The sequence below is a fragment of the Archangium sp. genome, from assembly GCF_057119385.1.
This window is the reverse complement of sequence record NZ_DBNGVP010000036.1, coordinates 1-41,996: the sequence shown is the minus strand read 5'-3', so window position 1 is coordinate 41,996 and position 41,996 is coordinate 1. Positions and strand designations below refer to the sequence as shown.

The window sequence follows — 41,996 nt, the reverse complement described above, 5'->3', positions numbered from 1 at the left end:
CCCATGACGCGCCTCCTGCCGTTTGGTGGTGGTTGTCTGAACAACACCCCTCTACCACTCGGGAGGTCAGGCGCGTCACCCTTCTTTTCCGGTCACCCTCCAGCCCTTCTGGTGAATAAGGCGGGATCAATGCATCGCCCGAACAACTAGAAAAATTGCAACTCCAACTGGATCGAGCGATTGCGATCGGAAAGGAATGGCTCGGCGAAAAGCACGTTGCGGTGTGCGCACTGCGCAACGGCGTGGCTGTTCACCACGGTGGACTTCCACGAGCATTTTTGTCAGAAGTAGAGTCACTGCTAAGCTCTCGAATTCTGAAAGTCGCGCTCGCCTCGCCGACACTCGCGCAGGGCATTGACCTTTCTTGCAGCGCTCTAATCCTTCGATCCCTCTACCGTGGATCGCGAAAAGTCAAAAAAGGCCAAAAATTCATCACAGAACCTCTCACAATTCCCCCTGAGGAATTGGCCAACGTCATGGGCCGTTCCGGAAGAGCATTCGTAGACCTTGATGGCCTTACCATCTACCCAATCTTTGACACCAAGCCGACAGCGCTAAAAAGGAAGACAGGCGAATTCACCAACCTGCTCGCCGCATCACGCTCCCGCCAACTGAAAAGCGGTCTCGTTGAACTGGTAGGGGAATTAGCCTCTCGGCTCCGCAAGCATCTGATGAATGACTGCTCATGGGAGGATCTTGAAGAATACATCCTGAATACCACAAGTTTTTGGGAAGAAACGAATAGCAGCACAGCAATTCCGTGGTACAGCCGAGCAGCCGAAGGTGCTAACGAGGACAACAAAAAAGAGGGCGATGAGCACAACGAGGAGGATGACGGTCAGGAGATTACCGGCACACAACTGCTCGACGACCTCGATATGGCCATCTTCGCCTCCGTGGAGCAGTTGGACTGCGCTCCCGAAAACGTCGCGGAAGAACTAGATGCAGTACTTAGTAGCTCGCTTTGGCGGCGTCACATAGAACGCGAACAATCATCTCTGCAAGGCGCGCTTGACGCACTTCTAAAAAATCGCGCGTTATGGCTATGGGAAAAAACCAACACCGAACAGCGGCGTGCGTTCTTCTCGGCTGGCGTGGGCTACAACGCTGGAAGCCTGCTCGATGCCAACATTGCCGCTCTCGCGGAGAAACTAGAACTCGCGGACGCTACTTTAGCAGGTGGCGACATTGAGGCCGCAATAGAGAACATACTCTACCTCACTCGCTTCTTCATGCAGGTACCAACCTTCTCGACTTCGACAAAGGAGAGACCAGACAAATGGGAGACTGTCGTCGGCGATTGGGTACGCGGCACTGCACTTGGCTCAATGGTTGACAAACATGGAGACAGGTGCATCAGATTCATTCAAGATGGAATCGTCTACCGAATGGTTTGGGCCGTTGAGGCTGTTCGTGCCCATGCCGTGACCTACGACAAGAAGTTCGCCAAAGTCCTGTCCGGCCATACAGCTCGAACTTTGACGTATGGTGTCCCATCGCTTCAGGCCGCGCTACTTCTCCAAGGAGGTCTCCCCTCCCGAAATATGGCTTTGCGGCTTCTCGCCGATATGCCGGGCGACTTCTCAAATGCAGATGGCCTCAAGGACTGGCTTGCTCGTATCAGTCCTATCGTGAGTGCACAAGGCTACTGGGAGGACCCAGGTGAGCGCGTCATTTGGAACGAGTACCAGAAGGACCTCCATCGGGAAGTCAATCTTGAGTGGCACTATACCGAGGAATCTTTAGAGGTTGAGTGGGTGAACGACAGTCTCGTTCCCGAACTGAGTACGCCGCTCCGACTCATTCGCGAGCCCACTGGTTCGAACCTGTTAGTTTGTTCACCCGACCTGCATGTGATAGGAAGAGTGCGCAGCAATTGGCCACGACATTTAGAATCCGATTGCATATCGGCGAGGACTGATAGCTCTGGCCACATCATTGCTGAATGCTTCGGACCTAGACGGCTATGATCCCAAGCACGCACTCATCAACACTGGAAATCTTCTAGTAAATTCATTTCAGCATCTGCTTTTTGCCATCGCCATCCCGTTGCCAACAGGAAAATGGATGGTACTTTATAGCGCCCCTTGAACCTGCTGCTCCTCCAGGACTCCGACTTCCTCCCCGATGGCACCGTCCAGATGACGGGCCGACGGGCCCAGCACGCCCGCGAGGTGCTCCGCGCCGAGCCCGGTGAAACGCTGCGCGTGGGCAGACTCGGTGGGCTCGTGGGCACCGGCGAGGTGCTGGAGAACACCCCGGGCCTGCTGCGTCTGCGCGTCTCCCTCACCGACCCGCCTCCCCCGAGGGCCGGCGTGGACCTGCTGCTCGCCATTCCCCGCCCCAAGGCCCTCAAACGCGTGCTGCCGGCGGTGGCCCAGCTCGGCGTGGACAGAGTGGTGCTCGTCAACGCCGCGCGCGTGGAGAAGAGCTACTTCGACTCCAAGGTGCTGGCCCCCGGCTTCGTCGAGGAGCTCCTCCTCCAGGGCCTCGAGCAGGCCCGCGACACCCGGCTCCCCGAGGTGCTCATCCGCGAGCGCTTCCGCCCCTTCGTCGAGGACGAGCTGGATGCCCTCTTCGGCACCGAGGCCCTCCGGCTCCTCCCCCACCCGCCCGCGTCCCAACCCCTGCACCGGGTGGGCGTCCAGACGGCACCGCGCGTGATGATGGCCGTGGGACCGGATGGCGGCTGGGTACCTTTCGAGGCCGAGCTGCTGGAGGCCCACGGCTTCCGGCCCTTCTCGCTCGGCCCGCGCATCCTCCGGGTGGAGACGGCCGTCCCCGTGCTCCTCGGTCAGCTCGCGCTGCTACGGGAGGACGCCGCGCGCACGGCATAGGAGCGTCGTGGCCGTCCGGAGGCTGTCCAGGCGCGGCAGCAGCACGCCCGCCCTCACGGCGAGGAAGGCCCCTTCCGCCACGTCGAGCGCCGCATCCGCCTTGTCGGGCGCGTCCTCCAGCCACCGCTCCGCCAGGGCCAGGTTCACCAGCCCCACCTGCAACACGTTGCCCGTGGCCTCGGCCAGCGCGAGCGCTCGGGCCAGGTGCGCCGCTCCCTCCTCCCCGGGCACCAGCGGCGCCAGCGCGCGGCGGGAGAGGATCTCATCGAACGGATTGGCGAGCACCGGCTCCAGGGAGCGCCGCAGCGCTGCCTCCGCGGCCTCGCGTGCGGCGTCCGGACGGCCCTGGGCGAGCTCGAAGCGCGACTCGTAGACGCGCACCAGCGTCTCCATCCGGAAGTCCCCCGCGCGCGCGGCCTCCAGCGCCCTGGGCAGCGACTCGCGCGCGGCGGCCGCGTCCTCGAAGAGCACATCCCGGCACGCCGAGTACACCCGCACGTACAGCTTCAGCCAGCGGTCCCCGGGCAGCACCTGGGAGAGCTGCTCGCCCTTGGCCACCACCGCGGCCACCAGCTCGTGCTCGCCGCGCTCCAGGTAGTAGGGCGGCGTGTAGATGGCGAGGTTGCGCTCCGGCAGGCGCGGGTGGCCCAGCAGCCGGATGAGCTCCTGCTTCTCGCTGAAGGGCGGCACGAAGGCGGTGGCATCGCCGATGAAGGACGCGCGGACGATCTGCGACTGCAGGTGGTAGATGCGGATGTCGGTGAAGCCGTAGGTGTCCGCCACGTCGAACCCGTCCTGCGTGGCCAGCTCGTCGAGCGGCTCACCGCGCAGGGCAAGGTTCATGTTCAGGAAGTAGCAGCCCATGCCGAGCGCCCACGCCAGGCGCCGGGGCGGATGTGTCACCGCGTCGCGCAGGGCCCGCAGCCGGTCCACCTCCGCGCGCTGCGCCTCCACCACGCCCGCGAAGCGCCCGGTGTGAGAGCTGAGCGCGCCCCTCGCGATGAGGGCCCCGGAGCGGTAGGGCGACTCCACCGGGTGCTCGGCCTGCACGCGCTCCAGCAGCGCGTGGAACTCCGCCGTGCGGCCCATGATGGCCATCGCGATGCTCTGCAATATCTGAAGCTCCGCCTGCTTCCAGAACACGTCCGCGGGCGCCATGCGCGCCTCGAGCGGAATCTCCCGGATGACGCGCCGCAACGCCTCGTGGCGCTCGGCCTCGGGGGCCGCGGATGCCTCCGCCAGTCGAGCCAGCGCCTCCCGCCGGCCCGCGCCCAGGTCCACCGTGGCCGCCCAGTGGGCGAAGAGCTTCTCCGCGTAGAGCAGCGAGGTGGGCGGATCACTCACGTAGCCGATCTCGATGAGCGTCACCCAGGTGCGGATGAGCTGCTCCATGCGCTCGGGCGTGCGGGGGCCCGTCTCCAGCAGCGCGGCGGCCTCCTTCAACACCAGCGTGGCATCCAGCAGGGCCTTGGCCTCGATGGAGGCCTGCCCGGCGCGCAGCAGCGGGAGGACGGCGCGCTGCGGCTCGTTCGAGCGGGTGAAGTGGTAGCCCACCGCCCGCGCCACGCCCGGCCGGTTGCCTCCCAACTGCTGGAGGATCTCCGCGATGCGCCCGTGGTGGGCCCGCCGCGCCACCTCCGGAGTGCTCTCGTGCAGCGACTCGTGCACGGTGTCGTGGGTGAAGACGCAGCGGCCCTCCACGCGCTGGAGGAACTGCCGCTCCACCAGCTCGTCGAGCGCCTGGAACAACTCCACCTCGGGCAGCTCCGCCAGCGCGCGCACCAGGGGCAGCTCCAGGCTGCGCCCCGCCGGAGCCAGCCGCCGCAGCAGCGCCACCCGCTCGGGGGGCAGGGTCGCCAGCCGCGCCAGCACCGTCTCCTGGATGCTCCCCGGCAGCGCGCGCTCCTCCAGGTTCTCCACCGCGCTCCAGCGGCCGCCCACCCGCCGCAGGGCGCCCTCCTCCACCAGCATGCGCAGACACTCGCTGGCGAAGAAGGCATTGCCGCCGGTGGTGGCGTGCAGCCGGGCCACGAAGCCCGCGGGCACGTCCAGCCCGGGCAGCACCAGGCTCACCAGGTCCTCGAGGTGCATGGCCGTCAGCGGCGAGAGCTCCAGCCGAGAGGTGAGCCCCTCGTCCACCGTCTCGAAGGCCAGGCTCAGCCGGTTCAGCTCGTTGGAGCGGAAGGTGGCCACCACCATCCCGCGCGTCTGGTGCAGCGCGCGGATGATGACATTGAGCACCTCCAGCGACGCGGCGTCCGCCCACTGCAGGTCCTCGAGGCACAGGACGAAGGAGCACTGGTGGCCCAGCGTCTGGAGCCACTCGGCGAGGGCCCCGAAGACGGCCATCTTCTCCGCGCCCGCGTCCCGGAAGGTGGGCACCGGCCCGGTGGCGAGCGACGGCACCAGCTTGCCCAGCAGGGGCCCCAGCCGCTCCAGCAGCTCGGCCGGGGTGCGCGGCACCAGCATCCGCAGCGCCTGCCCCACGGGAGCCAACGGCGCCAGGCCCTCCGCACGGCAGTGCCCCACCCCAACGGGGATCTCCGCGAGCTGGGCCTGCAGCTCGAGCTCCTGCAACAGGCGCGACTTGCCCACGCCCGCGGGCGCTCCCAGCAGCACCGCGCGGGACTCGCCCTCTCCGGCCTTCTGGAGCGCCCGCAGCAACAGCTCCAGCTCCGCCTTCCGCCCCACCACCTCCGGGACGTGCAGGTAGCTGGCGCGAGCCGCCAGTGGCTCCTCGGGCAGCGGCTCCCCGCTGGCGTGGCACAGCGCCGACAACAGCTCGGAGGCATCCTGGAAGCGCTCGCGGGGGTCCTTGGCGAGCAGCACGAGGATGATCTCCTCCAGGTGCGGATCCACCGGGCAGATGCTGGAGGGCCGCGGCGGGAGGCGGGTGAGGTGGTCCGCGAGCAGCGAGGCCGGGGTGTCGCGCTTCTTGAAGGGCAGCTGGCGCGTGGCCAGGAAGAAGGCCATCACCCCGAGCGAGTACAGGTCCGCGCGCCCGTCGATGCTGGCGCCGCGCTGCCACTCGGGGGCGAGGTACTCCAGGGTGCCCTTGAGGCGGCCGGAGCCCGGCGTGCCCAGCTGGTGCATCACCCCGAAGTCCATCAGCTTCACCGCGCCGGAGCTGGTGATGCGCACGTTGCTGGCCTTGATGTCGCAGTGCACGTAGAGGCGCGAGTGGATGAAGGCCAGCACCTGCGCCATCTGGATGAGGATGCGGTAGAGGGTGCGGGTGTCGAGCACCTGCTCGCGCGCCAGCCGGCTCAGGTCCTGGCCGTCCACCGCCTCCATGGTGATGTAGCGGTGGCCCGACTCGGTCAGCCCGCAGTCGAACACCTTGAGGGTGCCCGGGTGCTGCAGCCGCTTCATCGCGAAGAACTCGTGGCGGAACATCAGCACGAGCTCCTCTATCTTCGCGGGGGGCAGGCCCGCGGGCAGCTGCATCACCTTGAGCGCCACGCGGCGCTGCTCCTGCTCGTCCTCGGCGAGCCAGATGCGGCCCATGCCGCCCTCGCCCAGCTGCTCGCGGATGAGGTAGCGGCCCGTCACCCGCATTCCCGGCTCCAGCGAGCGCCGCTCGGCGATGGCAATGCCCGGGAGGGTGATGGGTGTGCGGTTGTCCAGCGAGCCCAGGGTGCCGCTGGAGAGCAACCCCCGGCTGCTGTCGATGACCGCTGTCTGCTCTTCGTCGCTCATCACGAGGCCGCACGTCCCCCGGCTCACGGGAAGCCAGGGACACGAGGAATAACACGATTCAGCGGGAGAGCGAGCACCACCGTGGGGCGGACACTGCGCGGAAGACCTGGTGCATCGGGCTTGAAGGGGCGTGATGGGTTGTTGAAGAGTCACTCCCATGGCGAAGAAGACCCCCACCAGAGCCCAGGCCGTCGCGGTCACCGCGCAGGAGCAGGTGCCCGAGCAGCAGCCCCTCGTCACCCCCGAGTCCGAGTCGAAGGCGAAGCCCGCCGGACATGACTCGGTGGCGCCCCCCGCCCTGCTCGACTTCATGATGCAGGGGTGGAAGCCCCAGGCAGGCAAGCCTCCCCCGAAGATGAAGCATGCCGAGGTCTTCGAGGGCCGGCGCCGGGAGCTGTCCAAGCTCTTCCCGGGCGAGACGATCGTCATTCCCACGGGCCACGAGAAGGTGCGCGCCAACGACACGTATTACCGCTTCCGGCCGGGCACGGACTTCTACTACCTGACGGGCAACATGGAGCCCGACTGCGTGCTGGTGCTCCAGCCGAAGGAGGGCGGTGGCCACACGGACATCCTCTTCGTGGAGCCCAACCCGGGCCGCAGCGACTCCACCTTCTTCACGGACCGCATCAAGGGCGAGCTGTGGGTGGGTCCGCGGCTGGGCGTGAAGGAGAGCCAGGCGCGCTTCGGCGTGCACGAGGCCCGCGGCCTGCCCGAGCTTCCGGGCTTCCTGGAGGGACTGAAGGGCGCGGCCGTCATCCCCACGCGCGTGCTGCGCGGCATGTCCGCCCAGGTGGATGGCGCGGTGACGGAGCACGCCGAGCGCGACAAGCAGCTGGCCACGGCGCTGTCCGAGATGCGGCTCATCAAGGACAAGCTGGAGGTGCGCGAGCTGGAGACGGCCATCGACTCCACGCACCGGGGCTTCGAGGACGTCATCCGCCGGCTGAAGGCGGCCCGGAACGAGCGCGAGGTGGAGGGCGTCTTCAACCTGCGCGCGCGGGTGGAGGGCAACGACGTGGGCTACGGCACCATCGCCGCGGCCGGCCACCACGCCTGCGTGCTGCACTGGACGCGCAACGACGGTGACATCAAGAAGGGCGAGCTGCTGTTGCTGGACGCGGGCGTGGAGGGCAACAGCCTCTACACGGCGGACATCACGCGCACGCTGCCCATCTCGGGCAAGTTCTCCAAGGAGCAGCGGGAGATCTACGAGCTGGTGCTGGAGGCGCAGAACCAGGCGATCGCCGCGGTGAAGCCGGGCAACGACTTCATGGAGCCCAACCGGGCGGCCATGAAGGTGCTGGCCGAGGGCCTGTACGAGCTGGGCATCCTCAAGACGACGCCGGAGGAGGCGCTGAAGGAGGAGCACCAGTTCTACAAGCGCTACTCGCTGCACAACGTCAGCCACATGCTGGGCCTGGACGTGCATGACTGCGCGCAGGCGCGGCAGGAGGCGTACAAGTACGGCAAGCTGAAGGCGGGCATGGTGCTGACGGTGGAGCCGGGCCTGTACTTCCAGAAGGACGACCTGACGGTGCCGGCGAAGTACCGGGGCATCGGCGTGCGCATCGAGGACGACGTGCTCGTGACGAAGACGGGCTGCCGCGTCCTGTCCGAGGACATCCCCCGCGAGCCGAGGGACATCGAGGACTGGATGAAGCAGATCTGGAGCGAGAAGCGCTAACGCTTCGGCTGCGGGCCGCGGTCGTAGCACGCGAGCAGCAGCCGGGCGCGGTCGGGCCCTGGGCGATGACCCCAGGGCACCCCCACCGGCACGCTCGAGAAGTAGGACTGCAGCTCGCCCACCTGCGCGCGCGACACGAGCCCCTGCCGCTTGAGGAGCTGGATGGACGCGCAGTCCGCCCCCTCCTCGCCGGGGTTCTCCCCGGGCCCCGCGTGCGCGCACGCATGGCCGAACCAGAAGAGCTGCACCTTCGGCGGCAATCGCGCCAGCAGGCCGGGGTTGTACTCGACGTGCGCGGGAACGCCGGGCCACCCGGAGAACCACAGCCCCACATCGGCGAGCGAGGTGTTCGGCACGAAGGCCACCGGCTCGCCCCGCGAGGACGTGCAGGTCATGGGCACGCCCGCGATCCGGGGGTGGTACGGCGTCGCGGCCTGGGCTCGCGCGAGGCCGGGAAGACCCACGAGCACCGTGAGCACCAGAAGGGTCGAGCGCATCCTCACCCCGCGTCCACCTTGAACTCGCGCGGCGCCGTGGAGTCATCGGGCGTCACGGTGAAGGACAGCCGGCCGATCTCCCGCCCGTCCTCGGTCTCCATGGCGACGCGCCAGTCACCGGGCCGAGGATTCGTCACGTACGCGAACGTCCGGAAGCCCCGCTCGCGCCCGCCCTGCTCCAGGTACAGGTCGTCGTAGGCGTGGAACTGCGTCCAGCCCTTCTCGGGGTCGTCGTAGTACCAGCGGATGACGAGCCGCGTCCCCCGGTCTCCCGCGCGCTGGGGCTTGAAGCTCGTGGGGGCGAAGACGCTGGCGAAGAAGTACACCCGGTCGCCGGAGCGCGCGCGGAAGTCCTGGTCCCCGCGCTCCCACAGCCGCCACCCGGCGCGCTCGTGGAGCAGCCGGTAGTCCTTGCCCCTGGGGCCCTTCACCACCTCCACGCCGTGGTAGATGCCGCTCGAGAGCATGGAAAGGGGCACCGGGGGAATGGCCCGCAGCAGGTACAGCGCGACCAGCAGCCCCTGGATGCCGAGCCCCGGCAGCGCCACGTGCCGCAGCGTGCGCCGCCGGTCCCCGCTCCACAGCCCCACCAGCAGGGTGATGAGCAGCGTGGCCGCGCAGGACAGGCCCACGGAGGCCATGAACAGCGTCCCGCTGTAGTAGCCGAGCACCACGGGCAGCAGGTACGCGCAGTACGAGGTGAGGCAGAAGCTGAAGAGCCCCACGCGCACCACGGGCCCCAGCGCCCGGAAGCGCGGCAGCTCGTTGGCCACCAGCAGCCCGAAGACGGCCGTGAGGAACAGGAACGCCGTCAGTCCGGACGCGCTCTTGAAATAGAAGAGGGTGTAGGGGCTCAGCAGGCCGCCGAGGAAGAAGTGCAGCGCGTCCTCGCGGAAGCGCCACACCCGGGCGAGCCACCGGGGCGGCTCCGCGTCCCAACTCCAGCGCAGTTCCACCAGCAGCAGCAGGCCCAGCACCCCGAGGAACAGGCCCTGCTTGGTGAGCACGAGCCAGTTGTCGATGCGCCGCAGCGTGGCGATGTCGTAGGCGAAGCTCGCGAAGAAGAAGAGCGCCAGCTCCCACTTCGCATGGCGGGCCCGGAAGTCCCGCACCCGCTGCTTCAGGGTGGGTGTCTCCTCCGCCAGCACCTCGGACGGGACGTGGACGGCGGGCGCCTCGGAGACCACGTAGAGCGGGACCCCGGGCCCAGGCGTCTCCCGTACCGGCTCGGGGGGAGCCGCCGTTTCCTGTGGAGGAGATGTCTCGATCGCCACGTCCCCGGATTGTAGGGGAGCCGCCTCGGGATGTCCCTTCCTGGCTCCCTCGGGGAGGGGGAAGGCCGGCCGCCATCCCGTCCAGCGGTCGGCCGGGCCACCCGAGTCCCATCGTCGAGCGCGTCTCCAGGAGCCACGGCCGGGCCCTGTCCTTCCTCCCCCCCCGAGGCAAAGGACAGGGCCCGGCGTGTCTCCCCCCCCCCCACTGCAGGCCGTGGGTTTACCGGCTTGAATCCTCCAACGGCCAGCACCCGCCCATCGCGCAACAGGTGGGTGGCTCCATCTGGCTGCGTGCACGCGATGATGCTCCTTGGACGTGACTGGAGAGATGTGCGTGAGTGAGCAATCGACGTGCCGCCACGGACGCCGCCGGGGAAGACGGTGTCTCCAGCGAGCCTGGACCCGGACAACGGGCCCGGAGGGCCGCCAACTGCATCCACCTGGAGCCACCTCCCCCGCCGCACTGCCTCCACTCGGATTCAGCGAGGCGCCCTGGCGCCGGGCCGCATCACACCTTGGCCGTCCCGCCCCGCCCCACCTATACTCGGAGTATGGGTGAGGCCCGCCCTGGGCGCGTGTCTCCGAGGAGTGACCGCGACCCGGTGTGAAGCATGTCTGCCGCGAACGAGAGAACCGCCACGGCGGGCGATGAGCAGATGGCCCGGAAGGAGCCGTGCCCGCTCGGCCCCGGCGACGTCGTGGCCCGGCGCTATGCCATCGAATACCCGCTGGGAGAAGGGACGTTCAGCTGGGTGCTGGCGGCGCTCGAGCTGACGGGGGCGCCTCCCAGACGGGTGGCCCTCAAGGTGCTCCGGCCCCACTTCGCCACCCACCCGGACGTCGTGCACAGGTTCGAGCAGCGGGAGCTGGCGCTGCTGTGCCGCGTCCAGGCCATCGGCCCCTCGCCCCACGTCGTGCGCGCCCTCGAGCCCACCCTCGTGCGGCACGCGGGGCTGCCCTGCCTGGTGCTCGAGTTCATCGACGGCCCCTCCCTGCGCGAGCGCCTCGATGCGGGCCGCTTCGAGCCGGACCAGGTGAGGCGGCTGGGCGTGGGGCTCGCCCGGGGGCTGGCCGCCATCCACGCCGCGGGCGGCGTGCACCGGGATCTCAAACCCTCCAACGTCCGGCTGCGCGGTGGCCACGAGCCCGTCATCGTCGACCTCGGCATCACCCGGGCACTCTGGGAGGGCTGGGACTCCTCCACCCCCGGGCTCGCGCCGATGACGCCCCGCTATGCGTCTCCCGAGCAGCTCGCCGGCCGCGACGCCGGTTACGCCAGCGACATCTACTCGCTGGGGGTGCTGCTGCACGAGCTGCTCACCGGAGACGTGCCGCACGCCGGAGAGGCGCTCGCCCGGGGACGGGACGAGCTGTTCGGGTGGGTGGCGCGCTGCCTGGAGCGCCAGCCCGAGCGGAGGCCGACGGCCCACGAGCTGGCCACCGCGCTCGCCACGCCCTCCCGCCCCCGGCGGCGTCCAGGGCCGCCGTGGGGCCTTCCGGGTGCGCTGCTGCTGTTGGGGCTGGGAGCCGCCGTGCTCTGGCGCGCCCCACCGGCTCCGGCCCCTCGCCCGCGCCCGGTGGCGGGGGCACCCTTCGCCCCGGACCTGACGGGCCCCGCCTGGAGCCGGAATCTGGGAAGCACCGGACGGCGTCAATACATCCACCTCGCGTCCGGGGCCCGCGGGGACGTGTTCGCCGCCGGGGCCTTCCAGGGGAGCCTCGACTTCGGCCTCGGGCCGCTGGTGAGCGCGGGCAACGACGATGTCTTCGTGGCCCGGCTCGCCCCGGATGGGCGGCCCCGCTGGAGCCGGCGCTTCGGCGATAGCGGGGTGCAGCAGGCCACCACCCTCGTCGTCGATGCCGAGGAGCACGTCTTCATCGCCGGACACTTCGTCGATGCCCTGGACCTCGACGGCCACCCCCTCTTCAACCCCGCGGGCTCCGACGTCTTCCTCGCCCGCCTGTCCCCGGACGGACGGACGCAGTGGAGCCGCCGCTTCGGCGACGCCAGTGAGCAGCACGCCGTCGCCCTGGCCGCCCACCCCGGGGGAGGCGTCGTGCTGGCCGGAAACTTCCGGGGCGCCATCGACTTCGGCCCGGGAGCGCTCGTCAGCCAGGGCCACACGGATGTCTTCCTGGCGCGCTTCTCCCCCGAGGGCCAGCCCCTGTGGAGCCACCGCTTCGGCGACGCGCGGAGCCAGTCCCCCCTCACCCTCGCCGTGGATGCGTCGGGCACCATCGTCCTCACCAGCGCCACCGAGGGCGGCCCCGGGCCGGGTGGACAACCCCCGCCCGGCGCCCCGGAGGCCTGGAGTCATGTCGTGGCCCTCTTCGGCGCGGACGGGCGTCACCTCTGGAGCCAGCGGCTCGACGGCGCGGGAAGCGGGGCCCCGGCGCTCGCCACCTTCGACGCACAGGGGCAGGTCGTCGTCCTGCGGCGGGAAGCAGAGGCTCCCGGCGCCGGGCCCGGACTGTCCGCGCACTGGTTCACGTCCTGGGGCCATCCGCTGCGGCGTCAGCGGCTCGACGGCCTGGAGCGGGCCTTCCCCGCGAGCCTCTCCGCCGCCCCGGAGGGCCGGCTCGTGGTCACCGGGACGCTCCGGGAAGGCGGGGGGGAGATGGATCTCTTCCTGCTCGAGCTCGAGCCGGACGGGCGCATCCTCGCGCTCCGCCACGGCACGGGCCCCGGCCAGCAGGTGCCGCGGAGCGTGGCCGTGGACCCATGGGGCCGCATCCTCCTCGCGGGGACCTTCGAGCGGACCCTCGCGCTGGAAGGGCCACCGCTGACGAACACGGGAGAGGCGGAGCTCTTCATCACCCGGCAGAACCCGTCCTCCCCGCACGAGTCCGGGCAGCGCCGGTGCCTCCCCCCACCCGCCGGGCTGGTGGCCTGGTACCCGCTCGACGCGCCGGACCCGGGCGCCGTGCTGGGAGCCGCCCTCCCCGGCCGCACCTCCGGCGCCTCCCGCACCGTGACGGGCCGGGTCCGCGACGGGCTCGCCCTGGACGGCGGCTACCTCGAGGCGCCCGCTTCCGCCGCGCTCGACTTCGGCCGCGGTGCCTTCTCCGTCAGCGCGTGGCTGCGCACCACCGATACCCGCGAGATACGGGTGGTGCTCGACAAGCGCCTCGAGCAGGAGGACACCGCCGCGGGCCCCACGCGCGGCTATTGCCTGTTCCTCTACCGCGGCCGGCTGAGCTTCCAGCTCGCGGATGGACAGGGCTCCGGCCGGTGCAGGATGCACCCCTCCGTCTCCTGCACCAACTACTGGTCCGGGCACTTCGTCGCCGATGGCGCCTGGCACCTCGTCACGGTGACGGTGGACCGTCTGGCGCCCGACGGAGGGACTTTCTACGTCGACGGCCGGGCCGTGGCCCGGTTCGATCCCACCCTGCGCTCCGGAAGCCTCGACAACGGCCGGCCCCTGCGCCTCGGCAGCCGCTCCTCCAGCGAGACGGGCCAGTGGAACGGCCACCTCGACGAGGTGGCCTTGTGGAACCGCGTCCTGACGCCCACCGAGGTCGCGCTCCTGTACCGCGCGGGGGGCGAGGGCCTGTGCCGCGGCGCGAGCACGCCCCGTCAGTCCTCGCCGCCGCCGCGCAGCCCGTGACGCTTCATGGCCTGCTGCATGAACTTGCGCCCCACCCCCGCCAGCGCGGCGGCGCGCGAGACGTTGCCGCCCGTCTCCTTCAGGGCGCGCTCGATGTACTCCCGCTCGTAGGCCTCCGCGACGCGCTGCCGCCCGGAGAGCAGCGGCTCGGAGAGATCCACCCCCAGCGCGCCGGGAGCAGGGCCCGCCCTGGCACCGGGCTCCGCGGGCTCCGGGGGGCCGAGCGCATGGGCGCGCTCCACCGCGTTGCGCAACTCCCGGACGTTGCCCGGCCAGCTCTGCTCACAGAAGGCATCCACCACGCTCCCGGGCAGCGGCGTGCGTCCCTTCTCGAAGTGCCGGACGAGCAGCGGGATGTCCTCGAGACGCTCGCGCAGGGGCGGCATCCGCACGGTGATGACCGCCAGGCGGTAGTAGAGATCCTCGCGGAAGCGGCCCCGGTCCACGTCCTGGAGCAGGGAGCGGTTCGTCGCGGCGATGACCCGGACGTCCACCCGCCGCGAGCCGCTGCCGCCCAGGCGCCGCACCTCGCGCGACTCCAACGCGCGCAGCAACTTGGGCTGCAACTCCAGGGGCAGCTCGCCCACCTCGTCCAGGAAGAGCGTCCCGCCGTGGGCCTCCTCGAAGACGCCCGGGCGCTCCACCGTCGCGCCCGTGAAGGCGCCCCGCATCTGCCCGAAGAGCGCGCTCTCGATGAGCGAGGGGGCCACGGCGGAGCAGTCGAAGACGACGAAGGGCCCCTCGGCCCGCGGGCTCTCCTGGTGCAGGCCGATGGCGGCCCACTCCTTGCCGGTCCCCGTCTCGCCCTCCAGCAGCACGGTGACGTCCGTGGGAGCGGCCCGCTCCAGCAGCGAGAACACGCGGCGCATGGCGATGCTCCGGCCGAGCAGCTGGCCAAAGGCCTCGCGGGAGGAGATCGGCAGCTCCACCACGTCGGCGAGCATGCGCAGGCGCAGCGTCGTCCCGCCCAGGGTGATGAGTGAATCCGGCCGGGCGTAGGCATCGCGCACCTGCGTGCCATCGATGCACGTGCCGTTGCGGCTGCCCGCGTCACTCACCCGGAGCGCATCCTTCTCGATGCGCAGGTACAGGTGGAGCCGGCTGACCGTCGGGTCCGTCAGGACGAAGTCGCAGTCCCCGCCGCTCCCGATACTCACCGAGAGCCCGGGAAGCTCGGCGCTCCTGCCCGCATCGGGCCCCTTGACGGCCTCGATGCGGATTCTGTGGGACCGCAGCTTGAGCCGCCCGGTCCCCTCTTCCATGGGATTCGTTCCCTCCTCCGCCCTCACGCGCCCCAGGCTCCTCTGGGCACCCGGCGGGTCCCCCTGGACGAATACGCCGGACTCACGGCGCCTTGCCGGCGATCATCTCCGCCAGCTCGCCGCGCTCTTCCAGCTCCATGAGGATGTCCGAGCCCCCCACGAACTTCCCGTTGATGAACACCTGGGGAATCGTGGGCCAGTTGCTGTACTCCTTGATGCCCTGGCGCACCTCGGGGTCCGCCAGCACGTCCACCGTGTGCACCTGCCCGTGCTGCTGGAGGATCTGCAACGCACGCGCGGAGAAACCGCACTGCGGGAACATCGCGTTGCCCTTCATGAAGAGGACGATCTTGTTGTTGCGCACGGCCTCGTCGAAACGCGCCTTCAACTCGGGAGTCATCATTCCATTACCTCGTCAGCGATTGCCGAACTTCTTCCACTGTTCGGGCGAGTAGGTCTTCAGGGCGAGCGCGTGCAGCTCGCCGGTCTTCAGCCAGTCCTGCAGCGGCGCATACACCAGCTGGTGCTGCTCCACCATGGACTTGCCCGCGAAGGCGGGGCTCACCACGCGGGCCTCGAAGTGGTCTCCGGTCCCCGTGGTGTCGCGCACGTCCACTTCCGAGCCGGGCAGCGCGCCGGCAATCCGCTCGCGGATGGCATCTGGATCAAGCATCAGTTCAGTCCCTTCCCCTTCAAGAGCATCGCGGGATCCACGGCCATGCTCTTGAGCGTGTTCTCCCAGAGCATGCCAGGGTCTCCCTCCAGTACGGGCCGGGCGGAGGCCTCGGCATAGAGCCAGGAGCCCGAGGAGATCTCGCTCTCCAGCTGCTGGGCGCCCCAACCGGCATAGCCCAGGCAGAAGCGCAGGTGGGCCGAGGGATCCTTCAGCAGGGGTCCGAGCGTGTCCAGCGTGAGGCTCAGGAAGAGGCCGGGAACCACCTCGTGCTTCTCCTCCACGGTCTCGACGTTGTGGAGGACGAAGCCGCGGTGGTTCTCCACGGGGCCGCCCATGAAGACGGGCTGGTTCACCCGCTCGGGGGCGATGGCGAGGGACTGGTTCTTGGCCAGCTCCCCCAGCGTCAGCGAGGCCCCGCGGTTGATGATGAGACCCATGGACCCGCCCTCGCCGTGCTCGAGCATGAGGATGACCGAGCGGCGGAAGTTCGAGTCCGTCAGTTGTGGCATGGCCACCAGGAGGCCAGGAGCGAGAGTCTGCACAGAGGGAAGTGTCGGCCCTTCCCCCGCTCCGCGCAACCGAATCGTACCCCTCCTGGACTGGAGGCCGGAGGGGTGCTCGCTCAGTGCCAGCTGGTGTGCCGGGACTGGAGCGCCTGGGCGAGCTTCTCCGGGGCCAGCGGCTTGCCGATGAACAGATCCGCGCCCAGCCCCTTGCACTTGCGGGCCATGGACGCATCGCTCATGGCGCTCACGCCGATGAGGACGGCCTGGGGGAACTTCTCGCGCAAGCGGGCCATGAGGTTGGTGCCACTGCGTCCCGGCAGGAAGACGTCCACGATGGCCGCGTCCATGCGCTTGTTGCGCACGGCGAACTCGGCCTCCTCGGCGCTGCCCACGGGGAGCGGGGCGTACCCCCACTGGGTGAGCAGCTCCACCAGCAGCTCGCGGTGGGCCGGGTCGTCCTCGACGATGAGAACGGTGCCCCGGACGGGCTCCAGCTTCAGGCTGTCTTCGTCCCGGGTCTTGGAGCGGGCGTGACCCGTGGCGATGGGAAGCTCCTCGTTGACGATGGACATGGCAACCTTCGTGGGATGGGGGTTCGTGTGGTTCCAACGTCCACCGCACTGCCCGCAATTCCACACTCGCCACGTACGGAAGGGCGAACCGCCGCTCCCCTCAGGCGCGGCGCGTCCCTGCCCCGAGTGCCTGGGAGGAGAGCGAGGCGCCGAGCACGAGGAGCACCAGGAGCCCCCAGGCGGGCAGCACCACGCGGGCGCCGCCCTCGTAGATGAGGGCCGCGTAGCTGGTGCCGAGGTAGCGGCCGAGCGACATGGGCTCCATCCGGGCGATGCCGAAGAAGCTGACGGTGGACTCGGTGAGGATGGCGGTCGGCAGGCGGCTGAGGAAGACGGCGAGCACGAAGGGCCGCAGGGCGGGCCAGAGGTGGACGCGCAGCAGGTGCCAGCGGCCGGCGCCCAGGGCGCGCGAGGCGGCGATGAACTCCTGGCCCTCCAGGGTGGCCAGGCGGTTGCGGAACATGCGCGCCGGGCCCGCCCAGCCCACCAGGGCCAGGGACACCACCATGAGGCCGAAGGGGCCCAATCCGCCCGCGTGGCCCGCGTCCAGCACGGACTGGCCGGCGAGCTGGAGCACCATCACCACCAGCACGTCCGGCAGCGCGAAGACGGCGTCCACGGCACGCAGCACCCAGTGCTCCACCGTGCCGCCCGCCGCCCGGGCGCTCATGGCCACGCCGAGCCCCAGCACGGTGGACAGGGCGCCCGCGGTCAGGCCGATGGCCAGGGAGACCCAGAGGCCGCCGAAGGCCAGCTCGCACACGGAGCGGTCCGGGTGGGTGGGGTCCATGCCCAGGGGACAGGTGTGGGCGAGCGCCTCGGGGAAGACACGGCCGGCGAGCCAGCTCGCGAGGCCCAGGCCCACGAGCAGCACGAGGCCCACCCAGGCGCGCGTGGGGATGCGGTGGGCGCTCATGAGCGGGCCTCCCGGGCGCGAGGGTCCACGAGGAGCCGCACGAGCTCCACGGCGAGGCCCACGAGGACGAGCAGCGAGGCGAAGACGGTGGTGGCCACCACGACGACGGCCACCTGCTTCTGCAGCACGGCGAGGACGTAGAGCTGGCCGAAGTACGGCAGGCCGAAGACGCGCTCGGCGGCGAAGGAGCCGGCGAGGAGCGCGGTGGCCACGGGGCCCACGGCGTCGAGCAGCGCGGGCAGCACGTTGGGCAGCACGTGGCGCCACAGCACGGCGCGCGGGGACAGGCCCTTGCCGAGGGCGGTGCGCACGTAGTCGCGGGCCAGCTCGGTGTCGAGCGCATCCGCCACCAGCGTGCCGAGGAAGATGCCGGGCCAGACGGAGATGACGAGCGCGGCGCTCAGCTCGGGCAGCAGGTGGCCACGCTCCACGACGGCGGGGGCGAGCAGCAGCGCGGGGATGAAGACGGGGGTGCCGAAGGCCGCTGCGGGCAGCGCGTCACCGAGCACGGAGAGCCGGCTGCGCCGCCAGCGGGCCCGGAGCAGCGCGAAGGCCAGGGCCCACCCGAGCGCGAGCACCAGGGCCACGAGTCCCACGCCCACGCTGCCGGAGAGCTTCCACAGCAGCTCGTCCCCGGTGATGCCCTGGGCGCTGGTGCCCAGGCGCTCGCCGCGGAAGAGCTTCTCCCAGGGGCGGAGGAAGCCGAGCGGCTGTCCCAGGCCGAGATCCCTCCGGTAGGAGGCGAGCACTTCGGGAGCCACCTGGCGCTTGGCGTCGTCGGCGGTGGTGAGGGGCAGCGCGGCCATGAGGAAGTAGGACGCGATGGCGACGATGGGCACGAGCACCAGCTGCCGGCCGAGACGCAGGAGCGCGGGAGGCATGGCTCAGTGCACCTCCGCGGGGGCCGGGCCCAGCCGCAGCTCGCGCAGGGAGAGGAAGTTGAAGGGGTCCACGTCCACGCCGCGCAGGGAGGCCCGCGTCCGGAAGTAGCGGTCCGGGTGGTAGAGCGGCGCGATGACGGCCATCTCGTCGAGCAGCACCGCCTGGGCCTGGACGTAGAGGGCGCGCGAGCGGGCCTCGTCGGGCTCGGCGTCGGCCTCGTCGAGGAGCCGCTCGAAGCGGTCCATGGGCTCGCCGCCCTGCTGCGTCTCCCAGCCCGTCTGGTGGAGGCCGGTGCGCTCGAAGAGGGTGAAGAAGGTGTTGGGGTGCGCGTAGTCGGCGCCGAGGCGGCGCAGGTAGAGATCGTAGGCGCGAGGACCCTCGGCGGAGCGGCGGGCCACCTCGGCGGAGAAGTCCGAGCGCGCATCCAGCGTCACCTTCACCCCCACGGCGGCGAGCTGCGCGGCGAGGCGCTCGGCGATGGCCACCTCGGGCACGAAGGAATCTCCCGAGCGGTAGACGAGCCGCAGCGGCCGGTCCAGTCCGGGGACGTTGGCGAGCTCCGCGCGGGCGCGCTCGGGGTCGAAGTGGGGCAGGCGCGCGGCCTCCTCGGGAGAAGCGGCGCCGGGCAACTCGGGCGGGAGGAGGACGTGGCTGGGACGAGCGGCGGGCAGCAGCCCCTTCATGAGGGCCTCGCGGTCGATGGCGCGGGAGAGGGCGCGGCGCACCTCGGGCCGGTCGAGCGGGGGGCGCTCGGTGTTGATGGCGAGGAAGTAGGTGGAGAGGAGCGGCTCGCGCTGGAGGTCCTCCGGGCGGCGGCCCTGGAGGGCCACGGCGCTGTCCACGAAGACGAAGTCCACGCGGCCGCGCTCGTAGAGGGCGGGGCCGATCTCGGACTTCAGGAGGGTGAGCACGGGCGCCGGGCGCTCACCGGGGGCGAGCGGCGGCTGGAAGGCGGAGTGCGGGTTGTGGACGAGCCGCACGCGCTCCCCGGCGCGGTCCCAGTTCTCCACGCGGTAGGGGCCGAGGGCCAGGGGGTGGCCCTCGCGAGGCCGGTCGAAGTAGTCGCGCACCTGCTCCTCGGTCTTGCCGGCGAGCACGGCGGAGGGCGCGGGGAAGAAGAGGTACACGTTGGCGAGGCGCGCGAGGAAGTAATTGCGCGGGCGGGCCAGGGTGACGCGGAGGGTGTGCGGGTCGAGCGCCTCGACGCCGGTGCGAGCGAGGGCGGCCTTCAACTGCTCGGGGGGAGCGCCCTTCTCCTGGAGGTCGAGCACCTCATCGGATCCGGCGAGGTCGGCCAGTTCTCCGCGCTCGCGGCCCTGGAGGGCGCGGTGCCAGCCGATGACGAAGTCCTGGGCGGTGAGGGGGGTGACACCATCGGACCAGTGCACGTCCTGGCGGAGATGGAAGGTGTAGACCTCCTGGCCGGTGGCGGTGCGGGAGCGCTCCCAACGCTCGGCGAGCCCGGGCTGGACGGAGTGGTCCGGCGCGAGCGTGGTGAGCCCGCGCTGGGTGGCGAGCATGACGGGGTAGTTGGCCCAGCTATGGGGGTCCGAGTAGCTCCAGTCGAGCGTGGTGGGCATCGCGGGGACGACGACCTTGACGCCAGGGTCGGGCTGGAAGCCACAACGGCAGCCTCCGGCCACGAGGACCAGGACGAGCATCAAGGCGAGTCGGAACGAGCGCGGAGCCACGGAGGCGGGGTTGTACCGCGCCCACAGTGCGGCATGCGACCACCGAGCGAGGAAACACCCTCACCCTAGCCCTCTCCCTCTGGGAGAGGGCCGGGGTGAGGGTCTACCCCTGGGACGAACAGGCCCTCAGTATCGGAAGACGAAGAACCCCTGCTGGTGCGCGAGCAGCAGGAACTCTCCCGCCAGCTCCATGTCGAAGGTCACCGACGTGGGGTAGCGCTTCACCGGTATCTCGTAGTGCCGCTCCACCGGCTCCTCGGGCTTGCTCAGGTCATGGTCGCGCAGGAGCCCGTTGTTGGCGGCCACGATGAGCTGCGAGCCATGGAGCAGCATGCCATTGGCATTGACCCCCGAGCCGTAGCCCGGAGACACGACCCGAGGCGCCGCCGGGTCCGCCACGTCGATGACGGCGAAGTCCCCCACATCACCGACCGAGCCGTACAGCCACCGGCCCTCGTACAGCACCAGGTCGCTCATCATCGGGACCTTCACGCTTCCGAGCGTGCGCAGCCCCCCCTCCAGCGAGACGATGGTCAACCCATTGGCACCGCCCGCGTACAGCTTCCCTCCCGCGAGCAGGATGGACTGCGCATGGACTGGCGTGACGGTCTCCGGGAAGCCGGGCGCCAGCGGATCCGACACATCCATGCGGCGCACGCCCGTGTCGTGGTTGGCGAAGTAGAGCCAGTTCCCGTCGAAGACGAGCTGGCCCACCCCGGTGCTGCCCACCTGGACCGCGGAGATCTGCCGGGGCGGAGTCCCCTCCTCGTACGCGAAGAGCACCACGCGGGAGCCATGGCCCAGCGCCACCAGCCCCTTCTTCACGGCGAGGTGGTTGCTGCCCTGCGGAGACTGGGGCTCCACACGCGCGCTCGCCACATTCTCCGCGTCGAGGCCGGAGTGGAGGCGGTACACCTGGAAGCCATAGCTGTCGCGCACGAAGGCGAGGTCCTCGAGCACCTCGACGTCGAAAGCGGAGCCCGTGGGCGAGGACGAGGTCTTGAACGACGCGAGCTCCTCGAGGGCCGTCAGGTCGATGGGCTTGGGCCCGCTCAATCCGCACCCGGAAAGCAACACCACCAGCCCCCATCCACTCCAGAAGCGAGAGGCGCTCATGGCTCGGTCTCTCCGCACCGGGGGCACTGCGTCGACGAGGGCACCAGCTTCCACAGGCCCGTGTAGCTGTCACTGCTGTCCCACAGCCAGATGCCGTCCTTCTGGTCCATCTGCAGGTGCAGCACGCGAGGCAGCCCGGTCACCACCGTCACCCACTCGGTCTGCGCGGCGCCGGGGCGGTGGGCGAGCACATGCCCTTCTCCCCCCACCTGCTCGGTACGCATCACCACATAGGCGTTGCCCTTGCGGTCGACGACCAGGCCCTGGGCCCTGCCGAAGTACGACTGCTCATTGATGGGCGAGCGCACCACCGCGCGCTTCGTCAGCCGCCGGTCGCCCGGCCGGAACGAGTACAACTCCACCTCGTCGTTGGCCATGGCGATCGTCAGCGTGCCATCCCCGGCGAGCCGGATGCCCCCATGGACGAGGCGCGAGCTCACCCCGCAGGAGCCGAGCTCGCGCGTGTCGCAGTCGAACAGCTTCGTCGCGCCCGACAGGTCCGTCGGGAGCTCGAAGATGCGCGAGCCATTGGTGGCATAGAGCTTCCCATTGGGATGCAGGACGGCGCTCGCGATGACCGTCCCCATCCCGAAGCTCGGCTCCGTGCCGGCAATCTCCTCCCACGCCGACGCTCCCGGCGCGAGGCGCAGCAGCCGCGACTGCGGGTAGGCGAGCTTCGACACACCGAGCACCGTGCCGTTCTCCGACACCCACAAGGGCAGGACCGGCGTGCCGTCCACCCACCTGGCCAATGGCGTGGCCCCCTCGTCGGTGATGCCGAGGTAGACGGGGCGGTCCCCGCTGAAGGCGTAGCCGATGAGGCCCACCCCCTCCACGAAGCCGAGGAGATCCTGCGGCGTGACGGCCAGCTCGCGCCGCACCCAGACCTGGGTGTCCTCCTCCAGCGACCCCTCGAGCTCCCACAACGCGCTGGACGAGCTGGAGGACATGAGCACGAAGGGACGCCCCTCGGGCGAAACGGCGAGCGCGCCCAGGCCGCGGGCGCCCGGTGGAAACCCGATGTTCACCGCCTTGAGCGCGCCCGGATCGCGTGCATCGCAGCCAGCGCCTCCCACCACGAGGAGCCCCAGGAGCAACGAGCGGACGAAGAACGAAGCAACCCCATGCAGCGGGGTGGAGGAAGTCGAAGGTGAACGATTCATGAAGCCACTCCACGCACCTGCGGTGAACAGCCAGGAAGGAACGCTCCGGCGCACAGGAACACTGAGAGTGAACTCCTACAATGAATCCGTCTCGCGACCAAGCCCATGAAAAAGGGCCCCGGGGGGAATCCCCGAGGCCCTCGAATCACTTCGAGCCCTGTCCCGTCGCCGCTACGCCGGGGCCGAGGCCGGTGCCTGCGGCGCGCCGACCGAGTCCGAATTCTTGGACGACTCCGCCCTGCGGCCGAACTCCTCGGGCTTCTCCAGGAGGAGGGCCTCGCGCAGCACGTCGTCCACGAACTCCACGGGGACGATGCGCAACTGGGAGCGGATCTTCTTCGGGATGTCCTTCAGGTCCTTCTTGTTGGCCTTGGGGATGAGGACGGTCTTGATGCCGGCGCGGTGGGCGGCGAGCGTCTTCTCCTTGAGGCCGCCGATGGGCAGCACCCGGCCGCGCAGGGTGATTTCACCCGTCATGGCCACGTCCTTGCGCACCGGAATGCGGGTGAGCGCGGACACGAGCGCCGTGCACATGGTCACACCGGCCGACGGACCGTCCTTGGGAATCGCGCCCTCGGGCAGGTGCACGTGGATGTCGTAGTTCTCGAACATCTTGCGGTCGATGCCGAAGCGATCGGCCCGCGTGCGCACGTAGGACATGGCCGCCTGGGCGGACTCCTGCATCACCTCGCCCAGCTTGCCGGTGATGATGAGCTTGCCCTTGCCCGGCATGACCGTGGCCTCGGTGGTGAGGATCTCTCCTCCCATCTCCGTCCACGCGAGACCCGTGACGATGCCCACCTGGTCCTCGCGCTCGGCCACGCCGTAGCGGAAGCGCGGGGTGCCCAGGTACTTCATCGCCTGCTTGCGGTCGACCACGATGTCGCGCCGGCCGTTCTTCAGGATGTCGCGGGCGATCTTCCGGTACACGCCGCCGATCTCACGCTCCAGCGAGCGCACCCCGGACTCCCGCGTGTAGCGGTGGATGATGGTCCGCAGCGCGTCACTGGTGATGTCGATCTTCAGGTCCGCGAGCCCGTTGGCCTCCTGCTCCTTGGGGATCAGGTAGCGCCGCGCGATGTTGAGCTTCTCGGGCTCGGTGTACCCCGCGATCCGGATGACCTCCATGCGGTCCTGCAGAGGACCGGGGATGTTGTGCATCGTGTTCGCGGTGCAGATGAACATCACCTTCGACAGGTCGTAGTCGAGGTCGAGGTAATGGTCATTGAAGTTGTGGTTCTGCTCGGGGTCCAGCACCTCCAGCAGCGCCGCGCTCGGGTCGCCGCGGAAGTCGGTGGACATCTTGTCGATCTCATCGAGCAGGAAGACGGGGTTGTTGCTGCCCGCCTTCTTGAGCGACTGGATGAGCTTGCCCGGCATGGCGCCGATGTACGTGCGCCGGTGGCCACGGATTTCGGCCTCGTCCCGCACGCCGCCCAGGGACAGGCGCACGAACTTGCGGCCGGTGGCGCGGGCGATGGAGCGCGCCAGCGACGTCTTGCCGACGCCCGGGGGCCCCACGAAGCAGAGCACGGGGCCCTTGAGCTTCTTCACCAGCTGCTGCACGGCCAGGTACTCGAGGATGCGCTCCTTGGGGCGCTTGAGGCCGTAGTGGTCCTCGTTGAGCACCCGCTCGGCCTCGACGACATCCAGACGGTCCTGGGTCTCCTCGTACCAGGGCAGGCTGATGATCCAGTCGATGTAGTTGCGCACGACGGTGGCCTCGGCGCTCATCGGGCTCATCATCCGGAGCTTCTTCAGCTCCTTCTTGACCTTGAGCGTGGCCTCCTTGCTCATCCGCTTGTTCTTGAGCTTCTCCTCGATCTCCTGGATCTCGTTCTTGAACTCGTCGCGCTCACCCAGTTCCTTCTGAATGGCCTGCATCTGCTCATTCAGGTAGTACTCCTTCTGGGTCTTCTCCATCTGCTTCTTGACGCGGGTGCGGATCTTCTTCTCGACCTGCAGTATCTCGATCTCACCCTGCATCAGCTCGTAGAGCTTCTCCAGGCGCTTGGCCGGGCTCTCCGTCTCGAGCAGCGCCTGCTTGTCGTTCAGCTTGAGCGACAGGTGGGCGACGATGGTGTCCGCGAGGCGCGCCGGGTCGTCGATGCTCGCCACCTGCATGAGCATCTCGGGCGGGATGCGCTTGTTGAGCTTGACGAAGGCCTCGAAGACCGAGTGCACGCTGCGCACGAGCGCCTCGAGCTCCACGGACTTCTCGCTCTGCTCCTCGACCTCCTCCACCTCGACCATGAAGAAGGCGTCGTTGGGCATGAACTTCTTCACGCGCGCCCGCCGCACGCCCTCCACGAGCACCTTCACCGTGCCGTCGGGCAGCGGGAGGAGCTGGATGACGTGGCCGATGGTGCCGAAGTGGAAGATGTCCTCCGCCGTCGGGTCATTCGTCTTGGCCTTCTTCTGGGCGGCCAGGAGGATGACGGCCTTGTCGTCGGGGCCCTTGTGGGCCATCGCGTCCTTCAGCGCCGCGATGGACTTCTCCCGGCCGACGAACAGCGGGACCACCATGTGCGGAAACACGATGATGTCCCGCAGCGGGAGGAGCGGTACGGTGCTCCCACGCTTCTGGGCATCCCTCTTGTCGTCTCGTCCGAAGAACATGTATTCGCCACCTGCCTGCTTGCCACCCTTGGTTGCAAGCCCCTGGTAAAGTTGCCCGCCCGCACACCGAGAGTACGGACAGGTAAGACGGTCTCTATAACACGGCCCCTCCGGCGGCCGTTCCCCGGGTGAAAGATGGGGAACGTTGGCCTGCAAGCAAGGGAACACCCTGGGGGCCATCGGGTGTCCGGCCGCTGGTTTAGCGGGCCCGATTTGCGTTCGCAGCGGATGCAATGCCGCCCGCCTGAACGCCCAGCACCTCGAAGAGGAAGCTGTAGAGGTCCACGTTGGACTCGATGGCCTTGGCCACCTGGTCCGCCCCACCGTGTCCCGCGTTGGCTTCGATACGTAACAGGGCGGGCGCGTCATGTCCCGCGTTCTGTACCCGGGCCACGAATTTACGGGCGTGCAGGGGGTCCACCCGGTCGTCGTGGTCCGCGGCCATCATCAGGAGGGCCGGGTAGCGCACGCCCGGCCTCACGTGGTGGAAGGGCGAGTAGGCGTGAAGCACCCGGAAGTCCTCGGGTTTCTCCGCCGTGCCGTACTCCGGAATCCACGTCTTGCCGCTGCCGAACAGGTGGTAGCGCACCATGTCCAGCAGGGGCACCTGGCACACCACCGCCCCGAAGAGCTCCGGGCGCTGGGTCATGGCGACCCCCACCAGCAGGCCGCCGTTGCTGCCGCCGCAGATGGCCAGCTTGTCGGGCCGGGTATAGCCCTCGCGGATGAGGAACTCGGCCGCCGCGTGGAAGTCGTCGAAGACGTTCTGCTTGCGCTCCAGGCGGCCGGCCTCGTGCCAGGCCTTCCCGTACTCCCCTCCCCCGCGCAGGTTGGCCACCACGTACACGCCCCCGGCGTCCAGCCACGGGTAGATGCTGGAGCGGAACGACGGCAGCATGCTCACGTTGAAGCCGCCGTAGCCGTAGAGGAGCGTCGGGTTGTCCCCCGTCTTTTTCAGGTCCTTGCGGTGCACCAGGAAGAGGGGCACCCGCGTGCCGTCCTTGGAGCGGAAGAAGGCCTGTTCCACCGTGTAGCGCTCCGGCTCGATGGGCAGCTCCACCCGGGCCCACAGCTCCACCCGCCCGCTGGACACGGACGTCTTGTAGACCTGTGGCGGGGTGCTGAAGGAGCTGTAGACGAACCAGGCCTCATCCCGATCCTCCAGGCCGTAGAGGTTGCTCGCCGCGCCCAGGCCCGGCAGCGCCACGTCGCGCACCGGCTGGCCCTCGAGCGTCACCAGCCGCACCCGCGTGGTGGCGTCCTTCAGGTACGCCAGCGCCAGGTGGCCGCCCACGATGTTGATGCCCTGCAGCGCGGCCGAGGGGTCCTCGGGGACCAGTTCCCTCCACGCCGGGCGCTCGGGCCGCTCGGGAGACACCTTGAAGACGCGCTCCATGGGCGCGCCCTCGTCCGTCTGTATGTAGAAGGCGTCCTCCCAGACGTCCACCGAGTACCGGGCGCCCTCGCCCTTCACCAGCAGGCGGAAGTCCTTCTCCCCCACCCGCTTCCACCAGACGTCGTTCTCGCTCCAGCCGCGGGTGATGTAGACGAAGAGGTACTTGCCGTCCCGGGTGACGTTGCCGCCGAGGAACGTCTTCGGATCCCCCGTGCGCGGGTGCACCTGGGTGTCCGTCTTGGGGTCCGTGCCGAGCCGGTGCAGGCGCAGCTCGGTGTAGCCGGGCCGCTCGGCCACGGGGATGGACGGATCCGTGGGCAGCCACGCGTAGTAGAAGGACTGGTTGTCCGGCGTCCAGTTCGGGGAGGCGTACTTGGCCCCCTCGATGACGTCCACCTCGCTCCACTTGCCCGTGTCCACGTCCAGCACGTGGAGGATGGCCTCATCCGCCGCGTTCGGCTTGCGGCTGAAGGCCACCTTCCGGCCGTCCCACGAGGGCACCCACACGCCCAGGGACACCGTGCCGTCCGGGCTCCAGGTGTTCGGGTCCAGCAGGACGCGCTCCTCGCCCTTCTCGCCCTCGCGCCAGTAGACGACGGCCTTCTCCTTGTCCTTGTGGGTGCGGACGTAGAAGTAGCGGTTGCCCCGCACCGCGGGCGCGGACAGGGACTCCACGTAGAAGAGCTCCGTGTAGCGCCGCCGCAGGGCCTCGCGGCCGGGGAAACGCTCGAGGTGCTCCCGGGCGAAGGCGTCCTGGGCCTTCATCCACGCCTGCACCTCGGGGGACTGCTCGTCCTCGAGCCATCGGTGCGGGTCCGCCACCTCCACCCCGTGCAGGGTGTCCACCACCGCCTCGGTCCGCGTGGCCGGGTATTTCATCCGCTTCGTCTCCTTGCGAGGGACAGCAGATAAGGCAACGCCCCCGTCCGTCCCACGAAAAGTGCGGGACTGGCGGGGGCGTCCGTGACGCGCGGTGGGGGCTCGGGCTCAACCCGGGGCCCGGATACCCTCACCCCGTCCCTCTCCCGGAGGGAGAGGGGTTCTCGAGCGCCTGGGCGCGCGGGCGCCTACGCGCTCTCCTTCTTGGGCTCCGCTTCCTTGTTCTCCTGGGAGTGGAGCACCACCGGCTCGCTCTTCTTGAGGATGACCTCCTCGGAGATCACCACCTCGCGAGCCGTCTTGCGCGAGGGCAGCTCGTACATCACGTCCAGCATCGCGCTCTCCAGGATGGAGCGCAGGCCGCGCGCTCCCGCCTTGCGGCGGATGGCCTCGGAGGCAATCGCCTTGAGCGCCCCGTCCGTGAACTTCAGCGAGATGCCGTCCAGCTCGAAGAGCTTCTTGTACTGCTTCGTCAGCGCGTTCTTCGGCTGGCTGAGGATGTTCACCAGCGCCGGCTCGTCCAACTCCTCGAGCGCCGTCACGATGGGCAGGCGGCCGATGAACTCCGGAATCATTCCGAACTTCAGCAGATCCTCCGGCTCCACGTGCTTGAGCAGCTCGGTGAGGTTGCGCTGCTTCTTGGACTGGATGTCCGCGCCGAAGCCCAGGCTGCGGCCACCCAGCCGCCGCTCGATGATCTGCTCCAGCCCGCCGAAGGCGCCGCCGCAGATGAAGAGGATGTTCGTCGTGTCCACCTGCAGGAACTCCTGCTGCTGGTGCTTGCGGCCCCCCTTCGGCGGCACGTTGGCGACGGTGCCCTCGATGATCTTCAGCAGCGCCTGCTGCACGCCCTCGCCCGACACGTCGCGGGTGATGGACGGGTTCTCCGACTTGCGGGCGATCTTGTCGATCTCGTCGATGTAGACGATGCCGCGCTGGGCCCGCTCGATGTCGTGGTCGGCGGCCTGGAGCAGGTTGACGATGATGTTCTCGACGTCCTCACCCACGTAGCCGGCCTCGGTGAGGCACGTGGCGTCCGCGATGGTGAAGGGCACGTTGAGGATGCGCGCCAGCGTCTGCGCCAGCAGCGTCTTGCCACTGCCCGTGGGGCCCAGCAGAAGGATGTTGCTCTTCTGCAGCTCCACGTCGTCCATGGCCACCTTGGACTCGATGCGCTTGTAGTGGTTGTGCACCGCCACCGAGAGCGTCTTCTTCGCCCGCTCCTGGCCGATCACGTACTCATCGAGGATGGCCTTGATCTCACTGGGCCGCGGAATGCGCAGCTTCGTGTCCTTGGTCTCCTCGCGGTCGATCTCCTCCGCGATGATGTCGTTGCACAGTCCGATGCACTCGTCGCAGATGTAGACCGTCGGTCCCGCGATGAGCTTCTTCACCTCTTTCTGCGACTTGCCGCAGAACGAACAGCAGAGGGACTGGTTGTCTCGCTTCTCCACGTTCTTACCCGCCATGTATGGCCCTCGCTGCAACTGCCTGGAGGTGCGCTCCCCAACCGGCCCGCCCCCCTGCCTTGAAACCAATCTAGTCAGCCCCTGTCCGGGACGTCCACGCACCTGCTGGGTACTTAACAACCCAGGATGACAGGCGCAGAAAACAGAAGCCGGAGACGCGGTGCATCATTCCCCGCGGCTCCGGCCCGTATGCCCCGCCAGGGGGCGCCTACTTGCGCTCGCCCGAGGGCGGCGTCAGTACCTTCCGGGGGTTCTGCACCTCGTCGAGGATGCCGTACGCCTTGGCCTCCGCCGCCCCCATGAAGTAGTCGCGATCCGTGTCCTTCTCCACACGCTCGATCGGCTGGCCGGTGTGCTTGACGATGAGCTCGTTGAGCTTGGCCCGCATGCGGAGGATTTCCTTGGCCTGGATCTCGATGTCCGTGGCCTGCCCGCGCACCCCGCCCAGCGGCTGGTGGATCATGATGCGCGAGCTGGGCAGGGCGTAGCGCTTGCCCTTGGCCCCGGCCAGCAGCAGCACCGCGCCCATGGACGCCGCCTGGCCCACGCAGATGGTGGACACCTGCGGTTTCACGTACTGCATGGTGTCGTAGATGGCCAGACCGGCCGTCACGGAACCACCGGGCGAGTTGATGTAGAGGTTGATGTCCTTGTCCGGGTCCTCGGACTCCAGGAACAGGAGCTGGGCGACGATGACGTTGGCGACGTCATCGTCGATCTCCGTTCCCAACATGACGATCCGGTCCTTCAGGAGCCGGCTGTAGATGTCGTACGAGCGCTCCCCGCGGTGGGTCTGCTCGATGACGTAGGGAACGGGCATGAAGGGCATGACAACCTCGTGAAGGGTCGAAGGAAGAAGAACTCCTAGGAATACTTCGCCTGACCCTTCAGGAATTCAATCGTCTTTTCTTCGCGAAGTCGGAGGCTCAACCCCTCGCGCTCGTTGGGGCCCTTGAAGTACTTGCGGACGACGGAGATGTCCTGCCTGGCCTCCTTGGCCAGCTCCTCGAGCTTCTTCTCCACGTCGGCGTCGCTGGTCTGGATGTTCTCCTTCTGAGCAATGGCCTCGATGAGCAGCGCCCCCTTCACCTCCTGGGTGGCCTCCTCCCGCAGGTCCTCGCGCAGCCGGGCGAAGTCCAGGTTGAGCTGGCGCGGGTCCATGCCCATGCGGGCCATGGCGCGCAGCCGGTTCTCCAGCATGTTGTCGATGGTGCGCTCCACCATCGCCTTGGGCACCTCGAAGGTGTTGCGCTCGATGAGGGCCTTGAGGAGGGCGGCGCGCTCGTCGGCCTGGGCCTTGTTGCGCTTGCCCTGCTCCAGGTCCGCGCGGATCTTCCCGCGCAGCTCGTCCATCGTCTGGGCCTCGCCCGTCTCCTTGGCGAAGTCGTCATTCAGCTCGGGGACGACCTTCTTCTTCAGGCCCTTGAGGGTGAACTTGAAGCGGGCCGTCTTGCCCTTGACGTCCTCCACCCGGTAGTCGGCGGGGAAGGTGTAGTCGACATCCTTGGCCTCGCCGACCTTGGTGCCCTCGAGGGCGGCCACGTTGGACTCGACCAGCTCGCCAGCGGCCAGCTCCACCGTCACGTCGTCGGCCTTGCTGCCGGGGAACTCCTTGCCGTCCACGGTGGCCACGTAGTCCACGCTGGCGAAGTCGCCCATCTGCGCCGTGTCACGGCCCTCGATGTTCTCCAGCCGGGCCATGCTCTCCCGCAGCTGGGTCAGGCGGTCGTCCACCTCCTTGTCCTCCACCTGGGTGGAGGAACGGGTGAGGGGCAGACCCTGGTAGTCCTTGGCCTCCACCTTGGGCTTCACCTCGACGCGGGCCTCGAAGGAGAAGGGGGCGTCGGCCTTGAGGCCGGAGTTTTTGGTCACCTGAGGCGAGGCCACAGCCTCCACCTTGTGCTCCCGGGCGGCCTCCTGCCAGGCGTTCTGCATCACGCGCTGGATGACCTCGTCCTCCACCTGCTCCCGGTAGCGCTGCTCGAGGATGCGGCGGGGAACCTTGCCCTGCCGGAAGCCGGGCAGCTTCACCTGCTTGCCGAGCGCGTTGTACGCCCGGGTGAGCTCCTCGGTCACGCGGGAGTTCTCGACCTCGATGGAGAGCTTCTTCTCGATGGGAGAGAGCTCCTCGATCTGGACCTTCATGGGGATGCCTCGCTCGCGCCGGGCACGGCCGGCGTGTCGAATGGGTGAAGAACTGAAAGATGTGGGACGTGCGCGTTTAGGAGATAGGTCCGATCCGGTCAACGCGAAATGGCCGGAGTGGGCGAGGAGGGACTCGAACCCTCACACCTTGCGGTACCAGATCCTAAGTCTGGCGCGTCTACCAGTTTCGCCACCCGCCCGGGGGCTGACCGTGCGTTCTAACCCGAAAACGGGGCTCCGGCGCACGGCAATCCAGGACCCCAAAAAGGAACCGGGGCCCCCTCATCGCTGAAGGGGCCCCGGTCTGTTGAGAGCGGAGGGAATCGAACCCACAACCTATGGATTAAGAGTCCATTGCTCTACCAATTGAGCTACGCTCCCGACTCTTGTGCGCCGCGCCGTTCGTCACCGCGCGTCGACGGGGACGGCTTGTACGGTGCGACGCGGTCCACGTCAAATGCTTTTTTTCGGACCCCCGCGCAACCCCTCCAGAGCCTCTGAGCCGAGCCTGTCTGCCCTCCGAGCTGGCGCTGGACGGATGTTCAGTATCGGGATGCCAACGCACGCCGTCCAGGGTTGAATCCTCCCCGAGGTGCGGGCGGACGGAGGTCGTTCGCCCTTTTCGCAGGCGGAGACAGAGCAGCGGCATGGAAGCACACAACAAGGCGGAAACCGCGCAGGGCCAGTGGAGCCCCGAGCGCGTGGAACTCATCAAGCGGACCATCTGCCCCCGAGGCATCGGGGAGGACGAGTTCGCCCTCTTCATCGAGCAGTGCAAGCGCTCCGGGTTGGACCCGTTGCTGAAGGAGGCCTTCTGCGTGGCCCGGCGGCAGAACGCGGGCAACCGGGAGAAGCCCAACTGGGTGACGCGCTACGAGTTCCAGCCCTCGGAAGCGGGGATGCTGGCGCGCGCGGAGCGCTTCCCGGACTTCAAGGGCATCCAGGCGAGTGCGGTGTACGCCGAGGATGAGATCATCGTGGACCAGGGCAAGGGCGAGGTGGTGCACCGCTTCAACCCGGCCAAGCGCAAGGGCAGCCTGGTGGGGGCCTGGTCGCGCGTGGTGCGCGACGGGAAACTGCCGGTGGTGGTGTGGCTGGACTTCGCGGGCTACGTCCAGCAGACGCCGCTGTGGGCCAAGATTCCCACGACGATGATCGAGAAGTGCGCGCGCGTGGCGGCGCTGCGCAAGGCGTACCCCGAGGCCTTCGGCGGCCTGTACGTGCGCGAGGAGATGCCGGCCGAGGAGTTCGAGCCCACGCAGGCCGAGCCCGCGGCGGCGCACGGCGGCTACGAGGTGCTGGGCGCCCGGCCCGGTCCGGTGAAGGCGTCCTTCCCTCCCCTGCCCACGGCTCCCCGTGAGGCGCGAGAGGAGAAGGAGCACGCTCCGGCCCCGGCCCCCGTTCAGGCCAGGGAGCCGCACAGGGAGGAGACGCACCGGGAGACCGTGCGTGAACCCGAGCCGGTCCGCGAGTCCGTGAAGGCGCGTCCCGCGGCCACCTCCGCCAAGGAGGTCCGCGAGCCCGCGGTGGCCCGGGAGAAGGCGTCCGAGCCCGCTCCGGCCGCCGAGCAGCCGGCCCCGGCGGTGGAGGCCCCGGCGAAGCTGAAGAGCTCGTCGGTGGTGGTGGCCTTCGGTCCGCACAAGGGAAAGACGGCCTCCGAGCTCAGCGACGAGGAGCTGGCCGAGACGATCGACCTGGCTCACGAGAAGCTGATGGAGCAGCCCAAGGCGAAGTGGGCCCGGCCGATGCGCGAGAACCTCGCGGCGCTCGAGACCGAGGCCGAGCTGCGCTGCCGCGTTCCCGCGGTGGACGGCAAGGCCTGAGTGGAGTCGTGGCAGCACCCTCGCAAGGGGGTGCTGCTGCGCGCCCAGAGGGACTTGAACCCCCAACCCTCGGCTTCGAAGGCCGATGCTCTATCCAGTTGAGCTATAGGCGCAAAAAGCGGGGGGATGAGAAGGGCGGCCAACCGGGATCGAACCGGTAACCTCAGGAGTCACAGTCCTGCGCTCTAACCAGTTGAGCTATGGCCGCCGTCACGACGAACAACCTGCGCTGGAACAACCGCGCTGAAACGTGGCGGCTTCCCTACCGTGGAAACCGTTACGGTTCAAGCCCTTTGTCACAACGGAGAGGGTGGCGCGCCAGTCGGGCCCCTGGAGCGAGGCTGCTCACCGTGCGGGAGGTGGCCGCCCGGCTGCCGGTTTGCACTGCGACCGTCTACTCGCTCTGTTCACGTGGGCTACTTCGATTCATCCGGGTCACTGCCTGTCGGCCACCAGCACCGAGGCCAGGTAGAACAAGCGCCCTGGCCTGGGCTGTCCTGGCAACCGGGCGCCCACTTCCTGCATGAGGGCGCCGATGAAGTGGATGTTCTTGGGGAAGATCAGCGCGGCCTGGGCCCGGAAGAGCACGGTGGCATTCAGCGCGCCCTGGTGGAGATGGAAGTGGAGCTCCCGCATGCACTTGGCATCCCCGTCGGAGGTGTGACGGGGCCGTGAGGTGTTGGGGATGGTGATGACGGCGCGCTTCGACGCGGGAAACCGGGTGAGGCAATCGACCACGTTGTCGAGCTTCTCGCGCATGTCCTCCCGGTAGTCCCCCTGGGCACCGCCACGCTGCTCGGAGAACCACCGCTGCTGCTCCGGCCGCAGCTCCCGTCCCAGATTCCACGCGGTATACGCCTCCAGCGCGTCCCGGGAGAACAGCTCGGTTTCGATGAGCCAGTCATCCATCAGGATGTCCTGATGGAAGTTGCGGACCACCGTGCCGTCTCGGGTCAACTCGCTCATCAGCCGCCAGGTGTCACGGCAGGTTCGTGCCGGGTTCATGCGAGGCCTCACAATCCAAAGCAGATGCTCTTCACTTCCAGGTACTCGTCCAGGCAGCCGGGGCCGCCCTCGCGGCCAAGGCCCGAGTGCTTGATGCCGCCAAAGGGCACTTCCGGCGCGCAGATCGACGTCGTATTGGCCCCCACCATGCCGGCCTCCAGCTCCTCGGACATCCGCCACAGCCGGCCCACCTGGGACGTATAGACATAGGCGGACAGGCCGGCATCGGTCTCGTTGGCCCGCGCGATGACCTCGTCCTCGCTGGAGAACCGGTACACCGGGGCCACCGGGCCGAAGATTTCCGTGCGGTAGAGCGCCATGGCCGGGGTCACATCCCGCAGCACCGTCGGCTCGTAGAAGAGGCCGCCCCGGGCCGCCCGCTGGCCACCCACCACGGCCCGGGCGCCCTGGGAGCGGGCCTCGTCGACCAGGGAGGCCACCTTGGCCACCGCCTGCTCGTTGATGAGGGGCCCCACGTCCGTGTCGGGCTCGAAGCCCGAGCCCAGGCGCAACCGGGCCACCCGGGCGGCCAGCTCGGAGACGAACCGCTCGTAGATGGAGTCCTGGACGAAGAACCGGTTGGCGCCGATGCAGATCTGCCCGCTGTTGTAGAACCGCGCGCCAATGGCGGCGTCGGCGGCCTGGGCGAGGTCGGCGTCCTCGAACACGATGAACGGCGCGTTGCCGCCCAGCTCCAGTGCGACCTTCTTCACGCCGCCGGCGGCCTTGCCCATGATGGCCTTGCCCACCTGCGTGGAGCCGGTGAACGAGACCATCTGGACTCGCGGCTCCGTGGTCAACACCTCGCCGACGGCTCCCGCGCTGGAGCAGGTGACCACGTTCAACACGCCGGCCGGGATGCCCACCTCGGCGGCCAGGCGGGCCACGGCCAGGGCGATGAGGGGGGTGAACTCCGAGGGCTTCAGCACCACGGTGCACCCGGCGGCCATGGCGGCACCGCATTTGACGAGCACGGCCGCGGCCGGGAAGTTCCACGGGGTGATGGCGGTGACCACGCCCACCGGCTGTTTGATGGTGAGGTTGCGCACGCCCGCGTTGTTGACGGGCAGGGTGTGGCCCTGGGCGCGCCTGTTCTCCTCCGCGAACCACCTCAGGCTGGCGGCGCCCTGGCTGAGCTCGTCCCGGGCCTGCCGCAGCGGTTTGCCCTGCTCCCAGGTGAGGAGACGGGCGAGATCCTCGCGTGCCTCGAGCAGCGCCCCGGCCCAGGCCTCGATGAGCCGGCTGCGCTCGTTGGCGGGGGAGCGCCGCCAGGTGGGGAGCGCCCGGGCCGCGGCGTCCACCGCGTTGCGCGCCGCGTCCGCCCCCAGGTCCGCGACCTCGGCGATGACCGCGCCGTTGCTGGGGTCTCGAACCGCGAAGCGCGTCTCGCCGGCGATCCACTCGCCGCCAATCCTCGCGCCCGGGGACAGCAGGTGCCGGCGTTCAATCGTCTGCATGGTCATTCCTCGTACCGGGGGACGAGAGGCGCCAGGGAGCGGCGGCCTCCTGTCCCGCACATACCACGGCAGGCAGGCAGCTCACCGGCCTCGCGCCACCAACTCGCACACCTGACGCAGCGCGTGGATTTCGTACTTCGGACGGATGGGCGTCGGGTTGGGCCGCCGCTCGGGGTTGAACCAGCAGGAGTCCAACCCGAAGGCATTGGCGCCCTGCACGTCCGCCTCCAGCCTGTCGCCAATGAACAGCGTGGCCTCCGGGGCCGCGTGGGGATGGCGCTCGAAGGTGTACGCGAAGATGCGCGGGTCCGGCTTGGCGTGGCCGCACTCCTCGGAGACGACCATGAAATCCACCCACGGAGCCAACGCCGAGCACTCCAGCCGCGAGCGCTGCACCTGACTCAGCCCGTTGGTGACGATGCCCACCCGGCAGCCCAGCTCCTGGCGCAGCCGCACACACGCCTCCAGCGCGTCCTCCAGCAGGAAGGAGCACCGCGACAGGTGCGCCACGTACCGCGCGCCGCTGTGCTCCACGTCCACCTCCAGCCCCAACGCCTTCCACAGCCGGTGGAAGCGCTCGGCGTTGAGCCGGGCCTTGGGCAGCACTCCCTGCTCCAACTCCTCCCAGACCCGCTGGTTGATGCGCTGGTAGAGCCCGTACACCTCCTCGAGCGGGCCGGCCGTGGGCCGCTCCCGCAGCACCTCGGCCAACATGGCCTCGAAGGCGTGCCGCTCGGCCCGGCGGAAGTCGAAGAGGGTGTCATCCGCATCGAAGAGGATCAGCTCGTAGGACATGACAGGCTCGGCCTCCTGCCCATGCAGGGGCCCGGTGCTGGCTAGAAGAGGGCGCCCTCGGTCCGCTGCGCCTCGCGCACCTGGGGCCAGCGCTCCCGCAGGAATTGCTGGTGCACGGCCACGGCGTCCACCTCCTCGGAGACGAGCCCCTCGGGCATGCGCCGGTAGCTGGCCCCGGGGCGGCAGCTGGCCTCGTCGAGCGCGAAGTGCACGGCCCGGAAGTCGAAGCTGCGCAGCCCCGCCATGCGCCTGGGCCGCTCCAGGGTGGGCACGCGGTGGCGCATGCGCACGTTGTCGAACACCAGCACGTCCCCGGACCGGGAGGGCGGAGACACCTCCCGCCCCGTCCGGGTGTCCCTCAGCACCGTGCCCTGCAGCTCGCCGTCGTTCTCGTTGGAGAGCGTCAGGATGAGCACCAGCCGGGGCAGCAGTCCCTCGTGCAGGGTGAAGCCGCCATCCTCGTTCTTGCGGTAGTCCAGGTACTCGCCATCGAAGTGCTCGGTGACGGGCTTGCTGCCGCTCGAGTACGTCTGCCAGTTGAGCATGGAGCGGCTCCAGGCCGGCACGTCCGCGCCCAGCAGCGCCCCCAGCACCTCGTCGTGGAAGCGCAGGAAGTGCTCCACCGACTTCAGCCCCTCGAGCGGCACGGTGGGCAGCGGGCTGGGGCCCGCGCTGATCATCATCGCGTGGCTGATGCGCGTGGGCGTGTTGTCGCTGAGGTACACCGCGTGCCGGTCGAGGTTCTCCACCCGGTAGTACCGGGCCGCCATCTCATCGCACTCCCGCTCCAGCGCTCGGAGGAAGGAAGGCTCGAAGATGGCGGGCAGGTAGACGTAGCCCTCCTCTTGCAACTGCGCGCCCAGGCGCGGGGCATCGGAGGTCAGGACCTTGGCACTTGCAGGCATGAGTGGGGCTCCAGGCTCCCACCTCGGAGCAGGGGAGCGGACGGAGGGGAGGATTCCACCTCCATCCAGTCCCTGTCAAAACAGGGAAGGAGGCCAGCGGGGAACGGCGGACGAACCGGAACCGGGGACCTCTGCCGCATCCGTGCCGCAAGGGCCCGCGCGACAAGAAGGGGCTGGAACCAGCGGGGGGGACTCCCCAACGATTCCAGCCCCTTGCAAGGTGCGGCATTCGAGCCCCGGAGCGCGGCTCCTCACCGTCCGGGAGGTGGCCGCCCGGCTGTCCGTCTGCACCGCGACCGTCTACTCGCTCTGTTCACGTGGGCTACTTCGGTTCATCCGCGTGTCCGGGGCCCTCCGCATCGACCCGGCAGGCGTGGAGGCGTTCATCGCGGCTGGGGGGAGTAGCCCAAGCCAAGGATAGGCGGCGATGCAGGCAGCCCGGTGCTATCGCGCGGGGTTGCTCGAACTCATCAGACTCGCACCAAGGTGACAGGGCCAGCCGCCGGGTGCGCAACCGGTGTGAGGCCCCGTCCGCTTCTGGAGATGGGGCTTGCCCATCGTCTTCACCATGACCATCTGGAGGTCTGTCGGACTATCTCAACGGCCCACTCATGAAGGGCGCTGAGAATTCGTCGCTGCGCTAGCCCCCCGGGCAATCCGGGGAAACAAGCTCCGGGCCCTCCCGGAGTGCAATGCCGGGCCCTCCCGGCGGAAGCGGACAAAGGTTCTGGGCTCAAGAAGGTGCTTGCCTTCTTGCGCCTGATTCGAGCCTCTCTCCCTCCGCCAATGGCCTGGAGAGCTCGATGGACGCGACAACAAGGCCGGGGCGAGAAGGAAGGCCGTCATGGCCAGAAAGAGGCACGAGTCTTGCTGCAATTGCGTCGTCGCCCGGCGCTCGTGGTCGTTAGACACAACAAAGCCGGTGCCGAGGCCTGGAGGACGCGGCACAAGGCGAGCTGCTGCGCCAGCTTCCAAGCCACCAAGGCAACCTGTGCCTAAGAGGAACGCCGGTCCCTCTCGAAGTGCCGCTGCAAGGCCACTCTTTGAGGTAGTGGTGCGCGAGGACTACCAAGTGCAGGTCACCCTCCATGCGACAGTGTGGTCAAGGCGCGCGGAAGACGACTGAGGCGCTCGCGTGAGACGTTCCGCGATTCTGATGCCGGGTGGCCGCCAGCAGCGGAAGCCGAGTGTACCTGGTCCGCAGCTCGGGGGGCATCCTTGCCCCCTGCGGCTACGCGAGACGCAAAGCGGCCATGCGGGCCACCCGAGTCAAAGCCGCTGATGCGCCGCTGGCGCGGTGCCCTCCGTCCGGGCAACCGTTGAGCCGGCCAGCTCGAGCATGGGACGCGTACGACGATCTCCCCCCGCTGCGGCGGGGGAATGGCTTGGACCACCCGCCACAAGCGGCCGGAGATGACGCGTTGTGCCTGGGAACATCGGGAGGCGGGCAGGCAAGGCTCGCCAGAGTGCGCGCCGACCCCGCTATCCAGCTAGCGACACCGCTGCTCGCCGGATGGCGCGCGCGAGGTGCGCCTCCCCGTTCTCCGCGAAGCGCCGCGCCAGCCCGGCGGCGCCCCACGCGCCACGCTTCAACGTACTCCATCTCGGCGCGCAGCAGGGCCTTGACGGTGAAGAGCCGCACGTCGCCGAACGGCGAGGGAAACAGCCGGGGCAGCGAGCACGACTCCTGGCCGAGCAGCACCCACACCCGCCCTCAGCGGTCACGAGGGAGGCGGGCATGACCTTCCCCGCCACGTTCAGCACGACGAGGCCCGCCTTGGCCCTCTCCCGCACGTGCTCGTGGATCACCACTGTCGCCGCCGACGAGATGGAGCCCCCTTTCCACCGAAATCACCGGTAGCAGGGGACCCGGTCGGTGATTTCAGGGCCGTTCTCCGCCCGAGCCGACAGCGCGCCGAAGCCAGTGGGCCGTGCTCCATCCTCAAGGGAGCGGTTCCGAGATGCACTTCGCCTCCTCGGTGAGGGCCGTGTGTGGTGGGGTGCTCGACCGCGAAGTTGCTCCTGGAACCGGAGCGTGTTGCGGCTGACCGTGAGGGAGCGGAAGCCGAACAGGTGCTCCCGGGGCCGGCACCACCGGTGGTTGGAGGAGGTTCCCTATGGGCGGTGCTTGGAGTGGTCCCCGGACCCCCGGTGAACCGGTGGAAATGGTCCCCTTCCTGGTCGGGTGGTGACACGCCTCCGCTCCGGAATTGCACGGAGCCACGGACGTCCCCGTCAGACCGGGGGTTGGCCGAGGGTAGGAGGACACATCAGGTAAGCTGTCAGGGGTAGAACCCCGTGCGGTGCACCACGATGGAAACGTCACGTTCTCCAGAAGGACCGAGCGCACATCCGCGTCCCCAGGCCCGCCTCGGGTACTGGCTGCATCGTCGCGTGCGGTGATGGACCGGCTGCCCCCCTGCGAATGGGAGGCCTCGGGCCCATTAGCCCGCTGAGCATGATGGCCCATCCCGGTGCTCATGACGGCTCTCGCTGATCACGACGGGCCGACGCGCGCAGCAAGAGCACCGCTAGCCCGAGAGTGCTGGTGGGCCGACAGCGCGCTTGATGCCATGGGCGCACGCGTTGGCTCGATGAAACACCGGCAACACAGGAAATAACTGACGAAATGTGCGATAGGAAAGCGGAACGACGATTCTGACTTTTCAAGTAGTATTTCGCCCACTCTGTCTCGTCTAACCGGAATTCATGAGAGTTCTGCTAGTCTCTGGGGCCGCTGTTGGAGGCGCCGATGACTTCCGCACTGCTGGTGCTATTGCTGCTGTCCCAGACAGGAGAGGCCGACCTCACTTCCGCGGAGGCCGTACCTCCGCCGCTCCCGGCGTCCTCAACGGGAGGATGGCGCTACCTGACGCGCCTGGAGGCCACCGGGCTGGCGCTGCTGCCACACGGCGGCGTGGGCGGAGTGGAGAGCTACGCCCAACTGACGCCCATGCTGGTGGTGACCGAGGGGGAGGCGTTGGGCCTCAACCTGGGCGCCCCGGTGCGGCTGCGGCTGGCGGGCGGCGAGGTAGGGGCCGGGCTGGTGCGCCGGGAGGACTGGGACAGCCTGTCGGACTGGGGCCAGTTGGTGCATGCCCTCAAGCTGGGCTCGGACACGGCCCCGGTGGGGCTGTGGGTGGGAGCCCTGGAGGGCTACAGCCTCCTCTCCGGGCACCTGGTGCGCCGCTACTCCAACCGGGCCAACCCGGACTACCACCCGGCGGGCGCGTCCCTCACCGGCACCCTGGGCCCCCTCTACGTGGAGGCCTTCGCCTCGGACGTGCTGGGGGCGCGTCTCATGGGGGCCCAGGCCGAGGTGGACTTGCAGCACCTCTTCACCGGGCCGCCCAGGCAGCGGGGCCGGTACACCCTGGGGCTGTCGGCGGTGCATGACTGGGGCAGGGCCGGAGGTGCTTCTCCTCCGGTGACGCTCGCCCACCTGGACGGGACGGCGGTGGTGGTGGTGCGCCCGGGCTTCGAGTTGCACGTGCTGGGCGGTTGGGGAGGCCGCCCCGGTGTGGGCGGCGCCTGGGGTGCGGTTGTCGGAGTGGGGGCGGATGCCCTCTCCGCCGCCCTGGACATGAAGCTGCGGCTGGAGGTGCGGCGGCAGCACGGGGGCTTCCGCCAGGGGTACTTCGGCCCGGACTACGAGTTGGGGCGCCTGAGCGCGGTGGGTCCCTCCGGGCTGCCGCAGGCGCAGACTCCTTTCCCCAACGGGTTTTCCACCTACGCCGAGGCATTGGTGGCCTGGGACGGGGTGCGGTTGGGCGGGCTGCTGCAACGCCACCTGTGCCTCTCCCTGGGCGCGGAGGTGTTTGGCTGGGGCCGGGTGGACGTGGACGGGCGCCTCGCGGCGCAGTTGGCCCACCGCAACCTGGAAGTGGCCCTGAGCGGGCTGGCGTTGGGGCTGGGCCAGCCAGGGGCACGCCACCTGTACTCGGGCCAGGTGCGCTGGCGCTTCGGCCACAAGCTGTACGCGCTGGCCGAGGGCGGCACGCTGCTGTTTCCGGAGGCGGACGGGGCATTGCGCCCGGGTGCCTTCGCCTCGCTGGGCCTGGGGGTGGACAATGCGCGCTGAGACGTGGGCGCGCAGGTGGGCGGTGCTGCTGGGCGCCGTGCTGCTCTCCACCGGCTGCGTCACCCTGGCGCCGCGACAGGGCGGCAGCATCGCCGAGGGCCCCCGCGCGTTCTCCATGTCGCGAGAAGCGGGGGCCAGTACGCCCGCGCCCGAGACGCCCGCCCCTCTTGCTTCCACGGAGGCGGGCGAGCACGCCTTCTCCGGCGAAACGGGCGAGCAGGAGCGGTTGCACCGCCGCCGCAGCGCCCGCGGGCTGGGCCCGGACGCGGCCCTGGCCAGCTCGGGCGAGGCCCCCGCGCCCGAGCTGGCCGGAGTGGGGACTGCCCCCCAAGGCTCGCCCTCGTGCGGAGGGCAGGCCGTGCCCCCGGGCTGGCCCGACTTCTCCTCCAGCCGTGACGAACTGCTGGCGCCCTTCCTCACCTGTACGTCGCCCGGGGAAGTCCTGGCCCTCCAGGAGCGGGTGGACATGCCCCGGCTGGTGGAGGCCCTGGACGACTGGCGCGCCGTACGGCTCGGCGGCCTGGGACCGCCGCGCGAGGACGTTGCCCATGTGCTCAACCAGAAGCGCGCCTCTCTTCTCCAGAAGGCCCCCGGAGCCTATGGACGCCTCAACGCCCAGGTCCTCTCCGTCTACGTCGTCGACTCGGCCTACGACAATGACTTGAGGGAGATTCTCTTCCTGCTGGCCCAGGAGAGGCGGCTGGAGGAAGTCCTCGAGCGGCTGCCCGCTTTCCAGGCCGCACTGGAGAAGCGGGGACTGAAGCCCACGGCCCGTGTGGAGCGCGGCTCCAAACTCGAACAATGGGGCAGAGGTATTCGCGGTGCTGGCGAGGACACGCTCTCCAGCTCCCCCGCGGCCATGGACGGGCAGAATTTCGCGTTCCTCCCCCTACGAGGCCAGCTGCCGCCAGAGTACCAGGAGGCCCTCGAGAAGGCCGAGAAGGAGCGGGTGCTCAACGCCTCGGCGGACGACATGGCGCTGAGTGCGTTCGACCACGTCACCTTTGGTGTGCCGCTGGGCAGCTACCACTTC

30 protein-coding genes, 4 tRNA genes and 1 pseudogene are annotated in these 41,996 nt (G+C 69.1%); 9 read left to right on the top strand and 26 right to left on the bottom strand.

The annotated features are described in order from the left end of the window. Positions 1–155 precede the first annotated feature (155 nt). A complete protein-coding gene (locus tag AC16DP_RS09270) occupies positions 156–1,970 on the top strand; it encodes a hypothetical protein (RefSeq protein ID WP_329731097.1) in 1,815 nt (604 codons plus the stop codon). A 117-nt stretch (positions 1,971–2,087) separates the two neighbouring features. Then, a complete protein-coding gene (locus AC16DP_RS09265) occupies positions 2,088–2,837 on the top strand; it encodes a 16S rRNA (uracil(1498)-N(3))-methyltransferase (RefSeq protein ID WP_329731098.1) in 750 nt (249 codons plus the stop codon). Here AC16DP_RS09265 and AC16DP_RS09260 read toward each other — a convergent pair. After that, complete coding sequence (locus tag AC16DP_RS09260) at positions 2,808–6,536, bottom strand: protein kinase domain-containing protein (RefSeq protein WP_329731099.1); 3,729 nt, start codon at positions 6,534–6,536, stop codon at positions 2,808–2,810. The two genes, AC16DP_RS09265 and AC16DP_RS09260, sit on opposite strands and share 30 nt — an antisense overlap. Positions 6,537–6,693: 157 nt before the next feature. Here AC16DP_RS09260 and AC16DP_RS09255 point away from each other — a divergent pair, with 157 nt between their 5' ends. Continuing rightward, on the top strand, positions 6,694–8,223 hold the full coding sequence (locus tag AC16DP_RS09255; protein WP_329731100.1) for an aminopeptidase P family protein: 1,530 nt from the start codon (positions 6,694–6,696) through the stop codon (positions 8,221–8,223). Here AC16DP_RS09255 and AC16DP_RS09250 read toward each other — a convergent pair. Together AC16DP_RS09250 and AC16DP_RS09245 are read right to left on the bottom strand one after the other, a co-directional pair. Beyond that, a complete protein-coding gene (locus tag AC16DP_RS09250) occupies positions 8,220–8,720 on the bottom strand; it encodes a hypothetical protein (protein ID WP_329731101.1) in 501 nt (166 codons plus the stop codon). The genes AC16DP_RS09255 and AC16DP_RS09250 overlap by 4 nt on opposite strands. Before the next feature lie 2 nt (positions 8,721–8,722). Further along, entirely contained in the window at positions 8,723–9,994 is a 1,272-nt protein-coding gene (locus AC16DP_RS09245; protein WP_329731102.1) for a DUF2914 domain-containing protein, read from the bottom strand. Between the two features lie 611 nt (positions 9,995–10,605). On the opposite strand from AC16DP_RS09245, the gene AC16DP_RS09240 reads away from it, so the two are divergent. Next, positions 10,606–13,605, top strand: a complete 3,000-nt coding sequence (locus tag AC16DP_RS09240; RefSeq protein WP_329731103.1) for a protein kinase domain-containing protein — start codon at positions 10,606–10,608, stop codon at positions 13,603–13,605. On the opposite strand, the gene AC16DP_RS09235 is transcribed toward AC16DP_RS09240, so the two are convergent. The 17 genes from AC16DP_RS09235 to AC16DP_RS09155 form a co-directional block, all read right to left on the bottom strand. Further along, complete coding sequence (locus tag AC16DP_RS09235) at positions 13,575–14,867, bottom strand: sigma 54-interacting transcriptional regulator (RefSeq protein ID WP_329731104.1); 1,293 nt, start codon at positions 14,865–14,867, stop codon at positions 13,575–13,577. The two genes, AC16DP_RS09240 and AC16DP_RS09235, sit on opposite strands and share 31 nt — an antisense overlap. A gap of 82 nt (positions 14,868–14,949) precedes the next feature. Continuing rightward, a complete protein-coding gene (grxD, locus tag AC16DP_RS09230) occupies positions 14,950–15,267 on the bottom strand; it encodes a Grx4 family monothiol glutaredoxin (protein WP_329731116.1) in 318 nt (105 codons plus the stop codon). 15 nt (positions 15,268–15,282) lie between these two features. Beyond that, positions 15,283–15,540, bottom strand: coding sequence for a BolA family protein (locus tag AC16DP_RS09225; RefSeq protein WP_329731105.1), 258 nt, complete (start codon positions 15,538–15,540; stop codon positions 15,283–15,285). After that, the gene (locus tag AC16DP_RS09220) at positions 15,540–16,085 is read right to left on the bottom strand and encodes a YqgE/AlgH family protein (protein WP_329731106.1); all 546 of its coding nucleotides are present in this window, start codon (positions 16,083–16,085) and stop codon (positions 15,540–15,542) included. The genes AC16DP_RS09225 and AC16DP_RS09220 overlap by 1 nt, the downstream gene beginning before the upstream one ends. Positions 16,086–16,165: 80 nt before the next feature. Continuing rightward, on the bottom strand, positions 16,166–16,621 hold the full coding sequence (locus AC16DP_RS09215; RefSeq protein ID WP_329731107.1) for a response regulator: 456 nt from the start codon (positions 16,619–16,621) through the stop codon (positions 16,166–16,168). 100 nt (positions 16,622–16,721) lie between these two features. Then, positions 16,722–17,537, bottom strand: coding sequence for an ABC transporter permease (locus AC16DP_RS09210; RefSeq protein ID WP_329731108.1), 816 nt, complete (start codon positions 17,535–17,537; stop codon positions 16,722–16,724). Then, positions 17,534–18,418 carry an ABC transporter permease gene (locus AC16DP_RS09205; protein ID WP_329731109.1) on the bottom strand — a complete coding sequence of 295 codons (885 nt, stop codon included), beginning with the start codon at positions 18,416–18,418 and terminating at the stop codon, positions 17,534–17,536. The genes AC16DP_RS09210 and AC16DP_RS09205 overlap by 4 nt, the downstream gene beginning before the upstream one ends. Positions 18,419–18,421: 3 nt before the next feature. Further along, entirely contained in the window at positions 18,422–20,080 is a 1,659-nt protein-coding gene (locus tag AC16DP_RS09200; RefSeq protein ID WP_329731110.1) for a peptide ABC transporter substrate-binding protein, read from the bottom strand. Between the two features lie 156 nt (positions 20,081–20,236). Next, complete coding sequence (locus AC16DP_RS09195; RefSeq protein ID WP_329731111.1) at positions 20,237–21,226, bottom strand: LVIVD repeat-containing protein; 990 nt, start codon at positions 21,224–21,226, stop codon at positions 20,237–20,239. Further along, positions 21,223–22,389, bottom strand: a complete 1,167-nt coding sequence (locus AC16DP_RS09190) for a hypothetical protein (RefSeq protein ID WP_329731112.1) — start codon at positions 22,387–22,389, stop codon at positions 21,223–21,225. Before AC16DP_RS09190 ends, AC16DP_RS09195 begins: the two co-directional genes overlap by 4 nt. Before the next feature lie 171 nt (positions 22,390–22,560). Continuing rightward, positions 22,561–25,008, bottom strand: a complete 2,448-nt coding sequence (gene lon / locus AC16DP_RS09185; RefSeq protein WP_329731113.1) for an endopeptidase La — start codon at positions 25,006–25,008, stop codon at positions 22,561–22,563. 199 nt (positions 25,009–25,207) lie between these two features. Next, positions 25,208–27,283: a prolyl oligopeptidase family serine peptidase gene (locus tag AC16DP_RS09180; RefSeq protein WP_329731114.1), complete on the bottom strand. Its 2,076-nt coding sequence runs from the start codon at positions 27,281–27,283 to the stop codon at positions 25,208–25,210. 188 nt (positions 27,284–27,471) lie between these two features. Next, positions 27,472–28,752, bottom strand: a complete 1,281-nt coding sequence (gene clpX, locus AC16DP_RS09175) for an ATP-dependent Clp protease ATP-binding subunit ClpX (protein WP_483956677.1) — start codon at positions 28,750–28,752, stop codon at positions 27,472–27,474. Positions 28,753–28,960: 208 nt separating this feature from the next. After that, positions 28,961–29,581: an ATP-dependent Clp endopeptidase proteolytic subunit ClpP gene (gene clpP / locus AC16DP_RS09170; protein ID WP_329727534.1), complete on the bottom strand. Its 621-nt coding sequence runs from the start codon at positions 29,579–29,581 to the stop codon at positions 28,961–28,963. 35 nt (positions 29,582–29,616) lie between these two features. Next, positions 29,617–30,897: a trigger factor gene (tig, locus tag AC16DP_RS09165; RefSeq protein ID WP_329727535.1), complete on the bottom strand. Its 1,281-nt coding sequence runs from the start codon at positions 30,895–30,897 to the stop codon at positions 29,617–29,619. A 118-nt stretch (positions 30,898–31,015) separates the two neighbouring features. Continuing rightward, positions 31,016–31,097 (bottom strand) — tRNA-Leu (locus AC16DP_RS09160). 108 nt (positions 31,098–31,205) lie between these two features. Further along, positions 31,206–31,278: transfer RNA gene (locus AC16DP_RS09155), tRNA-Lys, on the bottom strand. Between the two features lie 266 nt (positions 31,279–31,544). Between AC16DP_RS09155 and bet the strand changes: the two genes are divergently transcribed. Next, positions 31,545–32,720 (top strand): phage recombination protein Bet, encoded by a 1,176-nt coding sequence (bet, locus tag AC16DP_RS09150; protein WP_329727536.1) that lies wholly within the window; start codon positions 31,545–31,547, stop codon positions 32,718–32,720. Between the two features lie 39 nt (positions 32,721–32,759). On the opposite strand, the gene AC16DP_RS09145 is transcribed toward bet, so the two are convergent. Together AC16DP_RS09145 and AC16DP_RS09140 are read right to left on the bottom strand one after the other, a co-directional pair. Next, a tRNA-Arg gene (locus tag AC16DP_RS09145) sits at positions 32,760–32,833 on the bottom strand. A gap of 21 nt (positions 32,834–32,854) precedes the next feature. Further along, positions 32,855–32,928, bottom strand: a tRNA-His gene (locus tag AC16DP_RS09140). Between AC16DP_RS09140 and AC16DP_RS09135 the strand changes: the two genes are divergently transcribed. After that, complete coding sequence (locus AC16DP_RS09135) at positions 32,921–33,247, top strand: helix-turn-helix domain-containing protein (RefSeq protein WP_483956676.1); 327 nt, start codon at positions 32,921–32,923, stop codon at positions 33,245–33,247. The genes AC16DP_RS09140 and AC16DP_RS09135 overlap by 8 nt on opposite strands. Here AC16DP_RS09135 and AC16DP_RS09130 read toward each other — a convergent pair. The 4 genes from AC16DP_RS09130 to AC16DP_RS09115 all read right to left on the bottom strand — a co-directional run bounded on the left by AC16DP_RS09130 (position 33,156) and on the right by AC16DP_RS09115 (position 36,882). Further along, a complete protein-coding gene (locus AC16DP_RS09130; RefSeq protein WP_329727537.1) occupies positions 33,156–33,725 on the bottom strand; it encodes a thymidylate synthase family protein in 570 nt (189 codons plus the stop codon). The genes AC16DP_RS09135 and AC16DP_RS09130 overlap by 92 nt on opposite strands. An 8-nt stretch (positions 33,726–33,733) precedes the next feature. After that, complete coding sequence (locus AC16DP_RS09125; RefSeq protein ID WP_329727538.1) at positions 33,734–35,182, bottom strand: NAD-dependent succinate-semialdehyde dehydrogenase; 1,449 nt, start codon at positions 35,180–35,182, stop codon at positions 33,734–33,736. Positions 35,183–35,263: 81 nt separating this feature from the next. After that, complete coding sequence (locus AC16DP_RS09120; RefSeq protein ID WP_329727539.1) at positions 35,264–35,977, bottom strand: YjjG family noncanonical pyrimidine nucleotidase; 714 nt, start codon at positions 35,975–35,977, stop codon at positions 35,264–35,266. A gap of 41 nt (positions 35,978–36,018) precedes the next feature. Continuing rightward, positions 36,019–36,882 carry a hypothetical protein gene (locus AC16DP_RS09115; protein ID WP_329727540.1) on the bottom strand — a complete coding sequence of 288 codons (864 nt, stop codon included), beginning with the start codon at positions 36,880–36,882 and terminating at the stop codon, positions 36,019–36,021. Between AC16DP_RS09115 and AC16DP_RS09110 the strand changes: the two genes are divergently transcribed. The 3 genes and pseudogenes from AC16DP_RS09110 to AC16DP_RS09100 all read left to right on the top strand — a co-directional run. Continuing rightward, on the top strand, positions 36,881–37,303 hold the full coding sequence (locus tag AC16DP_RS09110; RefSeq protein WP_329727542.1) for a helix-turn-helix domain-containing protein: 423 nt from the start codon (positions 36,881–36,883) through the stop codon (positions 37,301–37,303). The two genes, AC16DP_RS09115 and AC16DP_RS09110, sit on opposite strands and share 2 nt — an antisense overlap. Positions 37,304–39,634: 2,331 nt before the next feature. Beyond that, positions 39,635–40,963, top strand: a complete 1,329-nt coding sequence (locus tag AC16DP_RS09105) for a hypothetical protein (RefSeq protein ID WP_329727541.1) — start codon at positions 39,635–39,637, stop codon at positions 40,961–40,963. After that, positions 40,953–41,996, top strand: a pseudogene (locus tag AC16DP_RS09100) (hypothetical protein); the annotation flags it as partial. The gene AC16DP_RS09105 and the pseudogene AC16DP_RS09100, both read left to right, overlap by 11 nt.

Coding starts and splice junctions, on each gene's coding strand:
- AC16DP_RS09120 (WP_329727539.1), bottom strand. CDS start 35,977: ATGTCCTACGAGCTGATCCTCTTCGATGCGGATGACACCCTCTTCGAC.
- AC16DP_RS09255 (WP_329731100.1), top strand. CDS start 6,694: ATGGCGAAGAAGACCCCCACCAGAGCCCAGGCCGTCGCGGTCACCGCG.
- AC16DP_RS09110 (WP_329727542.1), top strand. CDS start 36,881: ATGAGTGGGGCTCCAGGCTCCCACCTCGGAGCAGGGGAGCGGACGGAG.
- AC16DP_RS09195 (WP_329731111.1), bottom strand. CDS start 21,226: ATGAGCGCCTCTCGCTTCTGGAGTGGATGGGGGCTGGTGGTGTTGCTT.
- AC16DP_RS09105 (WP_329727541.1), top strand. CDS start 39,635: ATGACTTCCGCACTGCTGGTGCTATTGCTGCTGTCCCAGACAGGAGAG.
- AC16DP_RS09115 (WP_329727540.1), bottom strand. CDS start 36,882: ATGCCTGCAAGTGCCAAGGTCCTGACCTCCGATGCCCCGCGCCTGGGC.
- AC16DP_RS09240 (WP_329731103.1), top strand. CDS start 10,606: ATGTCTGCCGCGAACGAGAGAACCGCCACGGCGGGCGATGAGCAGATG.
- AC16DP_RS09200 (WP_329731110.1), bottom strand. CDS start 20,080: ATGCTCGTCCTGGTCCTCGTGGCCGGAGGCTGCCGTTGTGGCTTCCAG.
- AC16DP_RS09125 (WP_329727538.1), bottom strand. CDS start 35,182: ATGCAGACGATTGAACGCCGGCACCTGCTGTCCCCGGGCGCGAGGATT.
- AC16DP_RS09210 (WP_329731108.1), bottom strand. CDS start 17,537: ATGAGCGCCCACCGCATCCCCACGCGCGCCTGGGTGGGCCTCGTGCTG.
- AC16DP_RS09225 (WP_329731105.1), bottom strand. CDS start 15,540: ATGCTTGATCCAGATGCCATCCGCGAGCGGATTGCCGGCGCGCTGCCC.
- AC16DP_RS09235 (WP_329731104.1), bottom strand. CDS start 14,867: ATGGAAGAGGGGACCGGGCGGCTCAAGCTGCGGTCCCACAGAATCCGC.
- lon (WP_329731113.1), bottom strand. CDS start 25,008: ATGTTCTTCGGACGAGACGACAAGAGGGATGCCCAGAAGCGTGGGAGC.
- clpP (WP_329727534.1), bottom strand. CDS start 29,581: ATGCCCTTCATGCCCGTTCCCTACGTCATCGAGCAGACCCACCGCGGG.
- tig (WP_329727535.1), bottom strand. CDS start 30,897: ATGAAGGTCCAGATCGAGGAGCTCTCTCCCATCGAGAAGAAGCTCTCC.
- AC16DP_RS09190 (WP_329731112.1), bottom strand. CDS start 22,389: ATGAATCGTTCACCTTCGACTTCCTCCACCCCGCTGCATGGGGTTGCT.
- AC16DP_RS09205 (WP_329731109.1), bottom strand. CDS start 18,418: ATGCCTCCCGCGCTCCTGCGTCTCGGCCGGCAGCTGGTGCTCGTGCCC.
- grxD (WP_329731116.1), bottom strand. CDS start 15,267: ATGACTCCCGAGTTGAAGGCGCGTTTCGACGAGGCCGTGCGCAACAAC.
- bet (WP_329727536.1), top strand. CDS start 31,545: ATGGAAGCACACAACAAGGCGGAAACCGCGCAGGGCCAGTGGAGCCCC.
- AC16DP_RS09130 (WP_329727537.1), bottom strand. CDS start 33,725: ATGAACCCGGCACGAACCTGCCGTGACACCTGGCGGCTGATGAGCGAG.
- AC16DP_RS09180 (WP_329731114.1), bottom strand. CDS start 27,283: ATGAAATACCCGGCCACGCGGACCGAGGCGGTGGTGGACACCCTGCAC.
- clpX (WP_483956677.1), bottom strand. CDS start 28,752: ATGGCGGGTAAGAACGTGGAGAAGCGAGACAACCAGTCCCTCTGCTGT.
- AC16DP_RS09135 (WP_483956676.1), top strand. CDS start 32,921: ATGGCCGCCGTCACGACGAACAACCTGCGCTGGAACAACCGCGCTGAA.
- AC16DP_RS09215 (WP_329731107.1), bottom strand. CDS start 16,621: ATGTCCATCGTCAACGAGGAGCTTCCCATCGCCACGGGTCACGCCCGC.
- AC16DP_RS09260 (WP_329731099.1), bottom strand. CDS start 6,536: ATGAGCGACGAAGAGCAGACAGCGGTCATCGACAGCAGCCGGGGGTTG.
- AC16DP_RS09250 (WP_329731101.1), bottom strand. CDS start 8,720: ATGCGCTCGACCCTTCTGGTGCTCACGGTGCTCGTGGGTCTTCCCGGC.